The organism is Ruegeria sp. H3 (assembly GCF_056533095.1).
The window spans coordinates 1-42,939 of record NZ_JBQFOD010000022.1; the positions used below are offsets into that span (position 1 = coordinate 1).

The 42,939-nt window shown below is 56.0% G+C and carries 37 protein-coding genes and 1 tRNA gene; 33 read left to right on the forward strand and 5 right to left on the reverse strand.

Annotated features, from left to right (window positions below):
• The 17 genes from ACR0JE_RS18565 to ACR0JE_RS18645 form a co-directional block, all read left to right on the forward strand.
• Positions 1 to 1,115, forward strand: a 1,115-nt coding sequence (locus ACR0JE_RS18565) for a COG4223 family protein (protein ID WP_480865213.1), incomplete at its 5' end; no start/stop codon positions are given.
• Positions 1,116 to 1,125: 10 nt separating this feature from the next.
• Complete coding sequence (locus ACR0JE_RS18570) at positions 1,126 to 2,619, forward strand: heme biosynthesis HemY N-terminal domain-containing protein (protein WP_480865214.1); 1,494 nt, start codon at positions 1,126 to 1,128, stop codon at positions 2,617 to 2,619.
• 82 nt (positions 2,620 to 2,701) lie between these two features.
• On the forward strand, positions 2,702 to 3,799 hold the full coding sequence (locus tag ACR0JE_RS18575) for an MHYT domain-containing protein (RefSeq protein WP_480826144.1): 1,098 nt from the start codon (positions 2,702 to 2,704) through the stop codon (positions 3,797 to 3,799).
• A gap of 139 nt (positions 3,800 to 3,938) precedes the next feature.
• A complete protein-coding gene (locus ACR0JE_RS18580; protein WP_480545265.1) occupies positions 3,939 to 4,772 on the forward strand; it encodes an FAD binding domain-containing protein in 834 nt (277 codons plus the stop codon).
• 12 nt (positions 4,773 to 4,784) lie between these two features.
• On the forward strand, positions 4,785 to 5,279 hold the full coding sequence (locus ACR0JE_RS18585) for a (2Fe-2S)-binding protein (protein ID WP_353008421.1): 495 nt from the start codon (positions 4,785 to 4,787) through the stop codon (positions 5,277 to 5,279).
• Positions 5,276 to 7,693 (forward strand): aerobic carbon-monoxide dehydrogenase large subunit, encoded by a 2,418-nt coding sequence (locus tag ACR0JE_RS18590; protein ID WP_480865215.1) that lies wholly within the window; start codon positions 5,276 to 5,278, stop codon positions 7,691 to 7,693. The genes ACR0JE_RS18585 and ACR0JE_RS18590 overlap by 4 nt, the downstream gene beginning before the upstream one ends.
• A 100-nt stretch (positions 7,694 to 7,793) precedes the next feature.
• Positions 7,794 to 8,660: an AAA family ATPase gene (locus tag ACR0JE_RS18595; protein ID WP_480865216.1), complete on the forward strand. Its 867-nt coding sequence runs from the start codon at positions 7,794 to 7,796 to the stop codon at positions 8,658 to 8,660.
• Entirely contained in the window at positions 8,660 to 9,850 is a 1,191-nt protein-coding gene (locus ACR0JE_RS18600) for a vWA domain-containing protein (RefSeq protein WP_480865217.1), read from the forward strand. Before ACR0JE_RS18595 ends, ACR0JE_RS18600 begins: the two co-directional genes overlap by 1 nt.
• 11 nt (positions 9,851 to 9,861) lie before the next feature.
• Positions 9,862 to 10,674 carry an XdhC family protein gene (locus tag ACR0JE_RS18605; RefSeq protein WP_480865218.1) on the forward strand — a complete coding sequence of 271 codons (813 nt, stop codon included), beginning with the start codon at positions 9,862 to 9,864 and terminating at the stop codon, positions 10,672 to 10,674.
• A 107-nt stretch (positions 10,675 to 10,781) separates the two neighbouring features.
• Entirely contained in the window at positions 10,782 to 11,234 is a 453-nt protein-coding gene (locus tag ACR0JE_RS18610; RefSeq protein WP_480865219.1) for an SRPBCC family protein, read from the forward strand.
• Positions 11,235 to 11,376: 142 nt separating this feature from the next.
• On the forward strand, positions 11,377 to 12,402 hold the full coding sequence (locus ACR0JE_RS18615) for a LacI family DNA-binding transcriptional regulator (RefSeq protein WP_480865220.1): 1,026 nt from the start codon (positions 11,377 to 11,379) through the stop codon (positions 12,400 to 12,402).
• Positions 12,403 to 12,497: 95 nt separating this feature from the next.
• Positions 12,498 to 13,802 carry an ABC transporter substrate-binding protein gene (locus tag ACR0JE_RS18620; RefSeq protein ID WP_480865221.1) on the forward strand — a complete coding sequence of 435 codons (1,305 nt, stop codon included), beginning with the start codon at positions 12,498 to 12,500 and terminating at the stop codon, positions 13,800 to 13,802.
• 107 nt (positions 13,803 to 13,909) lie between these two features.
• A complete protein-coding gene (locus ACR0JE_RS18625; protein ID WP_480545273.1) occupies positions 13,910 to 14,776 on the forward strand; it encodes a carbohydrate ABC transporter permease in 867 nt (288 codons plus the stop codon).
• Between the two features lie 12 nt (positions 14,777 to 14,788).
• Entirely contained in the window at positions 14,789 to 15,619 is an 831-nt protein-coding gene (locus tag ACR0JE_RS18630) for a carbohydrate ABC transporter permease (protein WP_480865222.1), read from the forward strand.
• A gap of 12 nt (positions 15,620 to 15,631) precedes the next feature.
• Complete coding sequence (locus ACR0JE_RS18635; RefSeq protein ID WP_480865223.1) at positions 15,632 to 16,636, forward strand: ABC transporter ATP-binding protein; 1,005 nt, start codon at positions 15,632 to 15,634, stop codon at positions 16,634 to 16,636.
• Positions 16,633 to 17,406 carry an L-iditol 2-dehydrogenase gene (locus tag ACR0JE_RS18640; protein ID WP_480865224.1) on the forward strand — a complete coding sequence of 258 codons (774 nt, stop codon included), beginning with the start codon at positions 16,633 to 16,635 and terminating at the stop codon, positions 17,404 to 17,406. Before ACR0JE_RS18635 ends, ACR0JE_RS18640 begins: the two co-directional genes overlap by 4 nt.
• Positions 17,406 to 18,902, forward strand: coding sequence for a mannitol dehydrogenase family protein (locus tag ACR0JE_RS18645; RefSeq protein ID WP_480865225.1), 1,497 nt, complete (start codon positions 17,406 to 17,408; stop codon positions 18,900 to 18,902). Before ACR0JE_RS18640 ends, ACR0JE_RS18645 begins: the two co-directional genes overlap by 1 nt.
• Before the next feature lie 44 nt (positions 18,903 to 18,946).
• Here ACR0JE_RS18645 and ACR0JE_RS18650 read toward each other — a convergent pair whose 3' ends face one another.
• Positions 18,947 to 19,390 carry a c-type cytochrome gene (locus ACR0JE_RS18650; RefSeq protein ID WP_480826138.1) on the reverse strand — a complete coding sequence of 148 codons (444 nt, stop codon included), beginning with the start codon at positions 19,388 to 19,390 and terminating at the stop codon, positions 18,947 to 18,949.
• A gap of 458 nt (positions 19,391 to 19,848) precedes the next feature.
• Here ACR0JE_RS18650 and petA point away from each other — a divergent pair, with 458 nt between their 5' ends.
• Genes petA through ACR0JE_RS18665 form a run of 3 tightly spaced genes read left to right on the forward strand, consistent with a single transcriptional unit; the run spans position 19,849 to position 22,585 of the window.
• The gene (gene petA, locus ACR0JE_RS18655) at positions 19,849 to 20,433 is read left to right on the forward strand and encodes a ubiquinol-cytochrome c reductase iron-sulfur subunit (protein ID WP_480550355.1); all 585 of its coding nucleotides are present in this window, start codon (positions 19,849 to 19,851) and stop codon (positions 20,431 to 20,433) included.
• A gap of 14 nt (positions 20,434 to 20,447) precedes the next feature.
• Positions 20,448 to 21,779: a cytochrome b gene (gene petB / locus ACR0JE_RS18660; protein WP_170534382.1), complete on the forward strand. Its 1,332-nt coding sequence runs from the start codon at positions 20,448 to 20,450 to the stop codon at positions 21,777 to 21,779.
• A gap of 17 nt (positions 21,780 to 21,796) precedes the next feature.
• On the forward strand, positions 21,797 to 22,585 hold the full coding sequence (locus ACR0JE_RS18665; protein ID WP_170534384.1) for a cytochrome c1: 789 nt from the start codon (positions 21,797 to 21,799) through the stop codon (positions 22,583 to 22,585).
• 143 nt (positions 22,586 to 22,728) lie between these two features.
• Here ACR0JE_RS18665 and mtaB read toward each other — a convergent pair whose 3' ends face one another.
• Positions 22,729 to 23,985, reverse strand: a complete 1,257-nt coding sequence (mtaB, locus tag ACR0JE_RS18670) for a tRNA (N(6)-L-threonylcarbamoyladenosine(37)-C(2))-methylthiotransferase MtaB (protein WP_480865226.1) — start codon at positions 23,983 to 23,985, stop codon at positions 22,729 to 22,731.
• Positions 23,982 to 24,824 (reverse strand): diaminopimelate epimerase, encoded by an 843-nt coding sequence (dapF, locus tag ACR0JE_RS18675; RefSeq protein WP_480865227.1) that lies wholly within the window; start codon positions 24,822 to 24,824, stop codon positions 23,982 to 23,984. The genes mtaB and dapF overlap by 4 nt, the downstream gene beginning before the upstream one ends.
• A gap of 211 nt (positions 24,825 to 25,035) precedes the next feature.
• On the opposite strand from dapF, the gene ACR0JE_RS18680 reads away from it, so the two are divergent.
• Positions 25,036 to 25,111 (forward strand) — tRNA-Lys (locus ACR0JE_RS18680).
• Between the two features lie 292 nt (positions 25,112 to 25,403).
• Positions 25,404 to 27,383, forward strand: a complete 1,980-nt coding sequence (locus ACR0JE_RS18685; protein WP_480865228.1) for a bifunctional 2',3'-cyclic-nucleotide 2'-phosphodiesterase/3'-nucleotidase — start codon at positions 25,404 to 25,406, stop codon at positions 27,381 to 27,383.
• A gap of 72 nt (positions 27,384 to 27,455) precedes the next feature.
• On the opposite strand, the gene ACR0JE_RS18690 is transcribed toward ACR0JE_RS18685, so the two are convergent.
• The gene (locus ACR0JE_RS18690; RefSeq protein ID WP_480865229.1) at positions 27,456 to 28,373 is read right to left on the reverse strand and encodes an alpha/beta fold hydrolase; all 918 of its coding nucleotides are present in this window, start codon (positions 28,371 to 28,373) and stop codon (positions 27,456 to 27,458) included.
• A 300-nt stretch (positions 28,374 to 28,673) separates the two neighbouring features.
• Between ACR0JE_RS18690 and ACR0JE_RS18695 the strand changes: the two genes are divergently transcribed.
• The 11 genes from ACR0JE_RS18695 to ACR0JE_RS18745 all read left to right on the forward strand — a co-directional run bounded on the left by ACR0JE_RS18695 (position 28,674) and on the right by ACR0JE_RS18745 (position 41,643).
• Complete coding sequence (locus ACR0JE_RS18695; protein WP_480545281.1) at positions 28,674 to 29,237, forward strand: GbsR/MarR family transcriptional regulator; 564 nt, start codon at positions 28,674 to 28,676, stop codon at positions 29,235 to 29,237.
• Between the two features lie 41 nt (positions 29,238 to 29,278).
• On the forward strand, positions 29,279 to 29,992 hold the full coding sequence (locus tag ACR0JE_RS18700; RefSeq protein WP_480865230.1) for a DUF4166 domain-containing protein: 714 nt from the start codon (positions 29,279 to 29,281) through the stop codon (positions 29,990 to 29,992).
• Positions 29,985 to 31,091, forward strand: a complete 1,107-nt coding sequence (locus ACR0JE_RS18705) for a saccharopine dehydrogenase family protein (RefSeq protein ID WP_480865231.1) — start codon at positions 29,985 to 29,987, stop codon at positions 31,089 to 31,091. The genes ACR0JE_RS18700 and ACR0JE_RS18705 overlap by 8 nt, the downstream gene beginning before the upstream one ends.
• A 46-nt stretch (positions 31,092 to 31,137) precedes the next feature.
• The gene (locus ACR0JE_RS18710; RefSeq protein WP_480865232.1) at positions 31,138 to 31,734 is read left to right on the forward strand and encodes a rhomboid family intramembrane serine protease; all 597 of its coding nucleotides are present in this window, start codon (positions 31,138 to 31,140) and stop codon (positions 31,732 to 31,734) included.
• A 158-nt stretch (positions 31,735 to 31,892) separates the two neighbouring features.
• Positions 31,893 to 32,447 (forward strand): TetR/AcrR family transcriptional regulator, encoded by a 555-nt coding sequence (locus ACR0JE_RS18715; RefSeq protein ID WP_480550311.1) that lies wholly within the window; start codon positions 31,893 to 31,895, stop codon positions 32,445 to 32,447.
• On the forward strand, positions 32,447 to 33,283 hold the full coding sequence (locus ACR0JE_RS18720; RefSeq protein WP_480545286.1) for a sterol desaturase family protein: 837 nt from the start codon (positions 32,447 to 32,449) through the stop codon (positions 33,281 to 33,283). The genes ACR0JE_RS18715 and ACR0JE_RS18720 overlap by 1 nt, the downstream gene beginning before the upstream one ends.
• A 17-nt stretch (positions 33,284 to 33,300) precedes the next feature.
• A complete protein-coding gene (locus tag ACR0JE_RS18725) occupies positions 33,301 to 34,527 on the forward strand; it encodes a flavin monoamine oxidase family protein (protein ID WP_480865233.1) in 1,227 nt (408 codons plus the stop codon).
• Between the two features lie 294 nt (positions 34,528 to 34,821).
• Positions 34,822 to 36,666 (forward strand): GumC family protein, encoded by a 1,845-nt coding sequence (locus ACR0JE_RS18730; RefSeq protein ID WP_480865234.1) that lies wholly within the window; start codon positions 34,822 to 34,824, stop codon positions 36,664 to 36,666.
• A 207-nt stretch (positions 36,667 to 36,873) separates the two neighbouring features.
• Positions 36,874 to 38,748 (forward strand): acyltransferase family protein, encoded by a 1,875-nt coding sequence (locus ACR0JE_RS18735; RefSeq protein WP_480865235.1) that lies wholly within the window; start codon positions 36,874 to 36,876, stop codon positions 38,746 to 38,748.
• A gap of 179 nt (positions 38,749 to 38,927) precedes the next feature.
• Complete coding sequence (locus ACR0JE_RS18740; RefSeq protein ID WP_480865236.1) at positions 38,928 to 40,286, forward strand: hypothetical protein; 1,359 nt, start codon at positions 38,928 to 38,930, stop codon at positions 40,284 to 40,286.
• A 268-nt stretch (positions 40,287 to 40,554) separates the two neighbouring features.
• The gene (locus ACR0JE_RS18745; RefSeq protein WP_480865237.1) at positions 40,555 to 41,643 is read left to right on the forward strand and encodes an O-antigen ligase family protein; all 1,089 of its coding nucleotides are present in this window, start codon (positions 40,555 to 40,557) and stop codon (positions 41,641 to 41,643) included.
• Between the two features lie 469 nt (positions 41,644 to 42,112).
• Here ACR0JE_RS18745 and ACR0JE_RS18750 read toward each other — a convergent pair whose 3' ends face one another.
• A complete protein-coding gene (locus ACR0JE_RS18750; RefSeq protein ID WP_480865238.1) occupies positions 42,113 to 42,820 on the reverse strand; it encodes a S41 family peptidase in 708 nt (235 codons plus the stop codon).
• Positions 42,821 to 42,939 lie beyond the last annotated feature (119 nt).

Here is a 42,939-nt window from a genome sequence, read left to right on the forward strand (position 1 = left end):
CCGAAGCCGAAGCCGAAGCCGAAGCCGAAGCCGAAGCCGAAGCCGAAGCCGAAGCCGAAGCCGAAGCCGAAGCCGAAGCCGAAGCCGAAGCCGAAGCGCCGGTGGAGGAAACACATTCTGCGCCGGAAAAAGCTGACGAACGCGTTGTTGAAAAGCGCGGCGGGTTTGTGCCCGCGCTGATCGGAGGCATCGTTGCCGCAGCCATCGGGTTCATCGCGGGACGTGCCGACCTGATCCCGTCGGGCGAAGCCGACCCGGCCCAGGCCATTGCGGCGCTGGAAGCCAAATTGGCAGATCAATCCGATCAGATTGCGAAACTTGCCCAGACTTCTGAAACCTCGGGCCTTACGGATCAAATCAAAGCCTTGTCCGACAAGCTAAGCCCGGTCGAAACCGACTTGGGCGCAGTGAAATCTAGCGTTGAAGCGCTGAGTGCACAAGTCGGACCGTTATCGGATCGGTTGAATGCGCTCGAAGCGAACCCGGTCACCTCAAACGCGCCGCCCGAAGCAACCGCCGCATTTGAGGCCGAATTGTCCAAGCTGCAAGACTCATTGGCAGCGCAGCGGGCTGAGGTTGAAAAGATGGTTGCAGATGCGCAAGCGCTTGAGGCCAAAGCCTCGGCCGAGGCGCGCGCGGCGACCAATGCCGCGATCTTGTCGCGCCTGCGTGGTCAGATGCAGGCCGGCGAGCCGTATCAAGACCTTTTGATTGAGCTGAAAGCGGGCGGTGTGGACATTCCGGATGCTTTGGCCGGCCCGGCAGAAAGCGGCGTTGAAACACTTGCGTCATTGCGGGCGTCTTTTGATCCGGTTGCGCGAACAGCGTTGGCCGACGCCCGGGACGCGGATAAAGGCACAGGCTTTGTCGCCTTCCTGCAGCGTCAGACCGGTGCGCGGTCGGTAACGCCTCAGGATGGGGACGACCCGGATGCCATTCTGTCGCGTGCGCAAGCCGCCCTGGCCTCGGGCGATCTGAACGGGGCGTTGACGGAATTGAAATCACTGCCCGAAGCGGCGCAGACCGCAGTGGCCGAGTGGGAGCAGGCGGCACAGACGCGGGTCTCTGCCGTAGAGGCCGCGAATACGCTCGCGTCCAGCCTGAATTCGAACTGAGGGACCTGCCATGCTGTGGTCATTGTTTAAAATCCTTGTATTCGTTGCGATTATCGGACTGTTGGCCCTCGGCGCCCAGTTCTTGATGCAGACCAGCGGAGGCGTGCAGATCACTGTCGCGGGAACTGAATATACGCTGGGCCCGCTGCAATCGGTCATTGCGCTGGGCGTGCTGGTTTTTGCGGTGTGGCTGTTCTTCAAATTGCTCAGCCTTCTGATTGCGACACTGAAATTCCTCAACGGCGACGAAACCGCCTTGTCGCGTTATTTCGACCGCAGCCGCGAACAGCGCGGCTATCAGGCGCTGTCTGACGGTCTGATGGCGTTGGCTTCGGGCGAGGGGCGCGTGGCGATGACCAAGGCGAACAAGGCCGAGAGATTGCTGAACAAGCCGGAGCTGACCAACCTGCTGGTTGCTCAAGCTGCCGAAATGACCGGCGACACCAAGAAAGCGTCTGAGACCTACAAGAAGTTGGTGACCAACAGCGCGACCAGGTTTGTTGGCGTGCGGGGCATCATGAAGCAGAAGCTGGCCGAAGGCGATCAGGACACCGCGCGTAAGCTGGCTGAGAAAGCCCTGGCGATCAAACCGCGCCACGAGGAAACGCAGGACGTATTGTTGAACCTTCAGACCAAGGCGCAGGATTGGGCTGGTGCGCGGTCCACTTTGAACTCAAAGCTCAAGGCCGGGTATCTGCCGCGCGATGTGTTCAAACGGCGCGATGCGGTTCTGGCCCTATCCGAAGCCAAGGATATTCTGAACGAGGACGCCAGCTTGGATCAGCAAGAGCGCGCGATTGAGGCCAACCGTATGTCGCCCGATCTGGTTCCTGCTGCCGCGATGGCCGCGCGGGCCTATATCGAAAAGGGTAAACCCCGCGCCGCGACGAAGATCATCAAAAAAGCCTGGGAGGCTCAGCCGCATCCGGATCTGGCTCACGCCTTTGCCGAGATTGCGCCGGATGAGTCTGCTCCGGACCGGATCAAACGCTTTGCGGCATTGACCCGCATTCATCCTGAACATCCTGAAACCCGCCTGATCCTGGCCGAGTTGAACATCGTTGCCGAAGACTTCCCCGAAGCGCGCCGCGCGCTGGGGGACGTGGTTAAACAGCAGGCGGATGCGCGTGGCTACACTTTGATGGCGGCGATTGAACGGGGCGAAGGTGCGTCGGACTCCGTGGTACAGGGCTGGCTTGCAAAAGCCCTGACTGCGCCGCGCGGGCCGCAATGGGTCTGCGACAATTGCCAGCATATTCAGGCGGAGTGGACCCCGGTCTGCGATAATTGCGGCAGCTTTGACACGCTCAGTTGGAAGGTTCCGCAAACACCCGAGATCACCAGTGCAACCGGTGTTCACATGTTGCCGTTGATCGTCGGCGCGCTGGAAGACAACTCCGAGACCGAGACCGAGGACGAGACCGACGCTGGCGAAGCAGAAACAGCGGATGTGATCGAATTGGATGTCGAAACGGTCGACGAGAAGGTCGAGAAACAGGCCTGACACTCCTGGTGGGCAGATGATTGTCCCAGCCAATTCCGTTTGCTAACGTCGCCCTCGTGTCGGGGAGGGCACCCAAATCTGAATGTTGGACTATTCGCATAACCCCTGGCTGGTGGCTGCGTCACTGGCTGTGGCGTTGATGGCCGGGTTTACCGGGCTGTACCTGACGCATGGCGCATCGAAACTGGATGATCAAAAGCGCAAATTCGTGGTCGCGCTGGCCGCGGTTATTTTGGGCGGCGGTATTTGGTCGATGCATTTTGTTGCGATGCTGGGCCTGCAACTGCCGATCCTGTTTTATTATGACGCGTTGATCACACTGATCTCAGCCCTTGTGGCGATCCTGATGGTGGGACTTGCGTTGCTGCTGCTGCATTTCCGACCTCGCACGATGCAGACTATGGTGACGGCAGGTGTGATCGTCGGCCTTGGCATTGTGGTGATGCATTATGTCGGCATGGCCGGGATGGAGCTATGCCGCCCCGTCTATACCTTCTGGGACATTGCGATTTCGACCGTGGCTTCGGTGGTTCTGTCGGTGCTCGCGATCTGGGTGGCCTATGACAACCGTACCCAGCGCAACATTTTGCTGGGCACTGTGTGTTTTGGTCTCGCCGTCTTCACGATGCATTTCGTGGCCACTGGTCTGACCGATTTTGTTGCCAGCGACAATACGGGCGGAGCAGGGCCTGCGCTGAACAATCAGGTGCTGGCGATGGGTGTGACCGTCTCGGTTTTCCTGATTTGTGGGGCTTTCCTGTTGACCGGAATCACCTTCATCGGGCCTCAGCCCGCTGATGTAACTCCGATGCCAGACCCCGCGCCTGAACCTCAGCCAACGGCGTTGCGCGCAGGTGTTCCGTTCGAGCGCGAAGGACAGACCTTCTTTACAGACGCCGGCAGCGTGGCAGCAATCCGGGCCGAAGGGCATTATACGGTGCTTTACATGGGGGGCGAGAAACTCTTTTGTCCCTGGTCCATTACCGAGGCTGAAACGCGCCTGAAACCCGACGGGTTCTTGCGGGCGCATCGCAGCTATCTGGTGAACCCGAAACATGTGTCGAGTTTTGAACGACACAAGGACAACGGCACCTGCTATTTCGACGGTGTTGATGCCTTGCCTAAGGTTCCGGTCAGTCGATCTCGACTGACGGCAATCCGCGACGCGCTGGGCCTATGATCGCAACTCGTGCAGCTTATTCGCAATTCGTGAAACATCCGGCGCGCCCTGTTTCACGCCACTGGCGGCGATAGCGCCGGGTCCTCTTTTCTTTCCTCAGGTCCCCCAAGGCATACCGCTCGGACCCAGGGAGGAAAACATGATACCAGCCGGTTTTGAGTATCACCGGCCAGGCGATATCGCCTCGGCCATTGGCATTCTGCAAGAACATGGAGACGAGGCGCGCGTGATCGCGGGCGGGCACAGCCTGATCCCGATGATGAAGCTGCGTATGGCCGAAATGGGCCATCTGATTGACCTTCAGGCGATTGATGAGCTGAAGGGTATCGAGGTCGGGTCCGATACCGTGGCTTTGGGTGCCATGGTCACACAGCATGAGCTGATCACGCATGAGGGCCTGGCCTCGGCGATCCCTCTGATCCGCGAAGCGGCGTTGCAGATCGCTGATCCGCAAGTGCGTTACATGGGCACTGTTGGCGGCAATGTGGCCAATGGCGATCCGGGCAATGACATGCCGGGTCTGATGCAATGCCTTAACGCGACCTTTCATCTATCGGGTCCGGACGGAGCGCGCGACGTCGCTGCGCGTGAATTTTACGAGGCGGCCTATTTCACAGCGCGCGAAGATGAGGAAATTCTGACCCGCATCTCCATTCCCGTGCCGGGTGCGGGTGTCGGTCAGGCCTACGAGAAGCAAAAGCGCAAGATCGGCGATTATGCGACTGCGGCTGCAGCGGTGATGGTTGGCAATGGCACAGCCTCGGTCGCAATGACCAATCTGGCCGATACGCCCATCTGGTCAGAAAGCGCAAGCAATGCGTTGGCCGATGGCGATGTAAATGGCTGCGTTACGGCAATGCTCGATGCGATCGACCCGGTGGCCGACAACCGCGGCCCCGTCGAATTCAAGAAACATGTGGCCGCCGTGATGCTGCGCCGCGCCATCGACCGTGCGCAGAATCGCGCGGGTTGAAGGGAGGAAACCATGTCGAAAATGCACGTAAAACTCACTGTGAACGGCAAAGAGGTCGAAGGACTGGCCGAGCCGCGCACGCTGCTGATCCACTTCTTGCGGGAAGATTTGAAAATCACCGGCCCTCATATCGGTTGCGAAACCAGCCATTGCGGGGCCTGCACCGTGGATATCGATGGCAAATCCGTCAAATCCTGCACTACCTTTGTAGCGCAAGTGAACGGGGCCGATGTCACCACCGTCGAAGGCCTCACCAATGACGATGGCAGCCTAGGCGTATTGCAGGAGATGTTCCGCGAACATCACGGGCTGCAATGCGGTTTCTGCACGCCGGGCATGATCACCCGTGCGCATAGGTTACTGCAGGAAAACCCGAACCCGACCGAAGAGGATATCCGTTTTGGCATGGCCGGTAACCTCTGCCGCTGCACCGGCTATCAGAACATCGTCAAGGCGATCTCAGCCTCGGCTGACATGCTCAATGCACAGAAGGAGGCTGCGGAATGAACGACCAGACCCTGACCCCCGAAGAACGCGCCGCCAATCTAAAAGGGATGGGTTGTGCTCGCAAACGCGTGGAAGACGTGCGTTTTACCCAAGGCAAAGGCAATTATGTCGATGACATCAAGCTGGACGGGATGCTGTTCGGCGCATTCGTCCGCTCGCCCTATGCTCACGCCCGCGTAGTCAGTGTGAACAAAGAGGCCGCACTGGCCGTGCCTGGTGTTGTTGCCGTGTTGACCGCCGAAGATCTCGCGCCTTTGGGCCTGCATTGGATGCCGACACTGGCGGGTGACAAGCAGATGGTTCTGGCAGATGGCAAAGTGCTGTTCCAGGGCCAGGAGGTTGCCTATGTCGTTGCTGAAAACCGGTATATCGCAGCAGATGCGGCAGAGCTGGTCGAGGTTGAGTACGAAGAACTACCCGTCCTGACCGACCCGTTCGAGGCGTTGAAATCAGATGTGGTCCTACGTGAAGACCTGGAAGGTCAGACCGAGGGTGCCCATGGGCCGCGCAAGCATCACAATCATATATTCACCTGGGAACAGGGCGACAAAGACGCGACTGAGGCCGTTCTTGGTGAGGCCGATGTGGTCGCCGAAGAAATGGTTTACTACCACCGCACCCATCCTTGTCCGCTGGAGACCTGCGGTTGTGTTGCCTCAATGGACAAAGTGACCGGCAAGCTGACGCTATACGGTACCTTCCAGGCTCCGCACGCGATCCGCACCGTCGTGTCGCTGATTTCTGGTCTGGCCGAGCACAACATTCGCGTGATCAGCCCCGATATTGGCGGTGGATTTGGCAACAAGGTGGGCGCTTACGCGGGCTATGTCTGCTCGGTCGTGGCCTCCATTGTCACCGGCCAGCCAGTGAAATGGGTCGAAAACCGGATGGAGAACCTGATGTCCACCGCGTTTGCCCGCGACTACTGGATGCAGGGCAAGATCGCCGCCACTAAAGACGGTAAAATCACCGGCCTATGGTGTCATACGACGGCGGATCATGGTGGCTTTGACGCCTGTGCGGACCCGACTAAATTCCCGGCTGGGTTCATGAATATCTGCACCGGGTCCTATGACATCCCGACTGCCTATCTGGCTGTGGATGGGGTCTATACAAATAAGGCTCCAGGCGGGGTGGCCTATCGCTGTTCGTTCCGTGTGACCGAGGCGGCGTATTTCATCGAACGCATGATCGAGGTTCTGGCCATCAAGCTGAACATGGACGCGGCTGAACTACGCCGGATCAACTTTATCAAGGCCGATCAATTCCCGTATCAGTCCGCGCTGGGCTGGGAGTATGACTCGGGTGATTATCACACCGCTTGGGACAAGGCGCTGAAGGCCGTGGACTATGACGGTTTACGCGCCGAGCAGGCGCAGCGGATCGAGGATTTCAAAGCTGGCAAGACCCGCAAACTGCTGGGTATTGGCCTGACGCACTTTACTGAGATCGTTGGCGCTGGCCCGGTGAAGAACTGTGACATCCTCGGGCTTGGCATGTTCGATAGCTGCGAAATCCGCATCCACCCTACGGGTTCGGCCATCGCGCGGTTAGGGACGATCTCACAGGGTCAGGGCCATGCCACGACCTTTGCCCAGATCATCGCCAGTGAGATTGGCCTGCCCGCCGACGACATCACGCTGGAGGAGGGTGATACCGATACGGCTCCTTATGGTCTCGGGACCTATGGGTCTCGATCGACACCTGTGGCCGGGGCTGCAACGGCAATGGCCGCGCGCAAAATCCGAGCAAAGGCGCAGATGATCGCGGCTTACCTGCTGGAGGTGCATGACGACGACGTCGAATGGGACGTGGACCGGTTCGCTGTCAAAGGCGCGCCTGAGCGGTTCAAGACGATGAAGGAAATCGCCTTTGCCGCCTATAACCAGGCCATCCCCGGTCTGGAGCCCGGTTTGGAAGCGGTCAGCTACTATGATCCGCCGAACATGACCTATCCGTTCGGGGCCTATATCTGTGTCATGGAGATCGACGTGGATACCGGCGAATGGGATGTCAGACAGTTCTATGCGCTGGATGATTGCGGCACCCGGATCAACCCGATGATCATCGAGGGGCAGGTTCATGGTGGTGTGACCGAAGCGCTGGCCATCGCGATGGGGCAGGAAATTGCCTATGATGAGATGGGTAATGTGAAGACCGGTACGTTAATGGACTTTTTCCTGCCGACCGCGTGGGAGACACCGAACTATACGACCGATCATACTGTCACGCCCTCTCCGCACCATCCCATTGGTGCAAAGGGTGTGGGAGAAAGCCCGAATGTTGGCGGTGTACCCGCGTTTTCGAACGCGGTTCATGATGCCTTCCGGCCTTTTGGCCTTGTCCAGAGCCATATGCCACATGACCATTGGCGGATCTGGAAGATTGCCAACGGGTTGGGGATGCACGGGTGATTGGGTTCGGATCGGCTTGACCGATCCGACCGAGGCAAGGGGGCTCTGCCCCCTTGGACCCCCGGGATATTTTTAGCCAGATGAAGAATGGATCCTGGTTTTGACTTTAGTGGATGTGCAGAACGGGTTGGCCGCGCAGGGCTACGTCGCCGATGATCGGTTGGCGATGGCGCTGCATCTGGCGCAAGCCTTGGGACGACCCTTGTTGCTGGAAGGTCCTGCCGGCGTCGGGAAGACCGAGGTGGCCAAGGCCATGGCTGCGTGGCGCGAGGCGCGTTTGATCCGCTTGCAGTGTTATGAAGGGTTGGATGCGAGCCACGCCATCTATGAGTGGAACTATCAGCGTCAACTTTTGGCTATCCGAGCGAGTGAAGCAACAGGTGGGGTGGGTGAGGCAGAGCTGTTTTCGGACGCGTATCTGCTCAAAAGACCTTTGTTAGAGGCTATATCTGAAGAAACGCCCCCGGTTTTGTTGATTGATGAGATTGATCGGGCGGACGAGGAGTTTGAGGCGTATCTGCTTGAGATTCTTTCGGATTTTCAGATCACAATCCCGGAACTAGGGACCGTTACAGCCCGATCACGGCCAACCGTGATCTTGACGGCCAACGGAACACGGGACTTGTCTGACGCGTTGCGGCGACGGTGTTTGTACAGTTTTTTGGATTATCCATCGAAAGAGACCGAGATGGCGATCCTGCGCGCTCGAATGCCAGAGGTCGAAGGGATCCTGGCACGGCAGATCATCGGGGTCGTGCAAGCGTTGCGCAAAGAAGAACTGGAAAAAACACCAGGTATTGCCGAGATGTTGGACTGGGCGGCTGCCTTGTCCGGTCTTGGGGTCAATGATCTGGCGAAATCCCGGGATGAGGTGCAGGCAACATTAGTGTGTTTGCTCAAGACAGCTGCTGACTATGATGCTGCCCCACCCGAAGTGATGGATCGGCTGATTGGGAAGGTGGCGTGATGCAAGTCACGCGGTTCCCCTCGCGCGCCGCAGGGTTTGCAGACCGTATGTCGGGCTTCATTGCACATCTGCGTATGAACGGCCTTCATGTGGGGCCGCGGGAAACTGGTGATGCGATGGCGGCTTTGTCCGCAGTTGAGGCAACTGATTCCGAACAAGCACGTCAGGCTTTGTGCGCGCTTTTGGCGGGAGATGCAGAAGATTGGCGTCGGTTCGACGACCTGTTTGACGCCTACTGGTTCAACGCTGGCAAACACCGCTCGGGTTCGTCCAAAACCACACATGTCAGGGTACAATCGGCGAAGCCAATGATCTGGCAAAGTCAAAACACAGGGGCAGAAGAGCCTCAGGATGAAGCGGATACAGAAGCTGCTGTACCGGAAACGGGCGCGGGTGAGGCTGAGGGGATCGATGGGCAGCTGATTGCGACCCAGACGACAAACCTATCCCGCCGAGATCTGCGTGAGTTGATGGATGAAGAGAGCCTAAAACAGGCGGAAACAGCTGCTTTGAGGCTTGCGCGTGCCATACGGGATCGACGATTTCGCAGGCGAAAACAGGCGCTGAGAGGACCCGTGCTAGACATGCGACGTATTCAGCGGGCAAGCCTTGCGCGGGGTGGAGAGCCATTGGACCTGTATCGCCGCGCCCGGCCACCGCGCCCGATGCGGATCGTTGCGTTGTGTGATGTGAGCGGTTCGATGACCGTGTACTCTCGCGTGTTCCTTGCCTTTCTAAAAGGCCTAATCGGCAGCGGGACTGAAGCCGACGCGTATCTGTTTCACACACGGCTGATGCGAGTCACCGACGCTTTGCGGGATCATGACACGCTGCGGGCCGCTGGGCGGTTATCGCTTATGGCCGAGGGATTTGGTGGCGGCACCGATATCTCTGGCAGCCTCGAAACCTTTCTGAACGGGTATGGCGCGCGTGCCCTAAATGGGCGGACGATCGTGCTGATCCTGTCGGATGGCTATTGCAGCCGAGATTCCGAGGCGCTGGGCCATGCCCTTGTGCGTATCCGACGCAAAGCGCGGCGCATTGTTTGGCTGAACCCTCTCAAAGGATGGAAAGACTATCAGCCTATCGCGACTGCCATGCAGGCGGCAGAACCCCATCTGGATGCGCATCTACCCGCCAATACGCTCGATGCTTTGGCGGCACTTGAACCCGAGTTCCGGAAGCTTTGAAAGGCTCTAATATGGCGAATTTCGACATCTTCGACAGAATCGAGCAGTTGAGACAGAGCGATCAGCCTTTCTGCGTAGCGACAGTTCTGCGAACTGCGGATGCGACCTCGGCCAAGGCGGGGGGCAAGGCCGTGATCAATTGCGACGGGGATATCTTGGGCCATCTGGGTGGTGCCTGTGTACAGCGGGCTGTTCGCACATCGGCGCAAGCAGCGCTGGCGAGTGGTGTCCCGCAGATGATCCGCGTGAAACCTTCGGAAAAGGTGGTGAGCATGACGGACCCTGATGATGTGCAGACCTTCAAAAGCGGGTGCCCATCTGGCGGCACCGTTGATCTTTTGGTCGAACCCTACCAACAGGCCCCGCGATTGGTGATCTTCGGTGACTCGCCCATTGCTTCGGCCTTGGCCGCCCATGGCGCATTGGCAGGGCTGCGTATTTATCTTGAGGATGCGGCTGTTGCCTCGGACGACTATGACCGGTTTTCACTCGATCAGGTCGAAGATATGGGGATTGAGGGGCGCGACTTTGTGGTTGTCGCCTCTCAAGGCCGCAATGATGGTGCTGCACTTCGGGCTGCGCTGAATAGTTCTGCCGATCGTGTGTCGATGGTCGCGAGCCGCCGCAAGGCTGATACGCTGTTGGCGAAACTTATTGGTCAGGGCATGGACCCAGTGCGCGCTGCGCGCCTTAAGTCCCCAGCAGGGTTGGATATTCATGCAATTGACCCGCACGAGATCGCCTTGTCGATCCTGGCTGAGATCGTGCTTTGGCGGAACAGTGATACCGCACAGGAGGTTTCGCATGATGAAAGGCTTGCTTAAGCTGTGCCGCGCGACGTGGCCGAAGCGCCCTGATCTTAGCCTGAAGGAAAAAGAAGAGCTGGCGCTGATCGTGTTCCCGAGATGCTGTTGAAAGAGGAAAGACCTAAATGGAATTGAGTGACGAAATCCGCATCTCGGCCCCGCGTGACGTGGTGTACAAGGCCCTGAACAATCCGGAGATTTTGCGGGAATGTATCCCTGGCTGTGAAGAGTTGACACAAACCGCACCCGAGGAGCTTGAAGCTAAGGTGGTTCTGAAGATTGGTCCGGTCAAAGCCAAGTTTGCTGGTCAAGTGACGCTAGATACGGCCAAGGCGCCGGATGGATTTTCGCTTACTGGCGAAGGCAAAGGCGGGGCTGCCGGGTTTGCCAAGGGCGGGGCCGACGTGACCCTGACCGAGGACGGGGATGAGACAGTGCTTGCCTATACCGCGAAGGTGGATATCGGCGGCAAAATCGCACAGCTGGGCAGCCGTTTGATCGCCGGAACTGCCAAGAAACTGTCAGGAAAATTCTTCACACGGTTTGGCGAGATCGTGTCCGAGCAGGAGGCTTCCTGACGCGAGCAACGAACAGAATTCAACACCGTTCAGCCAACAGGACAGAAATAGCTGCACGCGCCGCTATTGATTTTTTACCGCGCGTAAAGAAAATGAAAAGCTGTGACAAGATACAGGCAGCAAGGGTCCGCAAGCGGTAGGCATGACGAAAATCAAGAACATGGAAGAATTCGCGGCGCTGAGCGGTATCTCAAGGCCGACGGTTTCGAAATACTTCCACGACCCCGAGAGCGTTCGGCCCTCGACGCGGGCACGGATCGAAGAAGCGCTGGAGCAGTTTGATTATCGTCCCAACATCTATGCGGTGAACCAGAACCGTAAGCTGACCAAGAATATCGGCATCGTGGTGCCTTATCTCGCTGACCCGTTTTTTGCCGAGATCGCGAGGTATCTGGAACAAAGCTGTATCGCCGCGGGGTATCGACCGTCCTTGTTCAGCTCGCACGGTGAACAGAAATTGGAGAATGAGATTCTCGACAGTTTGCGGTCGCTGAAGCCGGCGGGCGTGCTGCTGGCCCCCTTGGGGCGCGCATCGGATCGGTCTCAGATCGAAAAGTTCTGCGCCAATGTTCCGACTGTGCTGTTTGACAGCAACCTCGAAGGTTTGGGTGCTGCATTTATTGGCTCGGACAATTTCAGCTTTGTCTCTCAGACGGTGGAATACATGACTCGAACGGGTGAGCCGCCGTCATTCTTCGAGATGCGGACCCCTGCCAACCCAAACGCCAACAAACGCCGTAAGGCGTATGTCGAGGTGATGGATCGTTTGGGGTTCGAGCCCCATGTCATCAAGATCGATGGTGAAGGCTGGGCCTTTGAAGAGATCGGCCATCATGGGGCTTTGAAGGTTTTGGATCAAGGTCTGCTGCGCACGGACTCAGTCCTGTGCAGCAATGACCGCCTTGCCATTGGCTTTCTGGCGGCGTGTTACGAGCAGGGGATTCGCGTGGGGCGGCGTCCGGATTGCGCGCTTCGCGTTGCATCAAATGACGATCATCCCTTTGCCAAGTTTACCTGTCCGTCCCTGACAACTGCTGCACATGACTATGACAACGTGGCTGCGCGCAGCGTCGAGGCCTTGTTTGAACTCATTGAAAATGCGGGAAATTCTGGCAAGAGGACCGAAACTTTGTTCCCTGCGCGGCTGGTGCTAAGAGAATCTGCGTGAGTCAATAAACTTAACGCGCGTAAAGTTTTTGTTGACGCCGCGACAATTTTAAAACTACCCTCTCTACACGACATCCAAGCTCAGGGAGGACAGGGATGTATCTGAAGAACGCACTTCGTGCGGCGACTGCACTGACATTCGTCGCTACGGCAGCGGCCCATGCACAAACCATAACGATCGCCACCGTCAATAACGGCGACATGATCCGGATGCAGGGCTATACCGACAATTTCACCGAAGCGACCGGCATTGATGTGGAATGGGTGACGCTGGAAGAAAACGTGCTGCGTCAGCGCGTGACTACCGATATCACCACTAAGGGCGGTCAGTTCGACATCATGACCATCGGCATGTACGAAACCCCGATCTGGGGTGCCAATGGTTGGTTGGTGCCGCTGGACGGAATGTCCGCTGACTATGATGTTGGGGACCTGCTTCCCGCGATGGCCGGTGGCCTGAGCAATGACGGTACGCTCTATGCGGCGCCGTTTTACGGCGAAAGCTCGATGATCATGTACCGCACCGACCTGATGGAAAAGGCCGGATTGGAAATGCCCGAGGGGCCCACATGGCAGTTCATCCGCGAAGCGGCAGCAGCCATGACGGATCGTGACAACGACATCAACGGCATCTGCCTGCGCGGTAAGGCCGGTTGGGGTGAAGGCGGCGCTTTCATCACCGTGACCGCAAACTCGTTCGGCGCACGCTGGTTTGATGAGGACTGGAAACCCCAGTTCGATCAGCCTGAATGGAAAGAAGCGCTGACTTTCTTTGTCGATATGATGAATGAATCAGGCCCAGCGGGTTATGCGACCAACGGGTTCAACGAAAACCTGTCGCTGTTCCAGCAAGGCAAGTGCGGCATGTGGATCGACGCGACAGTTGCAGCGTCATTTGTGACCAACCCCAACGATTCAACTGTGGCGGATAAGGTCGGCTTTGCGCTGGCACCAAATGCGGAAGGCGTGGACAAGCGCGCCAACTGGCTCTGGGCCTGGGCGCTCGCCATCCCTGCCGGTACGCAGCAAGAGGATGCCGCAAAGCAGTTCATCGAATGGGCGACCTCGAAGGACTACATTGAGCTGGTGGCCGAGAACGAAGGCTGGGCCAATGTGCCTCCGGGTGCGCGGACCTCATTGTATGAAAACGACAACTACAAGGACATCCCTTTTGCGCAGATGACGCTAAAGTCGATCCTTGCCGCTGATCCGCAGAACTGCTGCGCCCAGCCGACGCCTTATACCGGCATTCAGTTTGTCGCCATTCCTGAGTTCGCGGGCATCGCCACGCAAGTCAGCCAGGAATTCTCGGCGGTATACGCCGGACAACAATCGGTGGACGAGGCGCTTGCCAAAGCGCAGGCCTTCACAGCCGAAGAAATGGAAGCCGCAGGTTACTAAGGCTTCCCTCCCGTGGGGGACAGGCAATCTGTCCCCCGCTCCCCTCTTTCTCAATTTGTGTTTTTCTCGCAGGCTAGCACAGTGCCTGAACAGAGAGGTCTTGCATCATGGCGACCCAACATTCCCGATCCGTTGCCCGGCTGATGATGGCACCCGCAGTGGTCCTGCTGCTTGGCTGGATGCTCGTGCCCTTGACGATGACCCTGTATTTTTCCTTCAAGAAATATCTGCCCCTGCGCGGTGGTGATCTGGGCTGGGTCGGCTTCGACAACTACGTCCGGTTCGTATCATCCAGCTCATTCTGGCCCGCGGTTCAAGCAACGCTGATGATCGTCGGAGGAGTTCTGATCATCACCGTTGTCCTAGGCATCCTTCTGGCGATGCTTCTGGACCAACCGATGTGGGGCCAAGGTGTTGTCCGCATCCTCGTGATCGCGCCCTTCTTCGTTATGCCTACCGTGTCCGCCCTGGTCTGGAAGAACATGTTCATGGATCCGGTCAACGGCCTGCTAGCGCATCTGTGGCGCTTCTTCGGAGCTGAACCGATCTCTTGGCTGTCTGAGGCGTCGATGACCTCGATCATCATGATCGTATCTTGGCAGTGGCTGCCCTTTGCAACGCTGATCCTGCTGACCGCGATCCAATCGCTGGACAGTGAGCAGTTGGAAGCGGCTGAGATGGATGGCGCGCCGGTTCTGAAACGCTTTTACCATATCGTCCTGCCGCATCTGAGCCGCGCGATTACCATCGTGATCCTGATCCAGACGATCTTCCTTTTGTCGATCTTCGCCGAGATCTTCGTGACCACCGGCGGCGCATTCGGCACCCGTACACTCACCTACCTGATCTTCCAGCGCGTGCTGGAAAGCCAGAATGTTGGCCTCGGATCAGCCGGAGGTGTCTACGCAATCATCTTAGCCAATATCGTTGCGATCTTCCTGATGCGCATCGTCGGCAAGAACCTGGACGCGTGAGGAGGTAAGATCATGGCCCGCGCTGTCACACCCCGTCGCAAAACACTGAACACTGCCCTGGCTTGGGCTGTTGGACTACTGATATTCTTTCCGATCCTCTGGACCATCCTGACCAGCTTCAAGACCGAGGCACAGGCGATCGCCAGCCCGCCGCTGTTCCTGAATTTCAACTGGACCTTGGAAAACTACGCCGTCGTACAAGAACGTTCGGACTATATGCGGTTCCTTTGGAATTCGGTCATCATCGCCGGGGGCTCGACCATTCTGGGTGTGATCATAGCCGTCCCCGCTGCTTGGGCGATGGCATTCGTTCCGTCCAAGCGCACCAAGGACATTCTGCTTTGGATGCTGTCGACCAAGATGTTGCCTGCCGTCGGTGTTCTCTACCCGATCTACCTGTTGTTCATCCGGCTGGGTCTGCTGGACACGCGCGGAGGGCTGGTCGTCGTCCTGATGCTGATCAACCTGCCTATCATTGTCTGGATGCTCTACACCTATTTCCGCGAAATTCCCGGTGAGATCTTGGAAGCCGCGCGAATGGACGGGGCGACGTTGAAAGAGGAAATCCTCTATGTCCTCACCCCCATGGCTATCCCGGGAATCGCCTCAACCGTGCTGTTGAACTTCATCCTGGCGTGGAATGAGGCGTTTTGGACTCTCAACCTGACTGCGGTCGACGCGGCTCCGCTCACGGCGTTCATCGCCAGCTATTCCAGCCCGGAGGGTCTGTTCTTTGCCAAGCTCAGCGCGGCCTCGACCATGGCGATTGCGCCAATCCTGATCCTTGGCTGGTTCAGCCAGAAACAACTTGTCCGCGGCCTGACCTTCGGCGCTGTGAAATAAGGAGCATTCCTCATGGGACGCATACAACTCAAGTCCGTGACCAAAAGCTTCGGCGACGTGCAGGTCATTCCACCGCTAGACCTGACCATTGAAGATGGCGAGTTCACCGTCTTCGTCGGCCCCTCGGGCTGTGGTAAATCCACCCTGCTGCGGCTGATCGCAGGCCTGGAAGATATCACCTCGGGCTCCATCGACATCGACGGCGCGGATGCCACCGATGTACCGCCCGCGAAGCGAGGGCTGGCGATGGTGTTCCAGTCCTATGCGCTGTATCCGCATATGACAGTGCGCAAGAACATCGCGTTCCCGTTGCGTATGGCCAAGTTGGATCAGGCCGAGATCGACAAGCGCGTCGAAGGCGCCGCCAGCGTCCTGAACCTGACCGATTATCTGGACCGCCGTCCCGGACAGCTTTCCGGCGGACAACGCCAGCGTGTTGCCATTGGGCGCGCTATCGTGCGCGAGCCGGCGGCGTTTCTGTTCGACGAACCTCTATCGAACCTTGACGCGGCACTGCGAGTTGGCATGCGGCTTGAGATCAGTGAGCTGCACGAACGTCTGGCGACCACCATGATCTACGTGACCCACGATCAGGTCGAAGCCATGACCATGGCAGACAAGATCGTTGTCCTTCAGGCCGGTGTGATCGAACAGGTGGGCTCGCCTCTGGAGCTCTATCGTACCCCGCGAAACTTGTTTGTGGCAGGCTTCATCGGCTCGCCAAAGATGAACTTTATCGAAGGCGAAGAGGCCGCAAAACATGATGCGCAGACGATTGGTATCCGGCCCGAGCATATCACTGTGTCCGAGAGCGGCGGTATATGGTCCGGTGTTGTGGGCGTATCCGAACATCTTGGATCGGACACGTTCTTCCATATCCACGAAACCGGGCTGGCCGAAACGATCACCGTCCGCGCAGATGGCGAGGTCGGGTTCCGGCACGGGGATCGTATTCACCTGACCCCGCGCTCGGACGTCATTCATCGATTTGACGCCAAAGGATTGCGGATCGAATGAAACGCTTGGCGGGCAAAACGGCGCTGATCACAGGCGCGGCGCGCGGGATTGGGCTGGCTTTTGCCAAGGCCTATATCGCGGAAGGCGCGCGCGTGGCATTGGCTGATATCGATATCGCCCGCGCGCAAATGGCCGCACAGGAGATCGGCGAAGCTGCGATAGCGGTTGAGATGGATGTCACCAGCCAACACAGCATTGATGCTTCTATCGCGCAAACGTTGGATGGTTTTGGTCGGATAGATATCCTCATCAACAACGCCGCGATCTTCACCGCCGCTCCGATTGTCGAGATCGAGCGCGCAGACTACCAGCGCGTCTTTGATATTAATGTCTCAGGCGCTTTGTTCACCCTTCAGGCTGTCGCGCGGCACATGATCGAACAGGGGATCAAAGGCCGCATTATCAACATGGCGTCGCAGGCCGGGCGACGCGGAGAGCCCTTGGTCGCGGTTTATTGCGCCAGCAAGGCGGCCGTTATCTCGTTGACCCAATCCGCCGGGCTGAACCTGATCCAACATGGCATCAATGTGAACGCGATCGCGCCGGGTGTGGTGGATGGCGAGCATTGGGACGGCGTCGATGCATTCTTCGCAAAGCACGAGGGCAAGCCACCGGGACAGAAGAAGCGCGAGGTCGCCGCTGCAGTTCCCCATGGCCGTATGGGGTGCGCCGAGGATCTGACCGGGATGGCGGTGTTTCTGGCCTCAGATGAAGCGGACTATGTCGTCGCACAGACCTACAACGTGGATGGCGGAAATTGGATGAGCTGATGGATCCATTGGCGCGTACTCATACACCAGTGAAGCTGCGGTTGGACAATCTGTCCCAGCTTCCTGCAGATGTTAAAACGCCCCGTTACCGGCGCGAGGACCTAACGCCCGGTATTGTCCATATTGGTCTTGGCAATTTTCACCGCGCGCATCAGGCGTGGTATATCCACCGGCTGATGCAGCAAGGTCTGGCGTTGGACTGGGCCATCATCGGCGCGGGTGTGCGCAGTTATGATGCAGAGTTGCGGGCAAAGCTGATTCAGCAGGATTGCCTGACAACACTGGTTGAGCTTGATCCGGCGGCCTTGTCCGCAGAAGTGATTGGCCCGATGATCGACTATGTGCCGATTGAGCCGGGTAACGGGCCGCTGATCGAACGAATGTCAGACCCTGCCATCCGCATCGTGTCGCTTACCATTACCGAAGGCGGATACTATCTGGACGCCAAAACGGGTGTGTTCGATACGGAACATGATGATGTTCGCCATGATGCGCAGAACCCGGAACAGCCGCGCAGCGTTTTCGGTGCACTTGTTGCCGCGCTGAAGCGTCGGCGCGCTGCCGGGCATGCGCCCTTCACGGCGCTCAGCTGCGATAACCTGCAAGGCAATGGTGCGATCCTGCGTGACTGTGTGGTCGGGCTGGCGCGCCTGTCCGATCGCGATCTTGCGGAGTGGATCGACCAGACCGGGGCTTTTCCAAACTCGATGGTGGATTGCATCGTACCTGCCACGTCGGATGACCTTCGCAGCCAGTGTCAGGCGCTGGGCATCACGGACGCCGCCCCGGTTTCGCACGAGAACTTCCGCCAATGGGTGATCGAGGATGATTTCTGCGCCGGGCGTCCACCTTTGGAAACGCTTGGGGTGGCGATCACCAAAGATGTGCATGCCTATGAGGCGTTGAAGCTGCGCATTCTCAATGGCGGTCACCAGATACTGGCCAATGCGGGTGAGGTTCTGAACCTGCCTACGATTTCGGACTGCCTGCAGGATGCAGACCTCTCGGCCTTTTTTCACAAGGTCCAGACCGAAGAGATACTGCCTCATATCAAAGGCGTGCCCGAGACCAGCCCAGATGCGTATCTAAAGCAGGTTGAGCGCAGGTTCCTGAACCCGACGATCCGTGATTCCACACGCCGTGTGGCCTTTGACGGATCAGCGCGGCATCCGGGGTTTTTGTTTCCATCGCTTCGCGATGCGATACCCTCGGACGCGTCCTTGTCGGGGTTGGCCTTGGCCGAAGCCTTCTGGTGCCGCATGTGCGCTGGCGAGCGTGAGGATGGGACCACGATTGCGCCCAATGACCCCATTTGGCCGGATTTGCAGGCCGCCGCCCGCGTGGCTCGGGCAAATCCCGCACAATGGCTGGATGTGGCTAACCTCTATGGTGAGGTGGGGCAGGACCAACGGTTTGCCCAAGCTTTCGTCGATTGGCTGGATTGTATCTGGCAAGAGGGGAGCCGTGCCGCAATTGCCAGATATGTCAGGTCGTAAGACCCCGCGCGAAATCGGGGTGCCTTCACTTAAGACCACCCTGCCTAGTCGCCGAAGGTTGCCAGATAGGCGGTAATATCTTCCGCGCCTTTTTTGAGCTTAACGCTCATGTTCGGGCGAGCGGCCTCGTCGTTCAGATACTCTTTGATGAAACTGATCGGATCCTGCGTATAGGCGATAAGGTTGGCTTCGGTCCAAACCAGACCTTCCTCGCCCGCGCGGATCATGTCATCGGTGAACATGCCAATAGGCAGACGCTCACTGCCATAGCGGTAGTCGTTCTCGGTTCCGGCGATGCGGCCAACTACGCCATATAAATTGGGGCCGGTGATTCCACCTTTCACCAGAACTTCGCCATCCTTGATAATCGCGTGGCAGGATGAACAACGGTTATAAAGCTGTTCGCCTTTGACAGGATCACCGGAGGCGGTGGCCTGGGAAGACAGGGCAATCGTTAACAGAACGGCAGCCAAGGGGGGTTTTGACATCGTAGTCTCCTGATTGACGTTCGCGCAGGAGTTGATGTCTGATGTATCCGGGCGAAGCGCAACGGAAATCCGCCGGATTTTGTGCTGTGAAAATCATCTATTTCAGGGGTGTTATTTGTTGCGGAACAAAGGGATATTCGCGCCCGAGATCGTGCCGGGTTTCGAACCAATCTTACAAAAGCCAAGCGCAGCGAAACAGGCAAAGCTGATGCCGAGACGTACAGAAAGCTGGCCCGAATCAGGCCCATTCGATTCGTTTTTTTGGCAAGCAGAGTGATATAGAATCCCCAAAAAACCCGGTGTGTCGTGACAAAATACACAGATGCGGCGTATTGCGCGTTTATGACCGCTGGACGAATACTAATTGCGTCGGTAGACAACGCGGTTAAGACACCGCCTTCGTGCGGTGTACGAGCTATTTGCCCGCACGCGGGCGCCAGACAATCGGAGATTACCTCGTGTCCCACGCAGAAGACCACGAAGGCACCCGCAGAGATTTCCTGTATTACGTCGCTGGCGGCGCAGGTGTCGTTGCTACCGGGGCAGCCGTATGGCCCCTGATCAACCAGATGAACCCATCCGCAGATGTTCAGGCCCTGTCCTCGATCCGCGTGGATGTCAGCGGGGTTGAGCCGGGTACGCAATTGACCGTCAAGTGGTTGGGCAAACCGGTTTTCATTCGTCATCGCACCGGCGCAGAAATCGCAGAAGCGCAACAGCAGGACGCCGAAGGCGTCGATGCCCTGCCGGATCCGCTGGCACGTAACTTCAACCTGAACGCCGATGCGCCCGCAACTGACGCGAACCGCGTTATGCCCTCGCCCGAAGGCGAAGCGCCGGGCGCGTGGATCGTTCAGATGGGTGTGTGTACGCACCTCGGCTGTGTGCCGCTGGGCGATGCCGGGGACTTTGGTGGCTGGTTCTGCCCCTGCCACGGCTCGCACTATGATCTGGCCGGTCGTATCCGCAAGGGTCCCGCGCCTGAAAACCTGCCTGTTCCGCCTGCGGAATGGGTCGACAATTCGACAATCCGACTCGGCTAAGGGAGACCCAACTTATGTCCGGAATTCCCCACGATCACTACGAGCCGAAGACAAATGGCGAAAAGTGGCTGCATAGCCGCCTGCCCATCGTCGGCCTACTGTATGACACCCTGATGATCCCGACCCCCAAGAACCTTAACTGGTGGTGGATCTGGGGTATCGTTCTGGCGTTCTGCCTGGTGTTGCAAATCGTCACCGGTATCATTCTGGTGATGCACTACACCCCGCATGTCGATCTGGCCTTCGCTAGCGTCGAACACATCATGCGCAACGTGAATGGTGGTTACTTCATCCGCTATCTGCACATGAATGGCGCGTCGCTGTTCTTTGTTGCGGTCTATATCCACATGTTCCGCGGCCTCTACTATGGCTCGTACAAAGCCCCGCGTGAGATCACGTGGATCATCGGGATGCTCATCTACCTGATGATGATGGGCACGGCCTTCATGGGCTACGTTCTGCCCTGGGGTCAGATGTCCTTCTGGGGTGCGACCGTGATCACCGGCCTGTTTGGCGCGATCCCGTTTGTGGGTGATGCGATCCAGACTTGGCTGCTGGGCGGACCGGCTGTGGACAATGCCACGCTGAACCGCTTCTTCTCGCTGCACTATCTGCTGCCGTTTATCATTGCGGCGCTGGTTATAGTGCATATCTGGGCCTTCCACACCACCGGCAACAACAACCCAACGGGTGTTGAGGTTCGCCGTGGCTCGAAAGCCGAGGCCGAGAAAGATACTCTGCCCTTCTGGCCCTACTTCGTGATCAAGGACCTGTTCGCACTGGCTGTTATCATGGTCGTGTTCTGGGCCATCGTCGGCTACATGCCGAACTACCTGGGTCACCCCGATAACTATATCGAAGCGAACCCGCTGGTTACGCCTGCGCATATCGTTCCCGAATGGTACTTCCTGCCCTTCTACGCGATCCTGCGGGCCTTCACCGGCGAAGTCTGGGTGGTTCAGTTCGCCAGCTTCATCACCGGCGGCATCGTCGATGCCAAGTTCTTTGGTGTGGTTGCAATGTTCGGCGCGATCCTGGCGATGGCGCTGGCCCCGTGGCTGGACACGTCGAACGTGCGTTCGGGTCAGTATCGCCCGATGTTCAAATGGTGGTTCCTGCTGCTGATCGTCGACTTCTTTGCCCTGATGTGGCTGGGTGCGATGCCTGCGGAAGAACCCTATGCGACCTTCTCGCTGATCGCCTCGGCCTACTGGTTTGCCTATTTCTTCGTGATCCTGCCCGTACTTGGTGTGATCGAGAAGCCTCTGCCACAGCCTGAAACGATCGAAGAAGACTTCAACGCGCATTATGGCAAGGCTGACGCCGAAGCCACGCCGGCCGAGTAAGAAGAGGGACCGGAAACATGTTCAAGAAACTTGCAATCGGTGCCGCGTTTGCCCTGGCCCTTGCGCCCGCCTCGACCTTTGCGGCAGGTGGCGGTGAGCAGCATATCGAAGACTATGCGTTCTCGTTCGAAGGGCCGTTTGGTACTTGGGATGAGTTCCAACTGCAGCGCGGTCTTCAGATCTACACCGAGGTTTGCGCAGCCTGTCATGGCCTGCAATATGTGCCTCTGCGTGATCTCGAAGCGCTGGGGTACTCGGAAGAGCAGGTGATCGCTTATGCGGCCGCCAACTTCGAGGTGTTCGACCCTGAGCTGGACGATTTCCGCCCGGCGATTCCGACTGATCACTTCCCGGCCAACACAGGGGTTGGCGCACCTGACCTGAGCCTGATGGCCAAGGCGCGTGCAGGGTTCCACGGACCTTATGGTCTGGGGATCAACCAGCTGGTCAAAGGCATGGGTGGCGCAGAATACATCGCGTCCCTGCTGAATGGCTATACAGGAGAAGAGAAAGAAGAGGCGGGAACCATCCTGTACGAGAACAAAGCCTTCCCCGGCGGTTGGATCTCGATGGCACCGCCTCTGTCGGATGAGCAGGTCGAGTTTGCCGATGGTCACGCAAATGACGTTGAGCATATGTCGGAAGACCTGGCTGCGTTCCTGATGTGGACAGCCGAGCCAAAGTTGATCGACCGTAAGAATGCCGGTTTTGTCGGCGTGATCTTCCTGACGGTTCTGTCTGTGCTGCTGTATCTGGTGAACAAGCGCCTTTGGGCACCGCACAAGGGCAAAGCGCGTAAGGACTGATCGTTCTTATCGGATTGGAATTGGAAACCCCCGCACCATCAGGTCGCGGGGGTTTTTGCTTGTAGGTTGGTTGAAGGGGCCAGCCCCTTCTTGGCCTTTGGCCAATTCATCCCCGGGATATTTCTGGCCAGATGAAGAGTGGATCAGGCTGTTAGCTGTGTCGCAGTGTGACCGGTGACCGTTGCAGTTACGATCTGGCCTTCGGTTTGGGGCGCGTCAAAGGTTACTTCGGTAAATTGTTCGGTTCGGCCCATATGCGTGTTTTCCATCAGAACTTGATGGGTTTTGCCGATCTGGGAAGCGAGATGTTTGGCGACCTGTGTCTCACCGGCTTTGCGCAGACGGGCGGCGCGGGCTTTGATGATTGTGCCGTTGACCTGCTGCGGAATGCGGGCGGCTGGTGTACCGTCGCGTTTTGAGTACGGAAAGATATGCAGCCAGGTCAGATCACATTCAGTGACCAGTTTCATAGAATTCTCGAAATGAGCGTCGGATTCAGTGGGGAACCCGGCGATGATGTCGGCGCCAAAAGTCATCTCGGGTCGCAGTTTGCGCGCCTCTTCGGTGAAGCGGATGGCGTCATCGCGCAGGTGGCGGCGTTTCATCCGCTTCAGGATCAGGTCGTCGCCATGTTGCAGGGACAGGTGTAGATGCGGCATCAGGCGTGGCTCGGTCGCGATTGCCTGCATCAGGTTCTCGTCCACTTCGATGGAATCGATCGAGCTGATCCGCAGGCGCGGCAGATCTGGCGCCAGCTTCAGAATGCGCATCACCAGATCGCCCAGCTTGGGCTGCGCGGGCAGGTCCGCGCCCCATGAGGTCAGATCAACGCCGGTTAGCACAACCTCGTTGTAGCCCCTATCAACCAAACGCTTGATCTGATCCACTACGACGCCTGCGGGCACACTGCGTGAATTGCCTCGGCCATAGGGGATGATGCAAAAGGTGCAACGGTGGTCACAGCCGTTCTGGACCTGTACATAGGCACGGGATCGAGTACCGAAGCCATCGATCAGATGACCGGCGGTTTCTGTGACCGACATGATGTCATCAACCTGAAGCGCCTCGGTCTCGCCAATGAAATCTGCAGCCATCCCCTTCCAGGTATCGGGCTGCATCTTTTCGGTGTTGCCGATGACCGCGTCGACCTCATCCATTTTGGCAAAGGTCTCAGGTTCGGTTTGTGCCGCGCAGCCGGTGACAATCAGGCGCGCGTCAGGGTTTTCCCGACGCAGCCTTCGGATTTCCTGACGGGCTTTGCGGACGGCCTCGGCCGTCACCGCGCAAGTGTTCACCACGACCGCGTCGGTCAGGCCTTCCTGCTGCGACAGTTCCTTCATCGCCTCGGTTTCATAGGCGTTAAGGCGGCAGCCCAGGGTGGTGAACTTTGGGGCGCTCATCCGAAAGACCTTAGGAATTCGGGTGTCAGGGTGCCGGAAAACACATGGGCCGTTGGTCCTGTCATCCAGACGCCATCGTCGCGCCAGTCGATCCAGATGGTACCGCCATCCAGTTCGATTTGGACCTTGCGGCCTGTCAGGCCACGGCGCGCGGCGGCAACGGCTGTAGCGCAGGAGGACGAGCCCGAGGCCAGAGTGATGCCAACGCCCCGCTCCCACACCCGCATCCGGATATGGTCTTTACCGATGATCTGCGCCACCTGCACATTTGTGCGCTGGGGGTAGAGCGGGTGGTACTCGTACCGTGACCCGAACTCAGTGAGGGGAATCGCCTCGGCGTCTTCAACAAAAAACGTACAATGTGGATTGCCCATGCCGGTTGCAGTGGGTGCGCCTTCGATTGGCAGTTCCAGCGTATCCATTTCTTCGGCCAAAGGAATGTCACGCCAATTGAGCTGCGGTTGGCCCATATTGACTGAGGTCAGCCCATCGCCCGCATCTTTGGCCGCGAGAGAGCCCCGTTCGGTGGTCAGTGAGAGCTCGGATTTTCCAGCCTCGTCCATTAGAAACCGGGCAATGCAGCGCGTGGCGTTGCCGCAGGCGGCCGAGGTTGAACCATCGGCGTTATAGAACACCAGGTGCGCATCCTCAGCGCCGTTTTCGATAACGGCTAGTTGATCGAAGCCGACGCCAAACTGACGATGCCCGATGGCCTTGGCCATAGCCGGAGTGATCGATGACGCATGTTCGCGTGCATCGACAATGACGAAGTCATTTCCCAGCCCATGCATCTTCATGAAGGGCAAACCGGTATCGAGTCTCTGTTGCATGGCGGGCATATAACGTCGGTGGAATGATGAATCCACCCTGTCGCCACGATTCGTGAAAAAAGGTCTTGACCCCCCCGCGCCACCTGCCTAAGTAGGCCGCCTATCGGGTCGCCGGAAACATCTAAAACACAGGCGAAACGAGGTGTGAAATAAGGTCTTGAACCTGATCGGGAAAATACCTTACAGAGCGCCACGGATCATCAAGATCCAACAAAAGAGTGGGCCGTTAGCTCAGTTGGTAGAGCAACTGACTTTTAATCAGTGGGTCGCAGGTTCGAATCCTGCACGGCTCACCACTTTTTCAAAGAACATGTTTGACGTGGCAATTCCGGGCCTGAACCATTGGGAACTGGCTTAATGTGGAGCCGGCTCACTCCGGCGGTTTGCGCCCTTTGACGAGTTAGCGAGATACATCGGCAGAATTTCGTTCTTCATCCCGTGATGTTCTGGGAATCATGTCATATTGAGATATGGTGCCGTGTATTGCCCTTGATTTTGACGTACCCGAAAATCTGACCTCTCTTGTCACAGGCGTGTAGTCAAAAGTTCAGAAAAGGCGCGTTGATTCACAAACTCGAAAGGTGACCTATGTCTTTCTCCAGCCGCAATCAGATTTCTCGCCGCCAGTTCCTCGCCACAACAACAGCAAGTGTTGCGGCCATTACGTTGCACCCGTTCTCGGCGGCTGCAGCGAGCAACCAGGCGCATCTGAGGATCATGGAAACCACTGACATTCACGTCCATGTCTTCCCCTACGACTATTACGCAGACAAACCCCGCGATACGGTTGGCCTGTCCCGCACCGCGTCGATCATCAATGAGATCCGGTCAGAGGCAACGAACTCTCTGCTAGTCGATAATGGCGACTTTCTACAGGGCAATCCGATGGGTGACTACATCGCCTATGAACGGGGCATGAAAGAAGGCGACAGCCACCCGATCATCACTGCCTTCAACACGGTTGGCTATGATGCCGCGACACTGGGCAATCATGAGTTCAACTACGGCCTGGAGTTCTTGGACAAAGCCCTGGCAGGGGCCGAATTCCCGGTTGTTCTGGCCAATGTCGCCAAGGAAAAAGGCGCGAACCCGCGCGATGACAAAACCTTGGTGAAACCCTACGCGATCCTGGATCGCGAGATCGAAATAGGAGACGGCACCAAGCATCCGATCAAGATCGGGGTGATCGGCTTTACCCCGCCGCAGGTCATGAACTGGGATCGCAAGCACCTTGAGGGCAATGTCGAGGCCCGCGATATCGTCGAGACCGCGCAAGCTTACGTGCCCGAGATGAAGGAACAGGGTTGCGATCTGATCATTGCGCTTTCGCATTCGGGGATTGGCGAGGCCGATCATGCGGACGGGATGGAGAATGCTTCGGTCGTTCTGGCCGGGGTTGATGGTATCGACGCGCTGGTCACTGGCCACAATCACCTTGTCTTCCCATCACCAACCTTTGCGGATCGCCCTGGCATTGACGTGGAAAAGGGCACGCTGATGGGCAAGCCCGCTGTCATGGGCGGCTTCTGGGGTTCCCATCTTGGTCTGCTGGATCTGTTGTTGGAGCGGGATGGAAATCAATGGCGGGTGGTCACCACCACGTCCGAGGCGCGCCCGATTTCCAAACGCAACGAAGATCGTTCCATCACCGCTTTGGTGGGTGATGATCAGACGGTGCTCGACTCGGTTGCGCAGGATCACGATGAAACGCTGGCCTATGTCCGGCGCGCTGTTGGCAAAACCTCGGCCCCGCTGCACAGCTATTTTGCGTTGGTCGCGGATGATCCGTCCGTCCAGATCGTCTCAATCGCGCAAAAATGGTATGTCGAAGAGATGATGAAGGGTACCGAGCACGAAGGCCTGCCGATTCTTTCGGCAGCGGCTCCGTTCAAGGCTGGTGGCCGGGGCGGTCCTGAATACTACACCGATGTTCCAGTCGGTGATGTGGCGATCAAAAACGTGGCTGACCTGTATCTGTACCCCAACACGGTGCGCGCGGTGCGTGTGAACGGCGCTCAGGTCCGGGGCTGGCTAGAGCGGTCGGCGGGCATGTTCAATCAGGTTGAAGTTGGTGCGGAAGATGCGATCCTGCTGAACCCGGATTTCCCGTCCTATAATTTCGACGTGATGGATGGCGTGACCTATCAGATCGACCTATCACAACCCTCGCGATTTGGACCGAAAGGGGAAGAGGTCAACCCAGACGCCGCCCGGATCGTGAACCTTGCCTTCAACGGTGAGCCGGTTACAGATGACATGGAGTTCATCATCGCCACCAACAATTATCGCGCTTCGGGTGGGGGCTCCTTCCCTGGCGCGTTGGGCGATACAGTGGTGTTCGAAGCGCCTGATACCAACCGCGATGTCATAGTGCGCTACATCGTTGAGCAGGGCACCATCGATCCAAAGGCAGACGCCAACTGGTCCTTTGCTCCGCTTGAGGGCACCACGGTTCTGTTTGAAACCGGCCCGAAAGCCCGCGACTATATGAGCGATGTCAAAGGGGTCACGATCGAGGATGCCGGCGAAGGTGCAGACGGGTTTGCCGCCTTCCGGATCAAACTCTGACGCCTGATCCAATTTGATGACTTCTTCCGCCACGGTAATATTGCGGTGGCGGAAGACCCAGTGGCGGAAGGCCTACAAGAAGTTACCAGTTTTTGTAATGATTTCCTGCGCATGGGTATAGGTCACTGCGTGACCTGCCCCTTCGATCACGTGGCTAACTTGATTCCGGTTCCATCTGTCAAAGCGCCTTTGCGCATCAGGATGAGGTATGGTGCTGTCTTGGTCCGCAAAGATTGCCAGAACTTTCACGTTTGAATCTGCAATCGCCTCATGCTCGGCCCTCATCTTGGATGCCAGCACTCCCTTTAATGAGGATAACAGCGCTGGGATGTACCCCCGGTACTCCAGCTCTGCCAGTTGATTCTCAAGGACAAACTGCACGTTCTTGTCATTCGGAAAGTCTCTTGCTGCTCTCTTGAACTGTTTCCACAGGGCGCAGGGTAAAAACTCTGAAATGATTGGATCGGAAAGCCTGGGAATCTGCCGGGCGACGAAGCGGGGGAACGGTTTTTGAACCGCCATGCCAGCCGGAGCAATCAGCAGAAGACGTTCGACGTCACCCGGCCGTTCGCTCACGAAACGCGCGGCAATGGCACCACCCATCGAGTATCCAACGATGTTCAGTTTTTGGTCATTCAGTTTCAGGTGTACCAGTATTTGGGTCAGTTGGCGTGTGAACAGCTCTGCCGTGTGCGCCACATTATCGGGACGGCTGGAATATCCACGCCCGTACAGATCATAGCTGAGGATGCGGTAGCCTTTCTTGCGCAGTTCGGGTTTCAGCGCGGTCCACACATAGCTTGCGGTTGACCACCCGTGAATGCAGATGAGCAAAGGTTTACCTTTGTCGTCCTCTTTGTTGTCTAACTCATAGTAGATTTGGCCATGTTCGAGGTCTAAGAAGCGCCCCGGCAAGGGTTTATGGTCATGGCCCACCATCACCTTGCGCGCGTATTCATCTTTGCGCCATTCCGAGTCCCAAATCCCCATACCCAATCTCCTTAAATCGCATCGGCGTATTCTGTCCGTCGCCGCGATTGCCATCTGAAATGTGCCATGGTGAAGGAGGCGTCGTGCCCTGAATTTCGTCACATCCGCAAAATTGCGGACCAGCTACTTCGGTCAACCACGGCTTGGTTCAGCTCAAAACATTCATTCAAATCGACCATTGCAAGGCTTTCGGCAACGGCCCGTCTGATCAGAGTATACCGGATCAAAGCACACGGCAAAGAGATCACAGATCGACTCTTCAGACTTGACTTTTGCATTGTTGCATCTGATATTTCTGTCATGACAGAAATTATTGACATATCGAAATCCAACGCATCCAGTCAGTTCATCCTATATTGGGGCGATATGGGCACCCAATGGGGCGTCAATCGATCGGTGGCGCAGATCCACGCGCTGCTGTTCCTCAGCACCAAGCCGATGAATGCGGAACAAATCTCCGAGGCGCTTGGGATCGCGCGTTCAAATGTGTCGAACTCTTTGAAAGAACTTGTCAGCTGGCGTTTGATCCGGCGGGTGCCGATTCCGGGTGAGCGGCGCGAACATTTCGAGGCCGAGACCGATGTTTGGGAGATGGTGATCCGCATCGCGCAAGGCCGCAAAGAGCGTGAGATCGATCCCGCTGCTGCAGCCATTCGCACATGTGTCGCGCAGGCTGAAAGCGAAAGTGGGCTAGAGCCGGAGGTATTGCAGCGCATGCAGGCGATGCAGGATTTCTTAAGCACGGCTGACAAGTGGTATCACGACATGCTGACGATTCCTAGGCCCAAGCTGATCATGCTTATGAAGATGGGCAGCAAAGTCGCCTCATTCCTGAAGCTCACGGGGGGCAAGCCAAGCGGCTAAAAATTTTGACCTACAATTTCTCTTCTGACGGAAATAACAGAATGTCCGAAAAACACGAAGTGCAGCCCTTTCAAAACGCGCAGCCTATTGAGGCTGATGTCAAAACGCAGCCATGTGATCGGCACCAAGGGGATACCCGTTTCTTCGAGCTGTTGGGGCAAGACGGATGGAACCGATTGCCCGCGGCGATCAGGCGGCGCTTTAGCAAACGATTGTCTGGAGGTGCCAGTCTTGTTTATCAGGGTCGCGTGTCCGAGATGCAGATGAATCTGGCCGGGCGTTTCCTGGCTTTTGTCATGCGAGCCATAGGCGCACCGCTGCCGTTTGATCGCACATCGGCCGGGCGTTCTGCCGTTGTGGTTGTCACCGAAGACGTTGCAACCGGGGGTCAATTCTGGATCCGGCAATATGGCCGGTCCTCGGGGTTTCCACAGATTGTCAGCAGCTCCAAACGCTTCGACGGCCCAACAGGGTTAGAGGAATACATAGGCTATGGAATTGGCATTGCATTGCGGTTGCAAAGCACCCGGAACGCCTTGCTGTTCATCAGTGACAGCTATTTTGTGAAACTGGGCCGCAGGCGCATCCCTTTGCCCAAATGGGTATGCCCGGGCAATCTTGTCATCGGGCATGAAGAACTGGGTGATGGGCAGTTCAAGTTCACACTGGCACTGACTCATCGGCTGTTGGGTTCGGTCATATATCAGGATGCGGTCTTCTTCGATGCCGAGATCGTTGAGGCGACCGATGCCTGATCTTCCAAACCACACCATGAAGGTTGTGATCATCGGTGGATATGGCGTCTTTGGTGCGTTGACTGCCCGTTTGCTTGCGCGCGATGGGCATCAACTGTGGTTGGCCGGCCGGCAACCTTCGAAGGGTTGCGCTCTTGCCCGCGAACTCGGGGCAGAGACCCTGGCGGTCGATATTCACTCTGCACCCGAAATCATTTTCAGTGTCGCGCCGGATGTTGTCATAGATGCGGCGGGGCCGTTCCAACATTATGGCCAGGATCCATATCTTGTCCCGCGCTTATGTGTTCAGCACGGCTGCCACTATCTGGATCTGTCCGACAGTTCAGAATTCACAATGGGTATCGCGGGGCTGAACGCACAGGCCGAGGCCGCAAATGTCTTTGTGCTTTCGGGCGCGTCCAGCGTACCCGGCCTGTCCTCGATCATCGTTGAAGATCTGATCGACAGGCTGGACAAGATCGACCTTATCGACATTGCAATACTGCCGGGCAACCGGGCGCCGCGTGGAATGTCGGTGATCAAGAGCATTGTCAGCGGCGTTGGCTGCCCCTCACAGGTTCTTCGGGATGGCAGTTGGCAGACCGTGCGGGGCTGGACAGATCGCAAAATCTACTCGCTTGCGCCGGGTCTGCGGCGCGCTGGGTATTTCGTGGACGTCCCCGACATACACCTGCTGTCCAATAGAATTGCCGCTTCAACAGTCATGTTTCGGGCCGGGTTGGAATTGGGGGTGATGAATGCATCGCTGTCCGCATTGGCCTGGTTCCGCCGCCGCTGGCGCCTTTCCCTGCCAGACATGGCCTATTCGGCGCTCTACTGGTTGTCGAAAGCGCTTTATCCGTTTGGAACTGATCGCGGGGGGATGCAGGTGCATGTCACGGGGCGGAAAAACGGGCAGCGCATCACCCGAACATGGACCCTGATCGCCGAGGACGGAGATGGCCCGTTTGTGCCGGGTATCACCTGTCGTGCAATCCTGCGCGGGACTGTCAAACCGCGTTCAGGTGCGCGCCCGTGTTTGGCTGAGATACCCAGGCGTGTTGTTGAAGACGCCATGAGCGATCTGGCGATTGCTATTCGGTTGGACAAGACGGTCTAACCCAGCCCTTCTTGATCGGTTTTTGCGAAGGAATTATCTGGTCCAGATGACAGCTCAGAACAACAACAGTGTGGTTCGCAAACGGCTTTGGGCGCTGGCTATTTTCATTGGTGCGCTGTGGGCGATACAGGTCATCAACTGGGCGCTGGGCTATCGTTTGAACCTGGCCTTCGGTTTGATCCCCCGGCATATCGGCGGGATTGACGGGATTTTCGGGATGCCGGTTCTGCACGCCAGCTTCTCTCATCTCATGTCCAACACACCGCCACTTGTGTTGATGGGCGCGTTGCTTGCGTTGACCGCAACGCGCGCGCTTCTGTTGGTGAATGCCGTCATTATCGCCCTGGGCGGCGCGCTCGTTTGGCTTTTTGGCAGCAACGCCATCCATATCGGCGCATCTGGTCTGGTGTTTGGGTGGTTCGGGTTTCTTGTCGCGCGTGGTGTGGTCGACAGGTCTCTGGTGACGCTTGGGGCCGCGTTCTTGGTGGCTTTGGTCTATGGTTCGATCATCTGGGGCGTTTTGCCCGGCCAACCGGGTGTCTCGTGGGAGGCGCATCTGTTTGGTGCCCTGGCCGGAGCCGTTGCAGCCCTTGTGATCCGCACCCATGTTCATGCGCCGCGTATCTCGAATGTCGAACAATGATAGGGGCGTCCGATAAGGACGACTGGAAGAGACATGCTTGCGGTCATCTTTGGCTCGATCCCTAAAAACGATAGCTGATTGCGGGCTTGCCGGCCGGGTAAGCATTTAAGATCGCGGGTGGGGTTGAATTCAAGTCTCGTATGATACATCTGTGTCTCATGAGTGTAATTCGTCCAACCACCAAAGATGCCATCATCGAAGCCGCGTTCGAGGTTTTTTCGCAAAACCAAGCCGCCTCACTTGGCGATGTCGCACAGCATGCCGGCGTGGGCCGTGCGACGCTGCATCGGCATTTCCCCGGACGGCCCGAACTGATGCGCGCCTTGGCAAAGATTGCAATGGCCGAACTTGATGAAGCCGTTGAACAGGCCACGGCAGATGCAACAAGCTATGAAGAAGGCTTTCGGCTGTCACTGCACGCAATTGTTCCACTGGCAAACCGTCAGTTGTTTCTGGCCAATGAGGGGTTGGAGGCAGACCCTGAAATAGCCGCAGCCTATGACAAAGGCCTTCAGGAGCTTCGGCGCGATGTCGACGCGGCCAAACAAGAAGGCGCGTTTGACCCGAACGTTCCAACTGACTGGATTGTCGAGGCCTATGAAAACCTCATCTACGCCGCCTGGTCCCTTGTCCAATCCGGCGAGGCAACAGCCAAGCAAGCTGCCGATTTGGCCTGGCGGACACTTTCCCAAGGATTGAAAGGAGAGGCGTAATGAACCTCGAAACCCTGACCACACAGATCGACGAGGTGTTCTTTCTGATCGGCGCTGCGATCTTGTTGATCGAAATCGCCGAGATGATTTTCAAAGGCGATTTCAAAGCCAAGACCTTTGGCGAAATGCTGGCAAGCGCATCGACCCAGATCCCGTATCTGTTGGTCGAAACCTTTGTTCTGACTGGGGCCTACGGGCTGTATTGGATCATCTCTCAGGGTCTGCCATGGACCATCCCCGTGACCTGGTGGAGCGTGATTTTGGTGATCGTGCTGGCCGACATCACCTATTATTGGGAACACCGGATTGCCCACGAGGTGCGCCTGCTTTGGACCCAGCATGCGGTGCATCATTCCTCGCGCGATATGAACATCATCACCGGTATCCGATTTGGCCCCTTGGAAGGCGTATGGTCCCTGATCGCCCATATTCCGCTGGCCCTTATGGGGTTCGCACCCGAGGCAATTGTGTTTGGCGTGATCGCAGTGCTGGCTTATCAGACATGGCTGCACACGGAACTGATCGGCAAGCTGGGGCCGGTTGAATATGTGATGAACACGCCGTCTCATCACCGTGTCCACCACGGGTGTGATGACAAGTATCTGGACAAAAATTATGGTGGTATCTTCATCATCTGGGATCGGATCTGGGGCACATTCCAGATCGAGGAAGAGACCCCCCGCTATGGCCTGACACGCGATTTTGACAGCCGGAACCCGATCAAAGTCTGGTTCTCGGAATGGCCGGACCTGATCCGGGATATTGCCCGGTCAAAGAGCATCCAAGAAGCTTTCTCTACTCTGATCAGGCCTCCGGGCTGGGAGCCGAAGAAGTGATCAGACGCGGGGTTACAATGGATCGCAGAGATTTCATAGCCGCAGCTTTGGGTGCCTTGACGTCTGGCTTTGTGCCCATTGCCGGGGCTGCAAAAGGCACACGTACTGCAACCGGATACATCCGAACAAATTGGAGCCGCGATCCATATAGCCTTGGGTCCTATTCCTATCTTGCCAAAGGATCGTGGCGTAAGGATCACGCAGCCCTTGGCCGTCCAGTCGGTGATCGTCTGTTTTTTGCAGGCGAGGCCACCCATCCATCCTATAACAGCACGGTGCATGCCGCCTATGAATCCGGGATCATGGCGTCAGAGGCGGTTTCTGAAACAGGTGCCAAAACCGTTGCTATCATTGGCGCGGGGATGAGCGGGCTTGCCGCCGCGGATGCGCTGGCAAGGCGCGGATATGATATCACGATCTGGGAAGCGCGCGACCGTATTGGTGGACGCATCTGGACCGACAATCGCCTTGGCGCAGCGCTTGATCTGGGAGCGAGCTGGATACACGGCACCGATGGCAATCCGCTAACACAGCTTGCGAAATCACAGGGCGTAGCAACCCTGGCAACGACGGATAGCTATGTCATTCGTGGCAGTGACGGGCGCGAAATACCGGATGATGATACCCCTGATTGGATTGATAATGTTGTGTCCGTTCAGCACAGCGCGGGCGCGGATACTGCCGAGATCAATGTCTTGGCCTATCTGCGGGATACCGACTATGGCGGGGAAGAGGTGGTCTTCCCGGGGGGCTATGCACAGCTGCTTGACGCGTTTGCCAGCGATTACGACATCCAGTTGAATCGCGAATTGGCGCGTGTCGAGTTTGATGGCGAAGGGGTTCGGTTGGAAGATAAGGCGGGGCAATCGGACAGGTTCGACACAGTCATCGTGACGGTTCCGTTGGGTGTGCTGAAACAGGGTTCGATCACTTTCTCTCCGCCTTTACCAAATAGAAAGCAAAGCGCCATCGAAAGTCTCGGTATGGGCACGTTAGACAAAGTGTATCTGCGGTATGAAGATGTCTTTTGGGATGCCGACAAAACATGGATCATCACGCCGGAAACCGGTTTGCCGCAGGGCCAATTCAACCAATGGCTAAACCTTTATCCCTATACCGGGCAGCCGATCATCATGGCCTTTAACGGCGCACAGCCTGCGCGGGATTTGGCGAATTTGTCTGATGCAAAGATTGTCGAACGCGCCCAGAAAACACTCGACACTGCATATCCTATTTTTGATTAGCGGTCGCCGCACCTCTGCAAGGCGTCGTATTCTCTTAAATCTGGCGTTCCCAATCCTTATTCAGCAGTGACGGCCAGTTTCAAAAGCTGCGCTGCAGAGCTTTCTATTTCCGCCCAGTATTGTAATAAGTTCTACCAAACCGAAGAGCGGCATCATGACTGGTGATTGATGACGCCTACAGATCGTAAATCAAGGCCGTTAAAGTAGCTTTACAAACACCCGGTATTTCAATCTTCTTGCGCTCAGCGCCTCTGGGCCAGTTGAAGATTGTATCTGAAATTTTGGAGTATTCCTGTGCTTTCCAACAATGGTTTTCAAGGTGGTCAGAGCGACCCGGGAGAGTTCGTCAGCATATGGCTGGTGATCCGGCGCAATCTGCTTCCGGTGGCCTTCCTGTTTGGAATCGCAGTGATTTTGACGTCTCTGTACATGCGGACGGTTCCTGACAGGTATCGCACTGTCGCCCAGATGGTGCTGTCTTTGTCAGAGACACGATACAGTGACACGACGGGGCGTCTTGAAACCATTGAACTGGGTCGATCAAGTATCGAGACCGAGATCGAAAAGCTCAAGTCGCGCGATTTCGCTGGTCAAGTGGCGGAAACACTGGGCTTGTTTGAGGATGATAGTTTCGTTTCGCGCATAAACCCCGATACCGGGCTCGAACAACCTGCTGCACTTCACCGCGAAGCTGTGATTGACAAAGTTCTGGGCTCATACAGCCTGTCCCGCGCTGGCGAAAGCCTGGCGATTTCAGTGGAGGGTCGGTCCACAGATGCCGAACTGTCTGCTGCTTTGGCCAATACGGTCATCACGCAGTACATAAGTAACGAGCTTGGCGAACGCATTGATCGATTAGACAAAAACATCGATGACGTACGGCGGCGTGTCAATTTGCTGGGCGAAGAACTTACCAGCAACGAAGCGGACCTGGCGAATTTTATCCGCTCGGACAATCTGGATGACGAGCAGCTGCTGGATCAATTGCGCAGCGCGGCCGAGCGGGCCCGCACCATCCTGTCCATTGGTCTGGAGCAAAACGTTCCGCCGGAAGAAGAACTGGCGTTGCGTGAAGAACTGGCCGCCGCTGAGGAACGGCTTCAACTCAGAACCCGGCAAGAGCTGACGCTGCTGCGTAAGGAGCGGGAAATCGAGCTGCTCAGATCGCGGTATCAGGCCTCGGTTGATGAGTTGAATCTGCTCGAAACCCGAAGCGGCCAGATCGAAGCAGGCACAAGCCAGGTGTCCGTCGCCCGCGTTCCACAAGTGCCATACGCGCCCAATCGTGCGCTGACCGTTGCGCTGGCCGGAGCAATGTCGATCATGATCGGCTTTGTTCTGGCACTGATCCGGGAAGGGCTTGATCGAACAATCAAGACCGAGAAACAGATCTTCAATGCGACAGGGCTGCAGAATCTTGGCTATTTCGTAAAGCAGAAATACGGGCCCAAAGGGCGTGCTGCTGCTGTGTTCGAGCCGATTGAGAACCCGCGGACCCCTCTGGCAGAAACGGCACGCGGGATTCTGACCAACTGTATCAAGTTTCAACACTCGAAGGTGGTGCTGGTTTCATCGGCGCTGCCCAACGAAGGAAAATCGTTCATCAGTACGGTGCTGGCGACCACGGCGGCCGCAGATGGAATGAATGTCGCCCTTGTTGATCTGGATGTGTACCGAAAAGGGGCAACCAAGCTTCTGATCCCGGACAGCGCTGATATCAAATGCTCGGACCTGTACTCGTATGACATCGTTCCGCAACAGGTTGTTGGCGCCCAGGATGCGCCGGGTAAGCTGGACCTGATCACGGTCGAATCCCCAACGCGCGAGCTGACAGATGATGCCGAAATGAAGCTGCGCAAGCTGAAGGACACGCTGACATCCAGGTACGATCTGGTGGTGATCGATACCCCGCCCGCGCTGGTCATGGATGAGGTCTATCGGAACAACACTTTGATCGATGCCGCGATCCTTGTGGTTCGCTGGGGCAGATCGCCCCAAGACGCCGTGCAGGCGGTCACGCGGCGCCTATCTCAGGCCGATGTCAATGTCATCGGAACCATCTTGAATGACGTCGATCCCAAAAAGTTCCGCTGGATCGGATATGAAGGCTACTATGGGCACTATGACTATTACAAATAGTGAACTAAAATTCAAAATCACATGTATTCAAGATTTGGTATAGGGCGCGATTCGAACATGTTGAAAATAAGAAGGTAAGGTTTGTAAGCAAAAAGAAATAAAATAGAAATTTATTGCAGCGGAAAATTAATGGTAATAATTTCTGCAATGCTTTTACCTTAGATAAATATTTAACTAGTTTGTATGTTGGTAAAGAGGAAAGTAGAGTTGAAGTATCGCGCTGAGATTGATGGTTTAAGAGCAATTGCCGTCATACCTGTCATTTTGTTTCACGCTGGATACAGCGTGTTTGATGGCGGCTTCGTTGGCGTGGACGTCTTTTTCGTTATTAGCGGATACTTGATTACGACAATACTTGTCGAAGATATTGTAAATGACCGTTTCAGTATAAGGCGATTTTACGAAAGGCGCGCACGCCGAATTCTGCCAATACTCTATACTGTCGTTCTCTTGACGCTGATCGCATCTTTCTTCATTTTATATCCAGCCAATATGATATCGCTTGGGAAAAGCGCAATATCTATCCCATTCTTCTCTTCCAACTTCTATTTCTGGTCAGAAAGGGGTTACTTTGCAGGCGGCACTGACCTAAAGCCATTGGTTCATACCTGGAGCTTAGCGGTCGAAGAACAATTTTATATTGTTTTCCCTTTCTTCCTGCTTTTCATGTATCGACTTGGGTCCAAAACACTAATTTGGGCCATGTTGGGAATATTCATTGTTTCCCTATTTGCATCATATTTTGTTACTCAGATACATTTTGACACGGCATTCTACTTCCCATTCACAAGAGCATGGGAGCTCCTTATGGGCTCGTTTTGCGCTTTACTCCTAATCAAGAAACCAGTGGCGCTCACTTGGGCAGTTGCAGATATGCTAAGCGGTCTTGGCTTGGCGCTGGTGTTTTATGCCTATCTTACATTCGATAGTAGCACCCTTTTCCCTTCGATCACGGCATTTGTCCCTACCATCGGAACGGCAATCTTTATTGTTTCATCTCAGCGCTCCAGGCTGTTTCGTGGGATGCTGTCATCATCGGTCGTCGTCTATGTCGGTCTTATCAGTTATTCCCTGTACTTGTGGCATCAACCTATTTTTTCGCTGGCGCGGCATCTGAGTGTGTTCGAAGAAAATGTCCTGTTGCTGATCGTCGCAAGCGCGCTGGTGTCTGTGATGTCGTACCATTTTCTGGAAAAACCGTTTCGAAACTCGGTTCGCGTCAGCACCAAAACAATCGTAGTTATTAGTTTCGCGGGCGCAGTGCTTATCGTTTTGCTGGGTGGCTTAATCGTCTTAAAAAATGGATTTCCGTCAAGGTACGCTCCGGCCGATCAAAGGCTCTTGATACAACTTTCGGACTACAAGGGGTATAATCAGGCAAGGTTCGATGATCTGAAATTTAGAGAATTCTCATCAGATGAAGCCACTAAAGTCGTGCTTATTGGTGATAGTTTTGCAAAGGACTTTATGAACATTGTGGCCGAAAGCGATATGTTCGAGAACTACGAATTCTCAACGCGTCAGATCAACTCTGAATGCGGCAACTTGCTGCTTCCGCGTTATGAGGAGATCGAGAAAAATATCCCTGAAAACAGAGTTGAACGTTGCAACTTTCTTGGTCGTTATGAAGGTGAGGCCTTTGATGAAATTCTGGCAGGCGCTGATGAAATATGGATTGTTTCAGCCTGGAAAGACTGGGTTGTTGAATACTTGCCGAGATCATTAGAGAACATTCGCGCCAAGTATCCAATTCCGGTCCGGGTGATTGGTTACAAAGATTTCGGGCCACATTCCGGCGCCTATGCGTTATCCGTCCAACCCGATCAACGACCAGAATACGCTCACCCTGTTGTCGCAGAAGCGATCAGAATCTCAGACTTGGTAGACGAAGCCCTTGGCTCCTACGAGTTTTATTACCCAATCATGGATGATCTTTGCGGGGGTGATCGTCATAACTGCCATGTCTTCACCGAAGAGGGTCTGCTAATGTCCGCTGATGGTGGGCACCTGACCAAAGAAGGGGCAATCGAGGCTGGTAGACGGCTGAGAGCAACGCTGTTGTCAATCAAGGCAAAGCCCTGAAACTATGTGAAGTCGGTGTAATCTTGTTGGCTGAAATACTGGTGAGGACTTGGTGGATGAGAAGCAAAAAGAGTCCAAAAAACAAACTGATCAGGAATGCAAGCGCACGTGGCCGAGTCTCCCTGTGGCGTCGCCTATTTTTACTCCGCACAGTTGCTCTTGTACTTGCGTGCTGGCTCTTGCCCCTCGACGCAGTTCACGCTCAGGACGGCCCCCGTACCTTCCCTCCCAAGCTACCCGACGGGTCGCAGAGGGCTTTCCCAACCGCCGAGGGCCACGGCGCGGCGGCAAAGGGTGGGCGTGGTGGTCGTGTCTTGTATGTGACGAATACGGGCGAATACGGCCCAGGGTCGCTGCGCGAGTGTATCAATGAGGTCGGTCCTAGAACATGCGTCTTCCGGACTGCCGGTACGATTGTTTTGGAAAATGAATCGCTGGTTGTCTCAAATCCCTATCTTACAATTGCAGGGGAAACCGCGCCCGGCGGGGGGATCGCCATTCGAAACGGACCTGAACAACTTAGGCCGTCACTTGAGATTCACACGCATGACGTCATTGTTCGGCACATTCGTGTGCGCCCTGGGCCACATAAGTTGGAATCTTGTTGCTCTGGTGCAATCGGCGTTTACAAGCGTGCAAGCCGGGATGTGATCTTTGACCACGTTTCGGCAAGCTGGGGCAGCGACGAGACCATGGATTCCGAATACGCGGAACGTTTGACGATCCAGTGGAGCATTTTTAGTGAACCTCTGCTTAATGGCGGGCCAGGTAAAAAAAATCGCGCGCGCAACTTTCTGCTGACTCGCGGAGGTGATTTCAGCGTTCATCATAATCTGTTCTCGCATGGGCTTTTTCGCAATCCGCAAATCGCGCCGCAAACCCCTGGAACTACGTCAGAAATTGTGAACAACCTGATGTATTCGCCCCAATGGCAATATGTGATTACGCTGATGAACAATCGGGGCGAGGTGGCAGCGAACGTCATCGGGAACCACAAACTAAGTGGCGAAGAAGTCCTGTCTGACAAGCTCGTACATCTGTTTGATTACGGAGAGTTTGGATTCAGAATATTCCTGCAAGACAATTTGGATGAAAAGAATCGAACAACAAAGGAGCTGCCAGAGTATCTGGTCATCGCGCCTGAATTTCGGAACTACCTTGTTGATGCTCCGGTCATCGAACCCTTGGTACATGCAGACCCGGTCGATACGGTTTATGAAAACGTACTGAGAAACGCAGGCGCAACCCGCCCGCAGCGAGATGCGGTAGACCGGCGTGTTGTGTCCGAAGTTAGATCTCGGTCGGGGCGCATCCTGAAGAAAAATCCCGAAAAGGTTGGGGGATGGCCGAACCTCGAGATCGCATTGCCCTATCTGGACGTTGATGTTGATGGTATGGACGATGAATGGGAACTTAGGTGGGGCCTGGACCCGACCGATCCCCTGGACGGTCTGGGCGATATGGACGGGGATGGCTGGAGCAATTTTGAAGAGTTCCTGCACGAGTTGGCCGGTGACGGCGTGGGCATGGCGCATTAAGCTTTGATGAATTTGGCGGGAAAGCCAACGGCTTCAATGACAAAGGTTGAACGACGCTATGAGGAGTATTGAAGCACTCAAACGACCCCGATCCTCGCTGGAAAGCGCTGAGCTATTTTGCATTGTATTGGGCGTTTTGTTTTCCTCTTTCGCGTCTCTGCGCCACCCAGGTGCTTCTTTTACGGTAAGCGATTTTTTTATAACCTGTGGGCTGCTTTTTCGGTGCTTAAGGTCGATCCCTCTCTCTCCAATGCAGGCGGCTTCTTCGATGTGGTGGCTGGGTATCGCGATGTTGCTGTGTGGCTTGTTGATGGGAAGCATTGCCTATGGGAACCCGGCCGATGCTTTCGTCGTTTTGGTTCAGTACTTCTTTTCATTTGTTGTGCTGCCTTTGGCGATACTAGCTCGCCCGCATGATGAGGCGATTTTGTTGGCAAAAATCGGCATCTTGTCTGTCGCGGTTAACGTCCTTGTAGGTCTGGGTGCATATTCCGTGGGATATAGTGGCGAAGGCAGTCGTCAACTTGCCTTGGTCGCAGGGAACAATCGCGTCTCCGGGTTGACAGATAATGCAAATGCACTTGCTGCAATAATCGTGTTGTGGTTCCCGGTGATCTGGTATCTGGGTCTGGTCCGTGCGTTCAAACCCGTTCTGTTTTCTTGTGCCTTCGCGCTAACCTTTGTTGGGCTCATTTTCACAAGCTCAAACTCGAACCTGGCGGGCGCGTTGATCAGCGGTGTGATCTACCTTTTCTTGCTGGGTAAGTTCCGCATCTTCTTTATTTGGACTGCCGTGGTTTCTGTAACGGCTTGGATTGGAATAACTTTCGCAGAGAAAATTCTTCCGCAGAAGTTCGTAGAACGTGTTCTGAGCCCACTTCAACAAGGCGATATTAAAAATGCTGGAACCTTTGATGATCGCGCTGAGTTGATGGTTGAAGCGTGGCGATTTTTACCTGATTACTATACGCTGGGCATGGGTGCCGGACAATATCGAGAACTCAGCTCGCACGATTTGCCTGTACACAATCTATATCTGTTGCTGGCGAACGAAGGTGGTTTGATTTCTCTAATTGGTTTGTTGGTTCTGTATTTGGCAGCTGTTACATATGCGACGCTTGCAGGTCCAGAAACACCCAACAGAATCGTGGCGCGCACCACTGTAATAACGGCTACGCTGACCTTTGCTGCATTGATGATGAATTTCACGCATATCTACCAACGCGCCTATATTGTGCCCTGGATTGTTTCAATCGGGTTATTGTACAGTCACAAACGACCGGATTGGCTGTATAACGTGCAGGCACACGGGCGTTCGGATGGGCTGCACATTGAACGCAAGTGGAACGCCCGCTGAAATGGAGCGTTTGCAGATATTCATGTTCGGAAGATATGGTGCAAGGAGAGGACTCAATTTTTTGCAGTATTTAGTTGGTAAATATGCATAAAATGGCGTGTGGTTTTCCCTGATACCCCAAACGATACCCCCGGGCACACATCTATTAGGAGGTTCGAGTGCAGTACGATGACCCACATTTGGGCCATTTCGGGCCTGAAGGAACATACAAAAACCTCGCCAGATCGACAATCTATAGCTATTCTTGATGGATCTGGAACCGGGCAACCGCAACCGGGGCATCGCGATACTCCTTATCAAAGGAGTTATCGTGATGAGGATACTATTGAAGAAGGTGCTCAAAGAGTTGGTTTTGTATTCGCCCCAACACATCGCCAGTTTGGCGAAAGCAGGCAAATTCCCCGAGCGGGTACAGCTGGGTTCAAACCGAGTGGGACGGATTGTGAGCGAAGTATTGGACTGACTTAGGTTACTCATCTTTGATACCAAACTTGCGCTTAGCAACCAGCCTTTCCCCATCAAATCCCAGCACATGAACTACTGTATCTTTAGCCGTTCCTTGTTCGGGGAACGGGACGTTGAAGATGGCTTCCTTGTCATCATCAACACCAATCGTCTCTATTGGGCGCCCGTCTAAGTAGATATCGCAGGATGTCAGCCCCAACGAGCGCAAAATCAACACTGCGCTTGCCCCACTTGTATCGACTAACACATCCATCTTGCGCGGCTTGCCCTGTTTGAGCAATTGAACCGCGCTGTTGATCAAATCCTGGTTGTGCCCCATCACATCACGTCGGGTCATCCGGTGCAGAAAATGCGGCTTGACGCCAAGATCCTCCAACGGTTCCCCCGCCTGAGCCCCGACGCTCATCAAGCGGCGAAAAGAGAGGTTCATGCGCGCGCCATCTGGGAGGGGTTCATACGGTCCGGTGGGCCACATAGAGACCAAGGCACTGTGCTCTACAACATTCGCTCCGCCTGCGCCTGTTCGTTCGTCCACTCCCAGGACGGTTCCAATCTCATGATCTTTGAAGCCTGCCGCGAACATATCGCAAGCGCTATAACAGTAGGCATCTGTAATTAGCACGACGGGACCAAAGTAAATTTGACCAATTGAATTGATCTTGTCTGCCGGCGATAAGGGAAAACCTTTTGAGAACAAAGCTCCGGTTTGCAATGCCTGTTGCAGAGAGTCGCGCCATGGGGCTAGGTTCTGGACCCATTAATTTGGTTGCCGTCATCTCGGCTGCGTGATTCAAACCCCTGAGTTTCAGGGGTATAACATGAGTAATCTAT

Coding starts and splice junctions, on each gene's coding strand:
- ACR0JE_RS18700 (WP_480865230.1), top strand. CDS start 29,279: ATGTCCGAAAAACACGAAGTGCAGCCCTTTCAAAACGCGCAGCCTATT.
- ACR0JE_RS18635 (WP_480865223.1), top strand. CDS start 15,632: ATGGGACGCATACAACTCAAGTCCGTGACCAAAAGCTTCGGCGACGTG.
- ACR0JE_RS18705 (WP_480865231.1), top strand. CDS start 29,985: ATGCCTGATCTTCCAAACCACACCATGAAGGTTGTGATCATCGGTGGA.
- ACR0JE_RS18690 (WP_480865229.1), bottom strand. CDS start 28,373: ATGGGGATTTGGGACTCGGAATGGCGCAAAGATGAATACGCGCGCAAG.
- ACR0JE_RS18695 (WP_480545281.1), top strand. CDS start 28,674: ATGACAGAAATTATTGACATATCGAAATCCAACGCATCCAGTCAGTTC.
- ACR0JE_RS18685 (WP_480865228.1), top strand. CDS start 25,404: ATGTCTTTCTCCAGCCGCAATCAGATTTCTCGCCGCCAGTTCCTCGCC.
- ACR0JE_RS18620 (WP_480865221.1), top strand. CDS start 12,498: ATGTATCTGAAGAACGCACTTCGTGCGGCGACTGCACTGACATTCGTC.
- ACR0JE_RS18575 (WP_480826144.1), top strand. CDS start 2,702: ATGTTGGACTATTCGCATAACCCCTGGCTGGTGGCTGCGTCACTGGCT.
- ACR0JE_RS18570 (WP_480865214.1), top strand. CDS start 1,126: ATGCTGTGGTCATTGTTTAAAATCCTTGTATTCGTTGCGATTATCGGA.
- ACR0JE_RS18645 (WP_480865225.1), top strand. CDS start 17,406: ATGGATCCATTGGCGCGTACTCATACACCAGTGAAGCTGCGGTTGGAC.
- ACR0JE_RS18585 (WP_353008421.1), top strand. CDS start 4,785: ATGTCGAAAATGCACGTAAAACTCACTGTGAACGGCAAAGAGGTCGAA.
- ACR0JE_RS18665 (WP_170534384.1), top strand. CDS start 21,797: ATGTTCAAGAAACTTGCAATCGGTGCCGCGTTTGCCCTGGCCCTTGCG.
- ACR0JE_RS18650 (WP_480826138.1), bottom strand. CDS start 19,390: ATGTCAAAACCCCCCTTGGCTGCCGTTCTGTTAACGATTGCCCTGTCT.
- petB (WP_170534382.1), top strand. CDS start 20,448: ATGTCCGGAATTCCCCACGATCACTACGAGCCGAAGACAAATGGCGAA.
- ACR0JE_RS18745 (WP_480865237.1), top strand. CDS start 40,555: ATGTGGTGGCTGGGTATCGCGATGTTGCTGTGTGGCTTGTTGATGGGA.
- ACR0JE_RS18720 (WP_480545286.1), top strand. CDS start 32,447: ATGAACCTCGAAACCCTGACCACACAGATCGACGAGGTGTTCTTTCTG.
- ACR0JE_RS18605 (WP_480865218.1), top strand. CDS start 9,862: ATGGCGAATTTCGACATCTTCGACAGAATCGAGCAGTTGAGACAGAGC.
- dapF (WP_480865227.1), bottom strand. CDS start 24,824: ATGCCCGCCATGCAACAGAGACTCGATACCGGTTTGCCCTTCATGAAG.
- ACR0JE_RS18640 (WP_480865224.1), top strand. CDS start 16,633: ATGAAACGCTTGGCGGGCAAAACGGCGCTGATCACAGGCGCGGCGCGC.
- ACR0JE_RS18615 (WP_480865220.1), top strand. CDS start 11,377: ATGACGAAAATCAAGAACATGGAAGAATTCGCGGCGCTGAGCGGTATC.
- ACR0JE_RS18630 (WP_480865222.1), top strand. CDS start 14,789: ATGGCCCGCGCTGTCACACCCCGTCGCAAAACACTGAACACTGCCCTG.
- ACR0JE_RS18610 (WP_480865219.1), top strand. CDS start 10,782: ATGGAATTGAGTGACGAAATCCGCATCTCGGCCCCGCGTGACGTGGTG.
- mtaB (WP_480865226.1), bottom strand. CDS start 23,985: ATGAGCGCCCCAAAGTTCACCACCCTGGGCTGCCGCCTTAACGCCTAT.
- ACR0JE_RS18600 (WP_480865217.1), top strand. CDS start 8,660: ATGCAAGTCACGCGGTTCCCCTCGCGCGCCGCAGGGTTTGCAGACCGT.
- ACR0JE_RS18625 (WP_480545273.1), top strand. CDS start 13,910: ATGGCGACCCAACATTCCCGATCCGTTGCCCGGCTGATGATGGCACCC.
- ACR0JE_RS18710 (WP_480865232.1), top strand. CDS start 31,138: ATGACAGCTCAGAACAACAACAGTGTGGTTCGCAAACGGCTTTGGGCG.
- ACR0JE_RS18580 (WP_480545265.1), top strand. CDS start 3,939: ATGATACCAGCCGGTTTTGAGTATCACCGGCCAGGCGATATCGCCTCG.
- ACR0JE_RS18590 (WP_480865215.1), top strand. CDS start 5,276: ATGAACGACCAGACCCTGACCCCCGAAGAACGCGCCGCCAATCTAAAA.
- ACR0JE_RS18715 (WP_480550311.1), top strand. CDS start 31,893: ATGAGTGTAATTCGTCCAACCACCAAAGATGCCATCATCGAAGCCGCG.
- ACR0JE_RS18725 (WP_480865233.1), top strand. CDS start 33,301: ATGGATCGCAGAGATTTCATAGCCGCAGCTTTGGGTGCCTTGACGTCT.